The organism is Winogradskyella ouciana, assembly GCF_009709615.1.
Taxonomy (GTDB): Bacteria; Bacteroidota; Bacteroidia; order Flavobacteriales; family Flavobacteriaceae; genus Winogradskyella; species Winogradskyella ouciana.
The window spans coordinates 57,672-114,621 of sequence record NZ_WJYA01000008.1 but is presented as its reverse complement, the minus strand read 5'-3'; the positions used below and the strand labels follow the sequence as shown (position 1 = coordinate 114,621).

The window sequence follows — 56,950 nt, the reverse complement described above, 5'->3', positions numbered from 1 at the left end:
AAAGGTAAATTAGGTGAATTAACTCAAGAGTATTCAGAAGTTGAAATTAAAATAGAAGACGGTACAATTACATTAGAACGTCCGTCTGAGAAAAAAGATCACAGAGCAAAACACGGTCTTTACAGAGCGTTAATTGCTAACATGATAGAAGGTGTTTCTAAAGGCTGGACCAAAGAATTGGAATTAGTTGGTGTAGGTTACAGAGCATCAAATCAAGGACAGAAATTAGATTTAGCTATTGGTTTCTCTCACAACATCGTAATGGACATTGCTCCAGAAGTAAAAGTTGAGACCGTTTCAGAAAAAGGAAAAAACCCAATCGTTAAATTAACATCTCATGACAAACAATTGGTAGGTCAGGTAGCCGCTAAGATTCGTGGTTTCCGTAAGCCAGAACCTTACAAAGGAAAGGGTATCAAGTTTGTTGGTGAAGAAATTAGAAGAAAAGCAGGTAAATCAGCTTAATAATTAAGTTATGGCATTGACAAAGAACGAAAGAAGAACAAGAATAAAAAACAGAATCCGCAAGGTAGTATCTGGTACTTCAGAAAGACCAAGATTAGCTGTTTTTAGAAGCAATAAAGAAATTTATGCTCAAATCGTGAATGATGTAACTGGTGAAACTATAGCTGCTGCATCTTCAAGAGATAAGGATATCGCAAAGTCTAAAGGAAACAAAACTGAGGTTGCGGCTTTAGTTGGTAAGGCTGTTGCAGAAAAAGCTATGAAAGCTGGTGTTGAAACTATTTCTTTTGATAGAGGTGGTTACTTATATCATGGAAGAGTAAAATCATTAGCAGAAGGTGCTAGAGAAGCAGGACTTAAATTTTAAGACATTATGTATCAAAAATATAAAAACGCAGAATTAGTAAAACCAGGCGGATTAGATTTAAAAGATCGCTTAGTTGGTGTACAGCGTGTAACTAAAGTAACAAAAGGTGGTAGAGCATTTGGTTTTTCTGCTATTGTTGTTGTAGGTGACGAAGCAGGAGTTGTAGGACAAGGTTTAGGGAAATCTAAAGACGTTGCTACTGCAATTGCTAAAGCTGTTGAAGATGCTAAGAAAAACTTAGTGAGAATTCCTATTATAAAAGGAACATTACCACACGAGCAAAAAGGTAAGTATGGTGGAGCTAGAGTAAACATTATCCCAGCTGCACCTGGTACAGGAGTTATTGCTGGTGGAGCTGTAAGAACAGTACTTGAAGCAGTTGGTGTACATGATGTATTATCAAAGTCTCAAGGGTCTTCTAACCCTCATAATGTAGTAAAAGCAACTTTTGACGCTTTATTACAATTAAGAGATGCTAAATCTATAGCTAAAGAACGTGGAATTTCACTTGAAAAAGTATTTAAAGGATAAACACAAGATGGCAAAGATTAAAGTAACTAAAGTAAAGAGTGCAATCAATCGTACTAAAAGACAAAAGCTAACATTAGAGGCTTTGGGTCTAAAAAAGATTGGTCAAGTAGTAGAGCACGATGCCACACCAAATATCCTTGGTATGGTAAAAAAAGTTGAACATTTAGTTTCTGTAGAGGAAGCTTAAAAATATAACTTAAAAATGGATTTAAGTAATTTAAAACCTGCAGAAGGTTCAGTAAAAAATCAAGGAAAGCGTGTTGGACGTGGTCAAGGATCTGGTAAAGGTGGTACTGCGACAAGAGGACACAAAGGTGCAAAGTCACGTTCTGGTTATTCTAAGAAATTAGGATTTGAAGGTGGTCAAATGCCTTTGCAAAGACGTGTTCCTAAATTCGGATTTACTAATATCAACAGAGTAGAGTACCAAGGTGTAAACTTAGATACTTTACAACAGTTAGTAGACGAAAAGAAAATTAAGGATACTGTAGATTTTGAAACACTTGTATCATTGGGTAAAGCTGGAAAAAACGATCTAGTTAAAATCTTAGGTAGAGGTGAATTAAAATCTAAATTAAAAGTAACTGCTCATAAATTTACTGCTACGGCAAAAGCTGCTATTGAAGCTGCTGGTGGTGAAGCTGTAACTTTATAAGAATATAAGGATGAAAATAATAGATACATTAAAAAACGTTTGGAAAATCACGGAACTTAAGGATAGAATCATTCTTACCTTAGGTTTGTTATTAGTTTACCGTTTTGGTGCTCAGGTTGTATTACCTGGTATTGATATTGATAAATTAGGTGGTTTACAAGCAGGAGTTGATGGTGGTATTTTAGGATTGTTAAATGCTTTTACAGGTGGTGCATTTGCTAATGCATCCGTATTTGCTTTAGGAATTATGCCTTATATTTCTGCATCCATCGTTGTTCAGTTAATGGGTATTGCGATTCCTTATTTACAGAAACTTCAGAAAGAAGGAGCTAGTGGACAAAAGAAAATCACACAGATTACACGTTGGTTAACTATAGGTATTTGTTTAGTACAAGCACCTGGTTATCTAGCGAGTGTCCCAGCATTATCTGGAGCACAATCTATGAGTAATTTATTAGTTCCTGGTTTTTCTGAAAACATCTTTTACTTTTCTTCAGTAATTATCTTGGTAACTGGTTGTGTATTCGCAATGTGGTTAGGTGAGAAGATTACAGATAAAGGTATTGGTAATGGTATATCATTATTAATTATGGTTGGTATCATTGCAACTATGCCACAGTCATTTATACAAAATGCGGCTTCTAGATTAGAAGGTGGTAATGGTGGTTTTATGATGATACTAATTGAGATGGTGATTTGGTTCTTAATCATTTTAGCATCAGTGTTCTTAGTGATGGCAGTCCGAAAAATTGCCGTACAGTATGCAAGAAGAACTGCATCTGGTGGTTATGAGAAAAATGTATTCGGATCTCGTCAATTCTTACCATTGAAGTTAAACGCATCAGGTGTAATGCCAATTATCTTTGCACAAGCAATTATGTTTGTACCAGGATTAATAGGGCAGGCATCATTTTTGGAAGGTACTGATACAGGACAATGGCTACAGGCAGAATTTGGTAACAACCTATTCGGATTTTGGTACAATCTTGTATTCGCATTATTGATTATTGTATTTACATATTTCTATACAGCGATAACTGTACCTACTAATAAAATGGCTGATGATTTAAAACGTAGTGGAGGATTTATTCCAGGAATAAGACCAGGCACCGAAACAGCTGAGTATTTAGACAAGATAATGTCTCAAATTACATTACCAGGATCTATTTTCTTGGCTCTGGTAGCAGTATTCCCAGCATTTGTATTTCAATTTGCAGGTGTACAGCAAGGTTGGTCATTATTCTTTGGTGGTACATCACTATTAATTATGGTTGGTGTAGCTATTGATACAATGCAGCAGATTAATTCTTATTTATTGAATAAGCATTATGACGGCTTGATGAAAACGGGTAAAAACAGAAAATCTGTTACCGCATAACTATAAAACTTAGAAAGTTCAGTCACCAAAAAAACGGCAAGGTATTTGCTAATTGAGGGTTGAATACTAAAAATTATTTATGGCAAAGCAAGCAGCAATAGAACAAGACGGAACGATAATAGAAGCATTATCTAATGCTATGTTCCGTGTAGAATTAGAAAATGGTCACATTGTGACTGCACACATATCTGGTAAAATGCGTATGCATTACATTAAGTTGTTACCAGGAGATAAAGTAAAATTAGAAATGAGTCCTTACGATTTAACTAAGGCTCGTATAACTTATAGATACTAAATACTGGTATTTTAAAACAGAAACAGATGAAAGTAAGAGCATCAGTTAAAAAGAGAAGTGCTGATTGTAAATTAGTACGTAGAAAAGGTAGACTTTACGTCATTAACAAAAAGAATCCTAGATTCAAACAAAGACAAGGATAAAAAAAAGTCATTAGTAATTAGTAGTTAGATGAATCTGTTCGAAATCGAAAGGTTTAGGATTCTAACAACTAAAAGCTAACAGCTAAAAACTAAATTATATGGCAAGAATTGCAGGTGTAGACATACCAAAACAAAAAAGAGGAGTAGTATCCTTAACTTATATCTATGGAATAGGTAGAAGTAGAGCTAAAGAAATTTTAGAAACTGCTAAAGTTGACGAAAGCACTAAAGTACAAGATTGGACTGACGACGAGATCGGAGCGATCCGTGAAGCTGTTGGTACTTTCAAAATCGAAGGTGAATTACGTTCTGAAACTCAGTTAAACATTAAGCGATTAATGGATATCGGATGTTACAGAGGAATTCGTCACAGAGCTGGTCTTCCATTAAGAGGACAACGTACTAAGAATAACTCTCGTACAAGAAAAGGTAGAAGAAAAACAGTTGCTAACAAGAAAAAAGTAACTAAATAATAACAGACATTAGTCATTAGTTTAGAAGTTAGATGAATCTGCCTGAAATGTAAAAGTTTAGGATTCTAACAACTAAAGCTAACAACTAGAAACTAAAAAATATGGCAAAGTCAAGTACAAAAAAACGCAAAGTAATTGTTGATGCAATAGGAGAAGCTCATATCACAGCATCTTTTAACAACATCATCGTTTCTTTAACAAATAAAAAAGGTGACGTTATTTCTTGGTCATCAGCTGGTAAAATGGGCTTTAGAGGTTCTAAAAAGAATACTCCTTATGCAGCGCAATTAGCTGCAGAAGATGCTGCAGGTGTAGCTAAAGAAGCTGGTTTAAAGAAAGTGAAAGTATATGTAAAAGGTCCTGGTAACGGTAGAGAATCTGCTATCAGATCTATTCATAACTCAGGTATAGAAGTAACTGAGATCATCGATGTTACTCCAATGCCGCACAACGGTTGTCGTCCACCAAAAAGACGTCGTGTATAATTTACACCATTAAGAAGATTAATATCAGTCGTTTATTCGGTTGATATTAATTTTTTTATACGTAAATTTGCAAACTGAAAAAATCGAATTTATTAACAAGTATCAACGAGAGACAAACGTTTTTTGAAGGATAAGATTAAGACCTTAATTCACTAAACACTCTCAAAACAAATTAAAAATGGCAAGATATACTGGTCCTAAAACTAAAATCGCTCGTAAATTCGGGCAAGCTATCTTCGGAGAAGATAAAGCATTCGAAAAAAGAAACTATCCTCCAGGACAGCACGGAAACAACCGTCGTCGTGGAAAAAAATCTGAATATGCTATCCAGTTAATGGAGAAGCAAAAAGCAAAATATACTTACGGTATTTTAGAGCGTCAATTCAGAAACATGTTTAAAAGAGCAACTGCTGCTCAAGGTATTACAGGTGAGGTATTACTACAATTATGTGAATCGCGTTTAGACAACGTTGTTTTCAGAATGGGTATTGCTCCAACAAGAAGTGGTGCTAGACAATTAGTTTCTCACAGACACATTACTGTAAATGGTGAAAAGGTAAACATTCCTTCTTACCAATTAAAAGCTGGAGATGTTGTTGGTGTTAGAGAAAAATCTAAATCACTAGAAGCTATTCAAAATTCATTAGCTAATTCTAGCAATGTTTACGAATGGATTACTTGGAATAAGGACAAAATGGAAGGAACTTATGTTTCTGTTCCTGCTAGAATCCAAATTCCAGAACAAATCAACGAGCAATTCATCGTTGAACTTTACTCTAAATAATAAATTAATCATATTGGGATTTAGCCAAAGGGTTTATTGGTCTTCTTCAAACTTTTAGACCGCGCAACTAAATAACAATTAAAACGAAGAAAAAAATGGCAATATTAAATTTTCAGAAGCCTGATAAAGTAATCATGATTGATTCTACTGATTTCGAAGGTAAATTCGAATTCAGACCACTAGAACCAGGATACGGGTTAACAGTTGGCAATGCTCTAAGAAGAGTTTTGTTATCATCATTAGAAGGTTTCGCAATCACTTCAGTGAGAATAGAAGGTGTAGATCACGAGTTTTCTACAATTTCTGGTGTAGTTGAGGATGTTACTGAAATGATCTTAAACTTAAAGCAAGTTAACTTTAAGCGTCAGATTGATGAAGTTGATAACGAAACAGTTACAATTTCTATTTCAGGTCAAGATCAAATCACAGCTGGTGATTTTCAAAAGTTTATTTCTGGTTTCCAAGTTTTAAATACGGATTTAGTAATCTGTAACTTAGATCCAAAAGTAAACATCAATATGGAATTAACTATCGAGAAAGGTAGAGGATATGTTCCTGCTGAAGAAAACAAAAAAGCTTCAGCACCAATCGGAACTATCTTTACGGATTCTATTTACACTCCAATAAAGAATGTAAAATATAGTATAGAAAACTTCCGTGTTGAGCAAAAAACGGATTATGAAAAGTTAATTTTCGAAATTCAAACAGATGGATCTATTCATCCAAAGGATGCTTTAACTGAAGCAGCTAAGATATTAATTCACCACTTCATGTTATTCTCTGATGAGCGTATTACACTTGAAGCTGATGAAATAGCACAAACTGAAACTTATGATGAAGAATCACTTCACATGAGACAGCTATTGAAAACCAAATTGGTGGATATGGATCTTTCTGTACGTGCATTAAACTGTTTAAAAGCAGCTGAAGTTGATACTCTAGGTGACTTAGTATCGTTCAACAAAAATGATTTAATGAAATTCAGAAACTTTGGTAAGAAGTCTTTAACTGAGCTAGAAGAATTAGTGAATGTAAAGGGGCTTAATTTCGGAATGGATTTAAGCAAATATAAATTAGACAAAGACTAAGGATTGATGATTGCTGATTTACGAATGACGATTTTTTAAAACTCAGTCGTAAATCTAACATCGTAAATCAAAAATTAATAATTAATCATATTTTGCTCCTCGAATAAAGAGTTTGGTAGCAAGATGATAAAACAAATGTCATGAGACACGGAAAAAAATTCAACCACTTAGGTAGAAAGACTGCACACAGAAGAGCAATGTTAGCCAATATGGCTTGTTCTTTAATTGAGCACAAGCGTATTAACACAACAACTGCTAAAGCCAAAGCTTTAAAACAGTTTGTGGAGCCTTTAATTACTAAATCTAAAGAAGACACTACTCACAATAGAAGAATTGTGATGTCTAGATTAAAACAAAAAGAGGCTGTTGCTGAATTGTTTAGAGATGTTGCTGCAAAAGTAGCTGATCGTCCAGGAGGCTATACACGTATCATCAAATTAGGAAATCGATTAGGTGATAACGCTGATATGGCAATGATAGAGTTGGTAGATTACAACGATATCTATACTGCTGGTAAGCCTGAGAAGAAAACACGTAGAAGTAGAAGAAGAGGTGGTAAAAAGAGCACTGCTGCTGTTCCACCAGTAGAAACTAAAGCTACTAACGAAGAAGAATAATCGAGTGTTGATAACGATTAATAAATATAGAGGATAAACTTTTTAAGTTTATCCTTTTTTTTTGGAATTTTGCGTTGCACTGAGCGTAGTCTAAGTGCAAATAATAGAAGAGACTAAAACAAGGCATAGCTTAAAAAACAATAATACAACACATGAAATATACACAAAGAAAAAAAGCCCTTATTCTATTAGCTGACGGCACTATTTTCTACGGAAAATCCATAGGAAAAGAAGGTACGGCATTTGGTGAAGTATGTTTTAATACTGGTACTACAGGTTATCAGGAAATTTTCACTGACCCTTCTTATTATGGGCAGTTAATGGTCACCACAAATGCCCATATTGGTAATTATGGTACTAAAGAAGATGAGAATGAATCGGATACAGTAAAAATTGCTGGATTGATTTGTAAAAATTTCAGTTTTGAATATTCGAGACCTGCAGGTGATGCCGCATTAGAAGATTATTTCGAGAAGCATAATACTTTAGCTATTGCAGATGTCGATACAAGAGCTTTGGTAAGTTATATTAGAGATCATGGCGCAATGAATGCTGTTATTTCTACAGAGGTGGATAATATTGAAGGACTAAAGAAACAATTGGCTGAGCAGCCAGAGATGAAAGGTCTAGAATTAGCTTCTAAGGTATCAACTAAAGAGCCTTATTATTTTGGAGATGAAAATGCAACCTACAAAATTGCCGCTTTAGATATTGGTATAAAAAAGAATATCCTTAGAAATTTAGCAAAGCGAGACGCTTATATTAAAGTGTTCCCTTACAATTCAAAGTTTGAAGATTTAGAAGGGTTTAATCCAGATGGTTATTTATTATCAAATGGACCTGGTGATCCAGAGCCGTTGGTCGAGGCTCAAGCTGTGGCAAAGGAAATTATATCTAAAAACAAACCTTTGTTTGGTATCTGTTTAGGACATCAGGTTATTGCTTTGGCAAATGGTATTTCAACCTATAAAATGCATAATGGCCATAGAGGTATTAATCATCCGGTTAAAAACCTAATAACCGGTAAAGGTGAAATTACGTCTCAGAACCATGGTTTTGCTATCAACAGAGAAGAAACAGAAGCTAATAGTGATGTAGAAATTACGCATGTACATCTAAATGATGATACAGTAGCAGGTATTAAGATAAAAGACAAAAACTGTTTCTCAGTACAATACCACCCAGAAGCAAGTCCTGGTCCAAATGATTCAGGGTATTTATTTGACCAGTTTATTGAAAATATAAAAAATAACTAATATCAAATTGGCAATGAAACCTAAAGTTCATTGCCAATTTTGTTTTACGAAAACATTATAGTTAAGATTTAATGCAATTCTAATATCAAGAGATATTAATTAGGTCAACTATTTTGTAAATTTGATTTTCAAAATTAAAATAACTTAAACTAAACATAATGAGCATTATAATTAATGTACACGCAAGACAAATTTTAGATTCAAGAGGAAACCCAACCGTAGAGGTAGATGTTGTAACTGAAAATGGAATTATGGGACGTGCAGCAGTACCCTCTGGTGCTTCTACAGGTGAACATGAAGCTGTTGAATTAAGAGATGGAGGCGATGCTTATATGGGCAAAGGCGTGTCTAAAGCAGTGGAAAATGTTAATACGATTTTAGCTCAAGAACTTATGGGAGTTTCTGTGTTTGAGCAAAATGCCATAGATAATCTAATGATAAAATTAGATGGTACACCAAACAAATCCATTTTAGGTGCCAACGCTATTTTGGGAGTATCATTAGCGGTTGCCAAAGCAGCAGCAAATGAATTAAATATGCCATTATATAGATATGTTGGCGGTGTTTCGGCAAATACCTTACCGTTACCAATGATGAACATTATCAATGGTGGTTCGCACAGTGATGCACCAATTGCTTTTCAAGAATTTATGGTGATGCCTGTTAAAGCAAAAAACTTTACACATGCAATGCAGATGGGAACAGAGATTTTCCATAACCTTAAAAAAGTATTGCACGATAGAGGTCTTAGTACGGCAGTAGGTGATGAAGGTGGTTTTGCACCAAACTTAGAAGGAGGAACAGAAGATGCATTGGATTCCATTAAAGTTGCTGTTGAAAAAGCAGGTTACACCTTTGGTGACGATATTAAGATAGCATTAGATTGTGCGGCAGCTGAATTCTTTGTGGATGGAAAATACGACTATACTAAATTTGAAGGAGATTCAGGTAAAGTAAGAACATCAGCAGAACAAGCTGAGTACTTAGCTGAACTTGCTTCAAAATATCCAATTATATCAATTGAAGATGGTATGGATGAAAATGATTGGGATGGTTGGAAGTTATTGACCGATAAAATTGGATACAAAGTACAATTGGTTGGTGATGATTTGTTCGTGACTAATGTAGAGCGTTTATCGCGAGGTATTGAAAATGGCATAGCTAATTCCATATTAATTAAAGTAAATCAAATAGGTACATTGACTGAAACCATTTCGGCAGTGAATATGGCACATAACGCAGGCTATACATCTGTAATGTCGCATAGATCTGGTGAAACAGAAGACAATACCATTGCAGATTTGGCAGTAGCATTGAATACAGGACAGATTAAAACAGGTTCTGCATCGCGTAGTGACCGTATGGCGAAATACAATCAGTTATTACGTATTGAGGAAGAATTAGGTGATGTAGCTTATTTTCCGCAAGAAAATGCGTTTAAGGTGAAATAAATTTAAAAACCACTATTTAAATTATAAAAAGCGATTATCGAAGGATAATCGCTTTTGTTTTCTATAGAAAAACCAAATACTTCAATTGTTAAAACGATTATAATTCTACTTCCAAAATCACTTGATATTTCGTAATTTTACAATCCTTTAAAAATTACAAAATACACAAATACATATGTCAGATAAAGCGACCTTAGAAATTAATGGTGACAAGTACGAATTTCCAATTAAAGTTGGTACAGAAAACGAAGTTGCCATTGATATTAAAACCTTGAGAAATGCAACCGGAGGTGTTATTACTATAGATCCTGGTTATAAAAATACAGGAAGTTGCGAAAGCGCCATTACGTTTTTAGATGGTGAAAAAGGTATTTTAAGGTATAGAGGGTATTCTATTGAAGAACTCGCTGAAAAAGCTGATTTCTTAGAAGTGGCTTATCTTTTGATTTTTGGTGAATTACCTACCCATGAACAATTAAACAAATTCGAAGCTGACATAAAGGAAAGATCTGTTGTAGATGATGATATTAAAAAGATTTTGGATGCGTTTCCAAAGTCGGCTCACCCAATGGGAGTATTATCGTCATTAACAAGTGCATTGACTGCATTTTACCCGTCTTCGGTTGATGTAAAATCAGAGGAAGCGATGTATAATGCCATTGTAAGGATATTGGCAAAATTCCCAATACTTGTGGCATGGACCATGCGTAAAAAGCAAGGCTTACCATTAGACTATGGTGACAAAAATTTGGGTTATGTGGAGAATGTTCTTAAAATGATGTTTAAGAGTCCAAATAGCGAATATGAACAAAATCCTATTTTGGTGAATGCGTTGGATAAATTGTTAATACTTCACGCAGACCATGAGCAAAATTGTTCTACATCTACTGTAAGAATAGCTGGTTCATCACATGCAGGTTTATTTGTATCTCTTGCTTCAGGTATATCGGCACTTTGGGGACCATTACATGGCGGAGCAAACCAAGCGGTTTTAGAAATGCTTGAAGCCATTAAAGAAGATGGTGGTGATACTAAGAAATATATGGCTAAGGCTAAGGACAAAAACGATCCTTTCCGTTTAATGGGCTTTGGTCACCGTGTGTATAAAAACTTCGATCCAAGAGCCAAAATTATTAAAGTGGCTGCAGATGAAGTTTTGGGTGATTTAGGTGTTGAGGACCCTATTTTGGATATTGCCAAAGGTCTTGAGCAAGAAGCGTTAAAGGACCCATACTTTGTAGACAGAAAACTTTATCCTAACGTAGATTTCTATTCTGGTATTATATACAGAGCAATGGGAATCCCAGTAGAAATGTTTACCGTTATGTTTGCACTTGGCCGACTTCCAGGTTGGATAGCTCAGTGGCGAGAAATGCGTATGCGTAACGAACCGATTGGTCGCCCAAGACAATTGTATATTGGTGAAACCTCTAGAGAGTTTAAGTCTATCGATAAAAGATAAATTCCTGGATTAAGAATAATAAGAAGCTTCATATATTTATGGAGCTTTTTGTATTTTCGTTACCTATGAAATTGAATATACAAAACGAGACTTCAAGACTTAGAGCTGTTGTTTTAGGGACAGCCAAAAGCGTTGGTCCAGTTCCATCAATAGAAGAAGCTTACGACCCAAAATCAGTTGAACATATAAAAGCAGGGACTTATCCCAAAGAAGCTGATATGGTCAAAGAAATGGAAGCCGTAGCTAAAGTTTTTGAAAAATATAACGTTAAGGTTTACAGACCGAAAGTTATTGAAGATTATAACCAAATATTTTCAAGGGATATTGCTTTTGTTATAGAAGACAAATTTATTAAGGCTAATATTTTACCGGATCGAGAAGGAGAGTATCAAGCCATTCAACATGTCATTGAACAAATAGATAAGGATAAGGTAATCGTGCTTCCAGAGGAGTGTCATGTAGAAGGAGGAGATGTTATGCCTTGGAACGACTATATTTTTATTGGCACTTATACAGGTGCCGATTATCCGGATTATATCACAGCTCGTACTAATATTGAAGCAGTTAAGGCTATTCAAGAATTGTTTCCTCAGAAAACCGTAAAAGCTTTTGAGTTAAGAAAATCCAATACTAATGCAAAAGAAAATGCATTACATTTAGATTGTTGTTTCCAACCCATCGGAAAGGATAAAGCGATACTTCATAAAAACGGATTTTTAGTAGAGAGCGAGTATGAGTGGTTGGTTAATTTTTTCGGAAAAGACAAGGTATTCGAAATCACAAAAGAAGAAATGTACAACATGAACAGTAATGTATTCTCCATTTCTGAAGATGTGATAATTTCTGAAAGAAATTTTACACGACTTAATACTTGGCTAAGAGATAATGGCTTCACGGTTGAGGAGGTCCCTTATGCAGAAATCGCTAAGCAAGAGGGTTTATTACGTTGTTCAACGTTACCTTTAATAAGGGATTAGATTTACTTTCTATATAAGAAGTAATTATTAACAAGATCTATATACTCTTGTTTGGCCTCATCTTCAGTAATATCTTGCACTTGAAATAATGCATTGGTCTTAAAGGCATTTATTATGGGTTTACGACTACTAGGTCTTCCATAATCATTAGTAGCTTTTTTATAATAGGCATACAGACGAAGTAAAAAATCTGCAGGAAAAGGTTCTGTATGAGCATTGATACGCTCTACAGCTGCTTCAAATTCTATATTTAATTCTTCTGATGTCATTTCATTTCTGCAATGATACTTTCTCCTCCTCGTACTTTTTGGTTGAGTTTTACCTTTATCTCAGCATCTAAAGGTAAAAATAAATCTACTCTAGACCCAAACTTTATAAACCCTGAATCCGCCCCTTGAATAGCAGTAGAATCTTTTATGGCATAATTTACAATGCGCTTTGCCATTGCTCCAGCAATTTGCCTGTAAAGCACTTTACCAAATCCATCGTTCTCTACAACCACAGTTGTACGTTCATTTTCTTCACTTGCCTTAGGGTGCCAAGCAACTAAATACTTTCCTGGATGATACTTGCTATAAGTGATATTTCCGCTGATTGGATATCTAGTAACATGAACATTAATAGGCGACATAAAAACAGACACCTGAATGCGTTTGTCCTTAAAAACTTCATTCTCCATTACCTCTTCAATAACCACAACTTTTCCATCTACTGGTGATAAAGCGTGTTTTTCATCAGCATGTGTATGTCGTTTAGGGTTTCTAAAAAATTGAAGAATTAAAATAAAGAATATCAGGATGGCAATCATTAAACCCGTTCTCAACCATTCGTTTGTAATGAATTCATCAATCAAAAAAAATGAACCAACGACGATTACAAGTGTGAAAAATATTATTTTATGACCTTCTTTATGAAACATAACTTACAATTCTTAAAAATAAATAGATAAATGGCGATGCAAAGATAAGACTATCTAAGCGATCCATGAGTCCGCCATGTCCTGGCATAATCACTCCACTGTCCTTAACGCCAGCCTGACGCTTAAACTTAGATTCAATTAAATCACCAAACGTACCAAAAACACTAACTATTATCGCTAGGACCAACCAATGTGTGGAATTTAGAGCCTCAGTATATAGTGCTATAAAATAACTCGCTATGCAAGCAAAAAATAGTCCTCCTAAAAATCCTTCAACGGTCTTTTTTGGGGAGATTCTTGGAAACAATTTCTGCTTTCCAAAATTTTTACCAATTAAATAAGCGGCACTATCATTTACCCAAACTAAAATGAATGCACCCAATAACAGCAATGGCGTAAATACATTTTGAAAGTTGGCAATCAGCAACATAAAAATAAAACCACTACTTAAGTAAAACGTGGTAGTAATGTAGCGCTTGGTCTCAAAAAGTGGTATTTTCTTAAAGGTGAATAAGTCTTTTAAAAGAATGAGGTTAACAAATATAGTTACTACAAGTAAAATATTGATGGCTTCACCGCTCCCTATAAAATCAGTTTGATACACGCAGATGTGCCAAAATAAAAAATACAGGAATATGAATATGATATATTGAACATTGGCGTTTAGTTTAATCAATTTGCTAAACTCTACTAAACTTAATATACCGAAAACTGCGAGTAGAATGATGAGTCCTGTCTGAAAATATAGTGACCCAATAAGTAATAAAACATATATAGCACCAGAAATAGCTCTAATGGATAGTTCTTTCATTATAAATCTTCTAATAATATCAGGTATAGATCCTTAGCACTACTACCATAAGTAAGAAAGTCTTTATCATCGGCAGTTTTAAAATGCTTTATCGTTGTGATATTTGTAGGAATAGAAGTTTTGCTTTTTTCCTTTATACCTTTTAAACCCTCACCAATATTTTCTACAAACTGACTTGTGGTCGCATAAATAATAAAGTGCTCAGGTAATTCTTTAAGCTTTTTCTCAGCAATTTGATTTGAGGAAATTAATAACGAACCATCATCTGAAATAAGATACTCACAGGTAGATAAGAAATAAGAACTTTCAGAAACCTTTTTAGTAGTATTAAGATTAAAGTCCTTAAACAAAGATGACAAACGCTCATCAATTAGAAAAACCTTGTCATTGTGCCATTGGTTTTCATCCAAAATAGAATTGAAGCTATCCTTTACTTCTTTCATGTTTTCGCAATACAAGAATTTTCCGCCGTTTGCTTTAAAGTTTATGGTAAAACGTTCATCAGCAGGCAACTTAACTTCAGGCATATATTTGCCACGCTCTTGATTTGGTATTTGTTCTTCGGACTGATCAGATTTTTTTCCGAAGAGTTTACGAAATAAGCTCATTCAATTGTTGCTATTAATCTTGTAATTAGTGCATTTATCAAATATAAAAAAACTTAAACTAACATTAAGTCAATTTAAGTTTTTTATAAGTCTGTAGAGCTATTACTCTTCTTCTTCTATAATCGTTTCTTCCTTATCAAAAGCACGTTTTCCGAAGATTTTTTCGAGGTTATCCTTGAATATCACCTCTTTATCTAGAAGAACTTCAGCAAGTTCGGTAAGCTTATCTTTATTTGCTTCTAAGAGTTTTATAGCACGTTCATACTGCTCTTCTATGATATCTGAAATCTCTTTATCAATAAGCTCAGCTGTTTGTTCACTGTAAGGTTTTGTGAATCCATATTCAGATTGACCAGATGAGTCATAATAGGTTAGGTTTCCTACCTTGTCACTAAGACCATATATAGTAACCATAGCTCTAGCTTGTTTGGTTACTTTTTCTAAATCGCTTAATGCACCAGTAGAGATTTTGTCAAAAATAACTTTCTCAGCAGCTCTACCACCTAAAGCAGCACACATTTCGTCCAACATTTGCTCAGGACGAACAATTAAGCGTTCTTCAGGTAAATACCAAGCAGCTCCAAGGGAACGCCCTCTAGGAACAATGGTTACTTTTACCAAAGGAGCAGCATGCTCTAACATCCAACTTACTGTAGCATGACCAGCTTCATGGAATGCAACTGCACGTTTTTCATCTGGAGTTATAATTTTGTTCTTCTTCTCTAAACCACCGATAATTCTATCAACAGCATCCAAGAAATCTTGTTTATTTACTGCTTTTTTGCCCTTTCTAGCTGCAATCAAAGCGGCTTCATTACAAACATTGGCGATATCCGCACCAGAAAAACCTGGAGTTTGTTTTGCCAAGAAGTCAATATCTAAAGTTTCTTCTTTTTTAAGTGGACGTAAGTGAACCTCAAAAATTTCTTTACGCTCTCTTACATCTGGTAGATCTACATAAATCTGTCTATCAAAACGACCAGCACGCATTAAGGCACTATCTAATACATCAGCTCTATTGGTTGCGGCAAGTACAATAACATTGGTGTTCGTACCAAAACCATCCATTTCGGTTAATAGCTGATTCAAGGTGTTTTCACGTTCATCGTTAGAACCAGAAAAGTTGTTTTTACCTCTAGCTCTACCAATAGCATCAATTTCGTCTATGAATATGATAGAAGGTGATTTTTCCTTCGCTTGTTTAAATAAATCTCTTACACGAGAAGCTCCTACACCTACAAACATCTCTACAAAGTCAGAACCTGATAAAGAGAAGAATGGTACTTTGGCTTCACCTGCTACAGCCTTTGCTAATAAGGTTTTACCAGTTCCTGGAGGTCCTACAAGCAATGCTCCTTTTGGTATTTTACCACCTAAAGCTGTATATTTTTCTGGGAATTTTAAGAAATCAACAATTTCTTGAACTTCCTCTTTTGCCCCTTCTAAACCAGCAACATCCTTAAATGATGTTTTAGTATCTGATTTTTCATCGAATAGCTTGGCTTTAGATTTTCCAATATTGAAAATCTGTCCACCAGCACCACCTCCGCCACCAGAGGACATACGACGCATAATGAAGATCCAAACACCAATTATTAAAATAAATGGTAGTAAGGTCAATAAGAAATCTCCCCAAACATTTTGTTCGGTTTCATACTTAACCTCAGTATCTAAATTATTCTGTTCCTTAATCTCACGTATATCTTTCTCAAAATTTTGAAGATCACCAAACTCAAATTTGTAGTTTGGGACAGGAGTCATTGAAGGCAAAATGGATTTTGGCTTCGATTTTTTATGTACTTCTTGCTCTTGTGCTTCTTTGGTTAAGTAAACTCTTGCTTCTCGTTTATTAACTATTTCAACTTTTTCAACATCACCATTCTCTAGGTATTGTAAGAATTGAGAAGGAGTGGTTTGTATTCCTGTAGAACCGCCAAAACCGCCAGAAAATAATTGTATGGATAAGAACACAGCAATGATAACGCCATATATCCAATACGGATTTACTTTAGGTTTTTTATTTGGATTTTTATTGTCTTTTGCCATCTTGTTTCCGCAAATGCGGTCATCTGTTTAATTTAGTAACTTGTTTCTATTTGCGTCATTTTAGCGTCTCCCCAAAGACTTTCAATGTCATAGTACTCTCTAATATGCTTTTGAAACACATGTACAACCACATTAACATAGTCCATTAAAACCCACTCGGCATTATCTGTACCTTCAATATGCCAAGGTTTATCCTTAAGGGTTTTACTAACTTGTTTTTGTATGGAGTTGACGATAGCGTTTACTTGTGTATTAGAAGTACCTTCACAAACTATAAAATAATCGCAAACCGTATTTTCAATATCTCTTAAATCTAAAATTGTAATTTCTTTTCCTTTAACCTCTTCTATTCCTCCAATGATTGTTGTAATGAGTTGGTCTGCACTGGTTTTTTCTTTCGTCATTAAATTGAATTAAATTTATGCAAAGTTATTATTTTTTTAGTTCTTGTAAGCCCTATTTGTCATAAGAAAACTATAAAATAAAACGCTGTTTAAATGTATATTATCAAACTTGATGCCATTGACTCAACAAACTCGCATCTAAAGGCTATGGCATCGGTTGCTTTGCCTAAGGATTACACAGTTGTAGTCGCGGAGCACCAGACTGAAGGACGAGGGCAAATGGGTACAATATGGCAAACGGAAAGCGGTAAAAACCTTACAGCTAGTGTGTTTAAGAAAATGATAGGGTTTAAGGTTAGCAATCAGTTTTACATTAGTATGGTGGTTTCATTGGCGATTTGTAAGGTGCTTAAAACCTTTCAAATCCCTAAAATTAGTATTAAATGGCCTAACGACATTTTGTCAGCAGATAAAAAAATATGTGGGATTCTGATAGAAAACGTCATTAAACATAACAAGTTTCAAGGGTCTGTCATTGGTTTTGGACTGAACGTCAACCAGAAGTTTTTTGACAACTTAACACAAGCTTCATCAATGAGCTTATTAACAGGAGTTCTCTACAATAAAGACGAAGTTTTATCAAAAATTTTAAAGGAGCTTCAATTTTATTTTAAACTTTTGGAATCTCAACAATTCGAGCAATTAAAGTCTGAATATGAAGCATTGCTATTCAGAAAAGATAAGCCGTCAACCTTTAGCACTTCAAAGGACGAAACCTTCTCTGGCATTATAAAAGGAGTTAGCAAATCTGGAAAACTAAAAGTTTGGACAGAAGATGAAATTATAAAAACCTTTGATCTAAAGGAACTGACACTGCTTTACTAAATAGCAGTTTTCATATTGGTGACAAGAGTTTCAATAAACTTGCTGATTGGTCCCTTTATCATCATGGCCATCATGGCATTAAATTCACCATTAAATGATAATTGAACATCGCTTTTATCTTGTTCAGCTCTTGTAATGTCTACTGTTAATGAAAAATCCAATTTTCCGCCGGCAGCACCTAGAACAATTTTATTATAAGGAACAGCTTCCTTTTTTTTAAGGATAATCTCTGGCATTCCTTTTAGGGCGAAGAGAAATTTGTCGTCTTCCAAAACTTCAAATTTGCTAATGTTTTCTGGCATTAAGCTTTCGAAATTTTTTACGTCAGACAAAAAGTTGAACGTTTCTTCAGGAGACTTATCTAGGGTTACTTTTGGCGATTCTAAATTCATGTTTAAGAATGTTAAGTTGTTTATTTGTTTGTGCGTTAAATTGATGCCGTTTTACCTTTTTTTTAATAAAATTGAACGAATCAACAACTACACGACTTAGCGATAATATATCAATTAGCGTTCCACTCGCTAGGATTGGCATTCCATTGCGCTAAAATGTCTTGTTGTTTTTGGGTGATGTAACGCGTGTCTAGGGCTTGTTCTAACAGATTTTCATAATTGCCCAGCGTATGTAATTCTACATTGGCGTCTTCAAAATTTTTCTTTGCCACATCAAAACCATAAGAAAAAATTGCCACCATTCCTTTTACATTCACTTCTGCTTCGTTAAGTGCTGCGACTGCATTGAGGCTACTTTTTCCTGTACTGATTAAATCCTCAACCACTACAACGGTTTGTCCTTTTTCAAGGTAGCCTTCAACTTGGTTTTGGCGACCATGCTTTTTAGCTTCTGGTCTTACGTAAACAAACGGAAGGTTGAGATAGTCTGCCACTAACGCACCAATACCAATTGCTCCTGTTGCTACACCTGCAATAACATCTGGCTTACCATACAGATCCTCAATTTCTCGAGCCATAGTTTCTCTTATGTAGTTTCTAATAAGAGGATAGGATAAAACGATTCTGTTATCGCAGTAAATGGGTGACTTCCATCCAGATGCCCAGGTAAAAGGATCATTGGGCTGTAGTTTTATAGCATTAATCTGCAATAAAACTTCTGCGGTTTTTTTAGCGGTTTCTTTATTAAAAATCATGGCGCAAAATTAATGATTTTTGCAAGTATTATATTTTTTAATTGTAAATTAATTTTTGAGACTAAGCGATTACGCTAAAAAATAATATTTTTACAAGTAGAAAGTAATAACGGACCAAATCCATGCACACTATTTATGTAGGTGATAAGCCTATAATATTAACTACAGAAATTAAGCAAGAAACCGACTTTAAGAATTTTTTGTTGAAATCGGTAAATATTGGCAAGGTGATTAAAACCCTTAACAATACCGACTTAAACGCTGTACACCTTATCCATAAAAACCCTGATAAGCTTTTAAAAAAGTTTTTGAAGCTATTGCCAAACGTTGTTGCAGGTGGAGGAAAGGTTTACAATGATAAAAACGAAGTTCTTTTTATTTACCGAAACGATAAATGGGATTTACCAAAAGGAAAAGCAGAGCGAAAGGAATCCATTGAAGAGACTGCAATACGGGAAGTGGAAGAAGAGACAGGCGTTAAAGAGTTGAAAATCACTAAACCACTCTCAACCACTTATCACATTTTTAAGCGCAACGGCAAGCACAAAATAAAAATCACCTATTGGTTTGAAATGACGACCAGTTTTGAAGGCAAACTATCACCAGAAAAAAGCGAAGGCATTACCAAGGTAAAGTGGTTAGATGAAAAAGCATCCGAAGAAGCTTTGGAGAATAGTTATGCTAATATTCGGGTTTTGGTGTAAAGCTAGAATTTCTGCGAAGGTTATAATCTTTCAATATTTCCATATAGAATGTAAAAAAAGGCAAATTATCGATTAAAATAATTTGCCTCTTACTATTAATTAATTTGACATTTTATCTAGGCAACCACACCTAATTTTTTCTTCTTCTTTTGGTTTTCTGGCTTTAACTTAAATTGATTGGATGTGTTCTTCTCACCTCCAGCTTTCAAGGCCTTGTCACCAGCAAAAAATGTTTTGTGGTCGTCACCAAGGTCAGAGCCTGCCATTCTTTGGTGCTTAACACAAGATACGCCTTTTCGGATTTCCTGTCTTTGAACACCTCTAACATAAGCCAACATACCTTCATCGCCAAAATAGTCTTTGGTTAAATCATCCATATGAAGTGCTGTAGTATGATACGTTGGAAGTGTAATTAGATGGTGGAAAATCCCAGCTTCTCTTGCTCCGTCCTTTTGAAATGTTTTAATCTTTCGGTCTGCGCGATAGCATAACTCAGTACCATCATATTCTGCTGCCATTAAATTGTTTCTGTCATAAGCGGTCATGTTCTCTCCTTCTGCCACCATTTCTTCATAGGCTTGCTTACGGAAGTTCAGTGTCCAATTAAAAGAAGGTGAATTGTTATATACCAATTTTGCATTAGGAACAACGGCTCTAACTCGGTTTACCATATTGGCAATTTGCTTCACATTTGGTGTTGGAGTTTCAATCCAAAGTAAGTCAGCACCATTTTTAAGACTGGTAATACAATCCAAAACTACACGATCTATATTTGAACCTTCCTTAAATTTATACAAGCCATTTGGCAAACGTGTTGGACGAACCAATTTGTTGCCTCTTTTTATAAGCACGTCATTTTCATCAGCGTCTTCAATAGCAATTTCTTTAGCTTCAACAAAATCCAAATATTGGGATGCCAAATCGCCAGGTGTTTTGCTCACAGGCAGTTTTTGTGTTAAGCCTGCTCCTTCTGAATCTGTTCGTGCTACGATAATCCCGTCATCCACACCCAATTCTAAAAAGGCATATCTAATGGCATTCAATTTTGCCACAAAATCCTCGTGAGGTACGGTAACCTTACCGTCTTGGTGGCCACACTGCTTTGCATCGGATACCTGATTTTCAATTTGAATGGCACAAGCACCAGCTTGAATCATTTTTTTAGCCAATAAATACGTGGCTTCCTCATTGCCAAAACCTGCATCAATATCTGCTATGATTGGAACGATGTGAGTTTCAAAATTATCGATTTCATCCTGTACGTCCTCACCATTTTCTTGTCTTCTGAATAAATCGTTTAGCTCTATCGCATCAGCTTGTCTCAGAAAATCATAGATTTCTGCAATGAGACCAGAAACAGCAGTTTTTTCGTGCATGGATTGGTCTGGTAACGGTCCAAATTCTGAGCGTAGTGCAGCCACCATCCAACCCGAAAGGTAAAGGTATTTTTTGCTTGTTGTTTTATGATGTTTTTTAACAGCAATCATTTTTTGTTGCGCTACAAACCCATGCCAGCAACCTAATGATTGTGTGTAGTTGGAAGAATCTGCATCGTAAGCTGCCATGTCTTCTCGCATAATTGCAGCTGTATATCTCGCAATGTCCAAACCGGTTTTAAAACGGTTTTGTGCAACCATTCTGGCAGCATTTTCAGATTTGATAGCGTTCCAAGTTTCGCCATATTTTGCTTTAAGATTTTGGATTGTTTCCAGAGCAGAGCTGTAATTGGATTGTGATAAATTTTTCATAATTTTGAAATGATTATTTAATTAATAATTAGATCCTGTTGATTGTGTCCGCAATCGCAGGATCGCTTTTATATATGTTTGTACGCAGGAAGCGTTAAAAATTCTACAAATTCTTCTGAAACTACCAGTTTATTAAAAATCTCAAATGCCAGTTTAAATTTTGTTTTGAGGCAATTGTCCTCGCCAACTTCCGTGATGATTTTTTCAATTTCATCATCAAACAATGTTTTGTAAAGCCCCATATTAAATGTTCTGCCATCTTCAAGCTTGGCTTCGTTTTTAAGCCATTGCCACACTTGCGTTCTGGAAATTTCTGCAGTTGCAGCATCTTCCATTAAATTGTAGAGTGCCACAGCTCCGTGGCCACGTAACCAAGCTTCTGTATAAAGAATTCCAACGTTTATGTTTTTTCTTATGCCAGCTTCGGTAATGGTCCCTTTTGGCAGTTCCACCAAATCTTTCTCGGTAACGGAAATATCATCACGAGTAACGTGCAGTTGGTTTGCAGTTGGCATGTGTTTGTTAAATTCATTCATAGCAACCTCTACCAAAGCAGGATGCGCCACCCAAGTGCCATCATGTCCGTTTTTTACCTCACGTTCTTTATCCTTTCTTACTTTTTCCAAAGCTTCAGCGTTTGCTGTTGGATTGTTTTTTATCGGGATTTGTGCTGCCATGCCACCAATTGCTAGAATTCCTCGTTTGTGGCAACGTTGAATCACAAGTTTAGAATAGGCATCCATAAAAGGTGTGGTCATCGTTACTTGGTCGCGATTTGGCACTAAAAAGCCATCGTGGTTTCTGAATTTTTTAATGTATGAAAAAATATAGTCCCAACGTCCGCAATTAAGACCAACGATATGGTCTTTCAATTCATAAATGATTTCGTCCAACTGAAAACTCGCTGTTATGGTTTCAACCAAAACGGTTGTTTTAAATGTACCGATTGGAACATTCAAATACTCTTGGGCAAAATTGAAAACGTCGTTCCACCAGCGCGCCTCTAAATAATGCTCTAATTTTGGGAGGTAGAAATACGGAGCTGTTCCGTTTTTCATTAGGGTTTTGGTATTATGAAACACATAAAGTCCAAAATCCACTAAACTACCAGAAGTAACTTCGTCATTTATTAAGATATGTTTTTCATCAAGGTGCAAACCTCTTGGCCTAACCAATAACACAGCCGGATTTTCGTTGAGCTCATAATGCTTGCTACGTTTAGAATCCGTTAATGAGATGGTTCTGTTATTGGCATCTTTTAGATTTTGCTGACCTTCAATAGTGTTTTTCCATGTTGGAGCGTTGCTGTCTTCCAAATCTGCCATAAAAGTTTTGGCGCCTGAATTTAAGGCGTTAATCACCATTTTTCTATCCACAGGTCCTGTGATTTCCACACGTCTATCTTGTAAATCTGCAGGAATTTTACCTGCTGTCCAGTCGTTTTCTCTTATGTTTTTTGTTTCGGCTGGAAATTTCGGAAATTCACCATTGTCAAAAACCTTCTGTTGCTCAATTCGGGATTTTAGAAGTCCCGATCTTTTTGAATTGAATTTCTCATGTAGTGCAATAAGAAAGTCTAAAGCTTCGTCGGTTAATATTTCAGGAAAATAATTGTTTACCTCATTTGAAAAAATGATTTTGGTTTGTTTGAGCAGCGTTTGTTCCATATCTAAATTATTTTGATACAATATTAGAATAAAGTTTTTTAAAAAACAAGCGAACGTTCGCTAAAATGATGAAATTCACAAAAATTAGTTTATTCGCAAATTATATTATCTTTGAAAACATATATGGAAGAAGATTATATAAAGCTCATTTTTGGGTTAAAATTAAAACAGATAAGAACTGAAAAGAATTTATCGTTGTTCGGCTTGTCTAAGATTTCTGGATTATCAAAATCATATCTCAACGAGATTGAAAATGGTAAAAAATACCCTAAACCAGATAAAATTGTTACGCTCTCAGAAAAACTTAATGTGCCTTACGATCAGATGGTGTCATTAAAATTGGACAAAAATTTGGCTCCTATTGGAGAATTATTGCGATCTAAAATTTTTAAGGAAATTCCTTTAGAGCTTTTTGGTATTAAAGAAAGCAATTTAATAGATATTGTTGCTAATGCTCCAGCAAAAGTAAATGCATTTATTAGTACGATTATAAAAATTGCACAGCATTATAATTTTACTCGCGAGAATTTCTTTTTGGCTTCTGTAAGATCTTTTCAAGAAGCGAATAACAATTATTTTGATGATTTAGAATCACAAGTTTCAAAATTTATTGAAGCTTATCAAATAGATGTAAATCATCGTATTTCTTCTAAGGATTTAGAAGATATTTTGGTAGAAGAATATGATTATAAAATCATACACGATGAATTGAGTAAGTACAAAGCTTTGGTTAATTTGCGTTCTGTATATGTGCCTAAAACAAAAACCTTATTACTCACTAACGAGATTGACGAGGGACAACGAGCTTTTATCTATGCAAAAGAATTAGCGTATAACTTTTTAGGAATTAAGGAGCGATTATTTACATTTCCATGGATAAAATTTGACACTTTTGATCAAGTGCTCAATAATTTCTACGCCTCCTATTTTGCAGGTGCTCTAACTATTCCTAAAGTAATGATTGTTGATCATTTAAAGAACATATTTGAAAAAGATGTATTTGATAGGGTGTCGTTCTTAATGGCTATAAAGGCGTTTAATGCTTCGCCTGAATCATTTTATCAAAGACTGACCAATATTTTACCAGAAGCCTTTAATATTCAGGATTTGTTTTTTTTACGATTCACACATAAAGTGAATAGTGGTAGATTTCATCTTAAGAAAGAATTGCATTTGTCACACCAACATTCTCCGCGAGCTAACGAGCGTAACGAGCATTACTGTAGGCGATGGGTGTCTTTGCAGGTATTGAACCAAATAAGCACAAATGATAATGATCATCAATTCGATATTCAGATTTCAAATTATACTAATGAAGGTAGAAAGTATTTGGTATTATCTTCAGCCACTAAAGATCCATTTAGTGAAGATTATTATCGTAGTATTAGTGTCGGCTTGCTAATTAACAAACAACTTCAGCGGAAAATCAACTTCCTCTCAGACTCAAATATTGTTAAGCAAGAAGTGGGTGTTACTTGTGAACGATGTACTATTGAGAATTGTGAAGTTAGGCAGGCACCTCCGTTGGTTCTAGAAGAGGACGAAAAGAATTTAGAAATAGAAATGATTGTTGAAGAGTTGAAGACAAAGTTCAATACTTAAAATAAAAGACCAATACGAAATAGGAAAATAGCTGTCCTGATATTAGGGTTTTGATTTAGTTTATCCTATAAACAGGATACTGCAAATGCGCCTTTTCATAATTACCACTCTGCTTATGAATCCAATCTAATTGTGCAAACCAGTTGTTGGCAAAGTCCTCATTGTAGCTCACTTTAATATTGTATTCAATTTGAAGTTTTGGGTTGGCTCTTAAAAGTTGCTTGGCCTTGTCTTCCCAAACATAAGGAGAAAAACCTTCCTTTTGTTGTAAAATGGTATCGAAGAAATTCCAGTTAAAAAATGAATCTGGCGCAGTTGGCTCTAAAGTTTCTAATAGGTAACGCATCGCCTTTTGGTCAGTGGTTACCATATAATCACCTTTTCTAAAGGTTATTTTTTCTTCAGAGGATTTTACTTTGGTGTTGTAATGTGGATAATGGCCTTCGTAGGCATTGCGTCGGGTATTGTACACGTCTATTTTGTAGGATTCTACAGTTAATGTGGTGTCGGCTTCAATCTGTGTAAATGCTACATTATTCAACTCTAATAAATCCATTACATTATGCCAACCTTGCGGAATGATATAAGCTTTTGGAATGCTAACTTCTGTGGTTGGGACAAAATAGTTTTGATAAGGCACCTCTTTGGTAAAGGGTTTAGATCGGTCATATTTTAGACGTTGGGCACCTGTTAAATCACTAGGTATCATTTCACCTTCATAACCTTTAAAATTTAAGGTTGATGCTCGTGTGGTATCGACAGTCCAAGCCAAAGGGTAGGTGTCTCCAGCAGACCACGTGTTAAATTGCTCAGCACGTAGTTGAGAGATTCTGTCACCTTGCTCTTCAGTGATTTCCAACATGCTTTTCATTAATTCATAAGTGCCTTCCACACGTTGCTTGTATGGTTTTAGCATGTGGGTTTCTACCATCATGCCCAAGGTGTTAAACAATGTGGTGTAACCTGTTGAGTAGCGAGGCGAATCCATAAACTGTGAGAAACCAGATTCTGGTGTGCGGTTAAATACATTAACGTAAGGTGTGATGTCCCAAGATTTTGCTTCCAGTTTTTGTTCTAGCTGTGGCATCATTTCGGTATGAAGATAGTCTCCTAATTTTCCGCCTAGTTTGTTGTGCTGCGTAAATAAATGGGTTAAAATATATTGGTAATCTGCACCATTGCTTACGTGATTGTCTATAAAAACATCGGGTTGTACCAAGTGGAATATCTGTGCAAAAGTCCTTGCGTTTTTAGTGTCAGACTTTATAAAATCCCGATTGAGGTCATAATTACGTGCATTACCTCTAAAACCATATTCTTTTGGTCCGTTTTGGTTGGTGCGTGTACCTGAATTACGGTTGAGACTTCCGCCGACATTATAGATTGGAATGGTCACTAAAATCGTACGTTTTGGTGCTTCAATATTGCCTTGCACAATGTCTCTGTAGAGCATCATGGTAGCATCGATACCATCAGATTCGCCAGGATGAATACCATTATTAATAAGCAGAATTCGGTTGTCTTTTCTCAGCGTTTCAAAATCATCACCAGAATTGTTCATGTTTAAAGTAACGATGTGCAAGGGTTTCCCGGAATCGGTCTCACCAATTTCCTGGATTGAAATTTCAGAATAACTATCCGCCAAATCTGAATAATATTGAATCGTTTCGTCATAGGTTGCCGTTTCTAAACCTTTGCTTTTTTCAAACACAGTGGTAAAGTCAATATCCGTATGGTTATCCACTTTATTTTCCTTATTTTCTGAACAAGAAGTGATTAATAATAGTAGAATTAAAAGTTTTTTCATGATGAATAGGATTGTACTTCAAACTTACAGATTTTAAGTATAAAAATTGCCAACATCATAAAATTCAGATTAGAAAAATCACTAATTTTGCAAAACTTTCAAAATTTAATACATGCAACAAACCACAGATACCATATTAATGATTCGTCCTGTTAATTTCAGAATGAATGAGCAAACTGCTGTCAACAACTATTTTCAGGAAGATTTAGATATTAAAAATGCTGAAATCAATACGAAAGCACAGGAAGAATTTGATGCTTTTGTTGAAAAATTGAGAGCTGTTGGTATTAATGTGATTGTTGAGGAAGATGACAAGTTAAGGGATACTCCAGACTCTATATTTCCGAATAACTGGGTGAGTTTCCATGGTAATGGTGATGTAGCTGTATATCCAATGTTTGCTGAGAATAGGAGACGTGAGCGCAGAGAGGAAGTCTTTATGAGACTCGAAAAAGAAGGGTTTAAAATTGAAAATATTATTGATTACACGTCTGCAGAAGATGAAGGTGTTTTTTTAGAAGGCACGGGAAGTATCTTAATGGATCGTGTGAACAGAAAAGCCTATTGTGCTTTGTCACCACGAGCAGATGAGGATTTGTTTATAGAATTCTGTGAAGATTTCGAATATACTCCAGTCATTTTTACCGCCAACCAAACTGTAGATGGTGATCGTTTGCCAATTTACCATACCAATGTAATGATGTGTTTGGCTGAGAATTTCGCTGTGATTTGTTTGGACAGTATTGATGATAAAAAGGAACGTAAAAATGTAGTGAAGCATTTAAAGCAAGATGGTAAAGAGATAATCTCAATTACAGAAGCACAGATGCATCAATTTGCTGGCAATATGTTACAACTACGTGGAAATGAAAGCCGCTATTTGGTAATGAGTGAAGCTGCTCACAAGAGTTTAACAAAAGACCAAATCAATAGAATAGAAAAACATTGTCCGATTTTGTCGAGTTCATTAGAGACTATTGAAACTTGTGGAGGTGGTAGTGCGCGTTGTATGATGGCTGAGGTGTTTCTTCCTAAGGAGGTCTAAACGTTTATGCGTAGGGATTTGCTTCTGATTATTTAGAACTGTAGATAAATAAACTAAGCTATTGGAGCCGCCTTTGGAAGTTCTATAAAGAACTTACTACCGACATTTTCAGTACTTTCTACCCAGATTCTTCCGTTGTTTAACTCTACTAAATCTTTAGCAATTGTAAGTCCGAGCCCAGTACCTTTTTCGTTTTTAGTACCAACGGTCGTAAAATTTTTATTGGCATTAAAAAGCTTATCAATATTTTCTCTAGAAATACCTACACCTGTATCTTCAACACAAATAAGTGCTTTGCCATTAACATCTTGATTTGAAATTGTAATAACATCACCAGTTCTACTAAACTTAACGGCATTAGTGATTAAATTCTGAATCACGATTTCTACCATGCTTCTATCTGCATAAATAAAGTCACGCTGAGATTCATCAATAAGCACAATGCGTTTGTCTTCAACCTTTTGTTCTACCAATGCCATTTTGGTGTGGAAGACTTCCTGAATATTAAACAATTCTGGTTTTGGCTCTAAACTTTGCATTTGTGATTTAGACCAGTTTAATAAATTGAACAAGAGTGAAGACGCATTATTGGCATTTTCACTCAACTCAGGTATAAGTTCTCTAAACTCTTCTTTAGATATACTGTCTTCTTTTAGTAAATCGAGAAAAGCCTTTATAGATGATATGGAATCCTTTAAGTCATGGGAAACTATTGAGAAGAGTTTGTCCTTCACTTGGTTGACTTCCTCAAGATGATGGGTCTGTTCTAAGATTGCTTCATTTCTAACTTTCTCCTGTTCTAATTTTTCTTTTTGTTCTGCTATGGTTGCTTTTTGTTTTCTGTTTTTAATAAAAATGAATAACAATAATACAAGTAATAGTGCCGTGGCAGCAAGAGCTCCATATAAAATCAAAGGGTTGTCTAGCCAAGTCTTTTTGCCATCAGTACTGTTTTCTTCAAAATTGTTGATGTCATCTTCAATTGGGTTAGAGTCATGTAAATCTAAAGGTTCAACATCTGTCGGGAAAACAGGTTGGTCGGTTTCTGCTAACTCTTCTTTTAGGTCATAATACTTATTTTGCCAGAAGAAGGCATTCTGAAAATAACCACGAGTAGAGTCTAAAGCAATATGTAGCTTATAGTTTTCTAATAGCTCAGTTTTGTTATCAATTTTTTGAGCGATAGTGTAGGCTTCGTTAAGTTGAATTTCAGCAAGTCTTACTTTTTTCTTTTGAAGATTTAAATTACCAATGGCATTAAGTGCACGAAGAATGCCCTCTTGGTTGCCTTCCCTTCTGTTATACTTTAAACCTTCAACCAAATAGTCTGAAGCCTTATCGTATTCTTTAAATTGTAAGTACTCGCTACCAAGCTTCGGAAGTATTTCGCCACGAACGTCTTTATCATTTGTTGGGTTAAGCATATCCAAAACCTTTTCGTAATACTCAATGGCTTTGCGATGCTCTTTTCGCATAGAATAAAGGTCTGCAATATTTTTAGTGGATGCTATAATGCCTTTTCGGTCATTGATTTGCTCCCTTACCTCAAGCGCCTTAATATTGAATTCAATTGCCTTATCAATTTGATTGGTCTTAAAATAAGCTTCAGCCAAATTGTTGTAGGCAGAGCTGAGTTCATCTTTTAGGTCTTGCTTTTCAAAAATGTCAATTGCAGAAAGCGAGTTTTTAAGTCCAACAGCATAGTTGCCGCGCCTTATTTCAATAAGTCCAATGCTGTTACTCACTTTAGCGATGCCTAGAGTATCACTGATTTGTAGATAATATTTTCTGGATTTATCGTAATTATCAATGGCATTGTAGTAATCGTTACGCTGCGTATAGATTAAGGCTCTGTAGTATGTGCTTTCTGCTAAGCCTTTAGTGTAATTTAAGCTTTCAGACAGTTTAGCAGTTTGATTAATGTAGAGTAACGCTTTTTTGTAGTCTTCAACGGCGTAGAGTTCATCAATGAGCATTAGCGATAGGTCAACCTTTGTAGAATCAGCTTTTTGATAAGCTAATTGTACGGTAAGGTCGTCTATTCTATCATTTTGTGAAAAAATGAAGAATGAAACAAGACACGAAGCTAATGTCAATAACTGCTTCATACTTGCCTGATTGAAAGACGAAGTGCAATGTTTTGGTGTATATAACTTTTATAGAGGGATGCTAAAAGTAAGTCAACACTAAACAATAACGACGTGGTTAATGTTCGATAATTAAGCCTCATTAATGTTTGGGACATTTGTTAATAGCCTACCAAAAATGCCATAATGTGCTCAAATACACTAATAATTGGGATTTAATACCAATAAATTAGATAAACTGACCGATGAAAATATTGAAAAAAATGTTGTATCGATTAACGGCAGAAATCATGGAAAAACGACCATTTTATCGATGAAATGCACGATATTTGTAATATGCTGCTAATTAATTAGTTAAGATTAAATAAGTCGAAAGCTGGAAGCGCTTTATGCTCAAAATCAAAAAGGCATTGATTCTCCAAAAACAGGTGATTTTATCACTCAAGCTCTTGCCCAAATTTAATTAAATTCCCATCTTCATCTAAAATGGCAAATTCGCGCATGCCATAAGGTTTATCTTCTAATGGTCCATTAGGATGAATTACACCAAAAGGTTTTAATTCCTCATAAAGCGTGTCAATGTCCTTAACATCCACGTAGCAACTTGTGTTTTCGGGATGGATTTTGTCATTGCATTTCCAGAAGTGAACTACAAATTTATCTCTGGCTATAATGGCATAATTATCATCTAAATAACCTACACGATTAAAACCAAGTTTGGTTTTATAGAAATCAACAGTTTTTTTAATATTTAAGGATGCTAAAACAGGAATACCCTTCAGTAAATGTTCTTTTCTTTCCATTTTTTGATTGATGTATTTTTTCTTCCTTAAAAATAGGGAATTAAGATGATTCAAAATCTTAATAAAACAATAAAACTCCTATCTTTGCAAGCGTTTTAAACACCAAAAGGCAAAGTAGAAAATGAACCTTCAAGACACTTTAGAAGTATACGTAAAAGCCGCTGTAAAAGCACTTTTTCAATCGGAATTGGAATCTGTGGAATTTCAGGCGACTCGCAAGGAGTTTGCAGGTGATATTACGGTTGTAGTATTCCCAATGTTGCGTGTGGTGAAAGGTAATCCTGCAGTCATTGGAGAGCAAGTTGGGCAATATTTGCAAGACCATGTGGACTTGGTTAAAGGTTTTAATGTTGTAAAAGGCTTTTTGAATATAGAAATTGACGATGCTTATTATTTCAATTTCTTCAACGAGATTAAGGATAAGACCAACTTTGGTTTTGTTGAGCTAAAGGATGATAAGGCTATAATGGTAGAGTATTCTTCGCCAAACACCAACAAGCCATTACACTTAGGCCATATTAGAAATGTACTTTTAGGATATTCGGTTGCCGAAATTTTAAAAGCGTCTGGTAAAAAAGTTTACAAAACCCAAATCATTAATGATAGAGGCATTCATATTTGTAAAAGTATGCTGGCTTGGCAACGTTTCGGGAATGGTGAAACACCACAATCTACGGGATTGAAAGGTGATAAGTTGGTTGGGAATTATTATGTAGAATTTGATAAGGCTTATAAAAAAGAAATTTCAGAATTAGTATCCCAAGGACACTCTGAAGAAGATGCCAAAAAGAATGCACCAATTTTATTGGAAGCCCAAGATATGCTGCGCAAATGGGAAGCTGGTGATAAAGACGTCGTTGCCCTTTGGGAAAAAATGAACAATTGGGTTTATGATGGTTTTGAAGAGACCTACAAAGCTATTGGTGTTGATTTTGATAAATATTATTACGAAAGCCAAACCTATTTATTAGGTAAAGAATTTATTGCCGAAGGACTGAAAACGGGAGTGTTTTACAAAAAAAACGATGGTTCTGTTTGGTGCGATTTAACCGATGAAGGGCTAGATGAAAAAATCGTGTTACGTAGTGACGGCACTGCGGTTTATATGACCCAAGATATTGGTACGGCAATTCAACGTATTAAGGATTATCCTGATGTTGGTGGAATGGTATATACCGTAGGTAACGAACAAGATTATCATTTTAAGGTTTTGTTTTTAATACTGAAAAAACTTGGTTTCGATTGGGCGAAAAATCTATACCATTTAAGTTACGGTATGGTAGATTTGCCAAGTGGCAAAATGAAGAGTAGAGAAGGAACTGTAGTAGATGCCGATGATTTAATAGAGGAGATGGCAAATACGGCTGAAGAAATTTCCAAGGAACTCGGTAAACTCGATGAATACTCAGAAGAGGAAAAGAAAACACTTTATAAAACCATTGGCTTAGGAGCACTTAAATACTACATCCTAAAAGTAGATCCTAAAAAAAGAATATTGTTCGACCCGAAAGAGTCTATCGATTTTCAAGGGAATACGGGACCGTTTATTCAATACACCTATGCGAGGATTCAGTCGATATTAAGAAAATCTGACTCTGATGTCACTTCGACTTCGCTCAGAGACCAGATTGTTTTACACGAAAAGGAAAAGCAGTTGTTAAAACAGCTAGAGCAATTCCCAGAGGTGATTCAAAATGCGGCTGAACAACACAGTCCTGCTCTAATCGCTAACTACACTTACGATTTAGTGAAGGATTTTAATTCGTTTTATCAAAATGTGTCCATTCTTGGAGCAGACACTGATGAGGAAAAAGGGTTTAGAGTAGCCTTGTCTAGATCGGTTGGGCAAACTATTAAAAATGCATTTCGTGTTTTAGGTATTGAAGTACCTGAGCGTATGTAGGGTTTCTTTAAGCAAAAAATAAATATTACATTGTATCCAATAAAATAATTGCTCTTGGATATCATTCGATATATACTATTCGCTCAAGTTTTTATAGCCTTTTTTGTAGCTGGTGGTGTTTTTTTTAAGGAACGCAATCTCCGTAATACAACATTGTCTTTGCTTATAGCGCTGGTTGGTTTTCATATTTTATTGTTTTTATACGGTTCGAGTGAGATAGGCATAATCTATCCGAAATTTAGAAGTTGGTTTTATTATGAAGTCGCCATGCTTTTTGGTCCTCTGCTCTTCGTCCATTTGCAGTGTGTTCTTCAAGACAAAAAGAAACTTCGTTTAGTAGATACATTGCATTTAATACCCATTGTTGTTTTTTGGATAGGCTATGGTGATGTGTTGTTAATGGAAAGCCAATTGCGCAATGAATATATCTTAGAGAACTTTGTAAATAGAACCATGCGTTGGAATTACTTTTTAGCCATACAAATGGGTGTTTACGCTATTGGATGTTCCGTATTTCTGTTTTCTAAAAGATTGGTACTGTCAACAGAGCGGATTCAATATGCTTTATTTTTGGTTGTAGCTTATGTGTGTTCTACAATTCTTATTTCCTACCTTACCCATTATGCAGATGGTTGGAGGGATTTTGCGTCGTACTACCTTATACTTACATTAATGATTTTTGGGATTGGCTATCTGTTATTCAAAAATCCAGATTTTCTAAAAAAGATTCGCAAAAAATACTTTAGCTCTAATCTTTCGCAAAAGGATATGATCCGCATAAAATCTAAGATAGAAGACGCATTCAATAACGATCAGCTATTTTTAGATAATAATTTAAGCATTTTAACCCTGGGAAAAGCCTTAAACGAGAAGTCGCACCATGTATCACAAACATTTTCTGTATTGATAGATGAGAACTTTAACGACTATGTTAATAAACACAGAATTGAAACTGCGAAACAACACCTACACGACCCAAAATACGATCACTACAAAATTGAGGCGATTGCTTTAGAGAGTGGTTTTAATAATAAAGTGACTTTCTATAAGGCGTTTACAAAGTTTACCGACGAAACACCTTCAGCTTTTAGAAAGCAAAAAAGAAGTTAAGAATTATCATTATTTACTTTTTAACATTTTGGTTTATAGGCAACTCCATGCATTTTTCGTATCTTAGTAAGGGTTAATTGCTAAATAATTACGCTATGAAAACAATATATTTTTACAAAACTTGTATCAGTACATGCATTGCCATGTTACTAATGACTTTTACTTTAAATGCGCAGTCAGATTTTACTGAGTATAACGGAGTGGTTGTTGATGGAAAATCCAATAGAACTTTAGAGGCTGTTAGTCTTAATGTGAATGAGACCAATATTAGTACAATAACAAATTCTGAAGGTGAGTTTACACTAAAAGTTCCTACTAAGTATTTGGATTCTAAAGTGATTGTTAGCCTTTTAGGTTATAACACACGTGTACTCCCACTTTCGGAGTTATCTAAAGACGGAAACAAAATTAAACTCTATGAAGCTGTAACAGAGTTAACGGCTGTTAGTATTTCTGCTTTTAAGGATGCTGAGAAACTGGTACGTAGAGTTTTTAAGGAAAAGAACAACAACGTTATGAACGAGTCGGTATACATGACTGCTTTTTACAGGGAAACCATAAAACGCCGTAATAGAAATGTATCCTTAACAGAAGCTGTTGTTAATATTTTAAAGCAACCTCATACATCTTCTCAGCGTGATGCTATAAAACTTGGTAAGGCAAGAAAAAGCACAGACTATAAGCGTTTGGATACAGTTTCCGTAAAATTGCAAGGTGGTCCATTCTCCACAATATATTTGGATATTATGAAATACCCTGAATATATTTTTACCGATGAGACCATTAGTAGTTATAGATTTTCTTTTGATTCGCCTTCAACAGTGAATAATAGAAATGTTTATGTGGTTAATTTTAGACCGAGAAATAACGGCTTAAATCTTAACTACAACGGTAAACTTTATATAGATACACAGTCACTGGCATTGGTTAGTGCTAACTACTCTTTGGATGTGAGTAATAAAAGCAAGACCAAAAACCTTCTGGTTAAAAAGAAGCCTAGAGATGTTGTAGTGTACCCATTAGAGGCTAACTATAGAGTAGATTATAAAGCTAAAAATGGAAAATGGTATTACAGCTACTCTAACTTGAGTTTAAAATTTAAGGTGAATAAAAAACGAGAGATTTTCAATAAAGTCTATACGTTATCTAGCGAAATGGCAGTTACCGATTGGGAAATAAATACCTCAGATATTAAGATTAGAAATAAAGACAGGTTAAGACCAACGGTAATAATTACTGATGCTATTTCGGGTTTTTCAGATCCAAATTTTTGGGGACAGTACAATTTAATTGAGCCAGATAAATCTATAGAATCTGCCATAGAAAAAATTAGAAAGAGCATTGAAAAGGAAAAAGAGAGAGAAAGAGAGCAATCTGCTAATGGAACACCTTAAATTTTCATGGTTTGATTATAATTAATAGCAAAAAAGCCCAGAAATTATTCCTGGGCTTTTTGCTAAAAAACGTTTTAATTAAATTCACCTTTATAGCGAAGTGCTTGCTCTATATGTGCAAAATGATGATTACTATGCCAGGCATAAACACCGATGGTTTCTTCTATAGAGTAACGCTTCCCATATTCTGGGTGAACAAACTCTCTTTTTAAATCATCTTTAGAAAAGCTTCTAAGCAATATACCAAGTTTGTTGTGTACTCCCTTAAGTATAGATATGGCATCATCTAGCGGTTCGTTATAGTCAATGAGTTTGGCAAATCGATCTTCAAAATAGGGTTTTATGGTTGGCGAATCTTCCGTTAACGCTAATTTAAATCTTATAATACTATTTATATGGCTATCTGCGCAGTGATGTACAACTTGCCTAATTGTCCAACCGTCAGGTCTGTATTTATAACTAAGTTCTTTGTCACTGAGATTACTGGTCACTGATATAATTCGCTGAGGTAAGGTCTCAATGGCATCAATCCATTCTTGTAAATGTTGTTCTGTAATATGAGAGGGCTTTTCAAACTCACCTATAGGAAATCTCAATTTGTACAATTCTTGTTCAGTCATATAAAAGAGTTTTGAGCTTAAAATTAAACATAAAAAATAAAGGTTAGAAGTTAACTCTAAAACTTAGATTCGGAGTAAATTTTAATGAACGATTATCTATTTCAATGATAGCATCATCTGCGTCAAAAGTGTAATAACGGTTAATGATGTTGGTTTGGTTAAACATATTCCAAACAGAGGCACCAATCTCAGTTTTCACACCTTTCATTAGTTCAAATTTATATATGGCTGAAATATCAGCTCTAAAGTAATCCGGTAATCTCGAACCATTAGGATTACTATATTCAATAACGGAATTAGCATTATTTTGAACATCAGAAGGTTTAGAATATGCACGACCAGAATGCCAATTAAAACCAATACCAATTTTAAAATTATCTAAATTATAGGTTAATGAAGCATTGGCAACGTGAGTTAAATCTACCGTGTTAGGAAAAGCATTGCCGTCATTTATATTGTCAAACTTATAATCATTATTACTTAAAGTGTAGCTCAACCATGTACTAAAATTATTAAAACGTTTATTGACAAGAAAATCGAGACCAGTGATAGTGTAAGAACCAATATCATTGGCAAATTGAAACTGATTTTGAAACCCTTGACTTTGTGCCGTAATATCATCAACATTCTTATAATAGCCTTCTAAAGAAACCAAAAGATTGTTCTGGTTATAACTGACACCAAGTGATATTTGTTGGCTACGTATCAAAGGCACGTCGTCTAAGTTAGAAAGCTGCCAACGACGTTTTTCTATACCGAAAAAATCTTGCTGTAGATCAATAACTTGAGTTATCGACTGACTTTTCAGTTCACCTAATATTTCAACCCTAATATCATCAGAAATTTTTTGATTGAACGCAAAGCGAGGTTCAATAACCAGCTCTTTTAGCTTTTCAAAATAACTAATTCTGGCTCCTAATCTTATATAGGTGTTTCGAGATTTTGAGTAGCGTTCCGTTTCACCAAAAAAAGCATGTGTTCTTATAATTTCTTTTACTAAGCTTGTGAAATCAGGATTGGAAACATCTTCAAAATTTGTGACCGCGACCTCATTAAACTGATAACCTCCTCTAATTTCCGTGTTGTTGTCTACGTTTTGTGATATGTCTATACGCAAGCCGTAATCTTCAACCTTATTTTCTTGTGTCAAAAGCTGGTCATTGGTAATATCATTATTTTGAGCATCTAGATCGTAGTTAGAATAATATAACTGAGCCGAAGCGGAAATATCGTCATTAAATTCTTTTGAATAACTTGTACTAAAGCCATAACTCAACTGGTTTAAGGTGCTTCTTACTTCTTGAAACTCATTATTGGAATTTGTGAATATTTGATTGTAATCGAGATTATTGTAAATATTAAGCAGGTTAATACGAAGTTTAGAGGTTTCATCAATATCATATAAAAACTTAGTATTGAGGTCATAAAATAAAAAACGCTCATCTAGTGCAAGTACGGTGTTTATGTTGTTGGAGGCATTAAGTTCAGAATCCCTGAAAATTCTATCGAAATAGGCATCGTAGGTGGTAGAGGCTAGAACATCTGTAAAAGAACGTCTCGCAGACACTTGTAATTCCATTTTTTTATTCAGCGGAATTTTTGCAAATCCATCAACGCTCAAAAGATTTGCGCCCAATCCACCATTAAATTTATTATCAACTATATTGCTGTTTTTAATGGAAATATTACTTGAGACACCGTTGCCAAATAGTGCACTTGTACCATTTTTCGCAACCCGTATTTCATCAGATAAATAGGGATTAAACGCAGAAATCAATCCAAAAAAATGACCAGATTGGTACATTCTGATGCCTTCGTAGAGAATAAGGTTTTGGTCATTTGTTCCACCTCTTACATTAATGTTAGAAATACGCTCATCGACACTAATAATTCCCGGAAGATTTTGAACAATTTGAAGAACATCAGGCTCAATAAGACCTGGAAGTATATCAAAGGCTTTGGCATCTACGGCAATCGCACCATTATTGGTTTTAGAAATACCCTTGGTTAAATAATTAGTCACAACAACTTCCTCTAGATACTGTATGGTTTTATGCTTTGCACTAATGGCAATAAATCGACTGCTAAGTACTTTAAAATTGAGCTGTGTAATGGATTTTAGTTTGTCCAATGCTTCATCCAATGATAATTCTGCAGACAATGGAGAAACCACAACACCTTCAATAGTTTTGGTTTCATAAGAGAATTTAACGTCGTATCGTTTTTCTAATTGTTCAAGAATGTAGGCAAGAGGTTGTTCTTCTTTATTTTGGCTTTGAGCCAGGTGACAAGAAGTGATGAAAAATAGATATAAAACTACACGCCGTAATAGTTTATTCACATTGAACTCATTTAAACACAATAGAATTTCCAGACTTACTGTAGCTTAAATTTAATGGTATTGTTACGGATTGCAAGGCTAAATCTAAATTATTGTGCGCAAAACTTCCGGTAAATGAGCGAGAAGTATCTACCTTTTCAACAGTTACCTTTATATTGTACTGGTTTTCAAGTTCTGAAATAACGTGTTGTAAAGATGCATTTTTAAAACTGCTTTCACCACGCAACCAAGTTGGTTGCGTAGCGATTTCTTTTTCATTAACAAGTAGCTTCCCATCTATTATTCTTAAACTAAATCCAGGCTTTAATTTCACAAATTCTTCGTTGTTTTTCACGGCTACCAATCCTTCATAACATGTCACTTCAAAGTAGTTTTTACGTTGTTTAACATTAAACTGAGTACCCAAAACACTCACAGTACCATCATTAGTTATAACATCAAACTGTTGTCCTTTGGCCACTTTAAAAAAGGCTTCTCCATCTAATGTTACTTCACGGTTTTTACTCCAATGACTTTCATTAAAACTTAAGTAAGAATTTGCATTAAGCGCAACTGTTGAAGCATCTGGTAAAACAATTTGGGTTTTCTCTGCAATATCAGTATTGACCTTTGTATCTAAAGTCGTTGTGTAATAATAAACACTAAAACAGATGGCCAGTACTGCAGCAATTTTAAGAAGAGGTTTATACCAATCTATAGACTTATTACTGTCTATTTTTGTTTTTAAACCCTTGTAATTATTCTCCATAGAGAACTCTGGAGCCTTAAAATTATTTAAAGCACTATTCATACGGATTAAATCTTTATAATCCTCTAGTTGCTCAAAAGTCTTTTGCTCTTCAGTAGTAAGGTTGTTGTCCAACCATTTTTTTATGAGTTCTTCTCTTTTCATAATGGTAATTCATCTATATAACAGCCAAGCACTAAAAATTCCTACCTTCTAATATTTCCAAATTCCAAAAAATTGAATACTGCGACTAAGACTGGTAACTAAGCTAAAGTCCATCAATATCCTTGCGCAGCTTTTTCAACGCTCCATAAATTCGTTTTTCAACAGCCTTAGTGGAAATATCTAATAGTTCTGCTATCTCTTTAAATCGCTTACCTTCAACTCTGTTCATTAAAAAAGCCACGCGTTGTGCTTCAGTTAAATTAGCGAGTGCATTCTGTAATTTTTGATGATACTCTTTTTCTTGCATTACAAACTCGGGTGATTCGTTTGTAGAGTGCTTTTGAGGTAGCTTTTGATATTTTAAAACCACTTTTTTGTGCGCAACTGCATTAAGCATTAGGTTATTGGCTGTTGTAAACAAAAAGCTCTTTGCTTTGTCTGGTGAAACTTTACTGCAATTCTGCCACAATTTTATAAATGCTTCTTGTACTTTATCTTGTGGATTTAGATTTTCACCAAACTTGTAATACAAGAAGTCATGAAGGTTTTTTGAATGTTTTTTGTACAAACGTTCAAACAGTTGTTCTTCGCAAATATGATTTTGTATGGGTTGGCTCATAACTTTCGCTTCACAAATTATAAATAAATTTTCTAAAGCAAGGGTAGGAAAATCAAAACTAAGATTGTTTTATAATAAATTGATAAAGCTCCCAAAAATGAAAACAACGATCAATCACGCAATCCTACTAGCCTTTTTTGCCCTTTTAACTTTTTCTTCTTGCCAAGATGAGGCAACAGAAGTAAATAGTCCTGATGAACAAGAAGTAATCACACCAAGTTCTCCATTGGCATCATTCATGAGTAATGTTACAGCCAATTACGGAGCGTATGACGATATATTAGATGATGCCAGCTGTTTTTCAATTGAGTTGCCAGTAACCATTATAGTTAGTGATATCACTATAACTATTGAAACTGAAGCTGATTTAGAACAACTCGAAGATTTATTTGAAGAGTTAGTAGATGATGAGGATTTTCTTGATTTCGTATTCCCGATTACCATAATTTTTAATGACTATACTGAAATTGTAATTGAAAATGAAGACCAACTAGAAAACTTTATTAATGAATGTGATGACGATGATGATGTTATAGAATGTATTGATTTTGTATATCCAATTTCATTTTCTGTGTTCAATTCAGATTTCAACATTGTTGATACCGTTACAATAGAAAATGATGAAGCCTTGTATAACTTTCTTGAAGCGTTAGAGGAAGATGACAATGCTCTAATTGTAAGCTTAAACTATCCAGTGACGTTAGAATATGCCAATGGCGAAACCATAGAAGTTAATTCTAACCAAGAACTTTCTGATGCCATAGAAGCAGCAGAGGACGATTGTGATGATGATGACTATGATTGTAATGAGGAAGATATTACGGAACTGTTGATAGAGTGCCCTTGGGATATCAACGATGCCAATAATGATTTTGAAATCCATCAAATGATATTCTATGAAGACGGCACTTTGCAAATAACTGAAGGAGATGCCACAGTTTTCATTGGAGGAAATTGGGAGGTTTATTCAACCGATAATGGTTTAATCTTAAATATAACAGAGCTAACGGCTTATCAAGATGATTTAGGTGGTGAATGGCTAATAGTAGAATGTGATGATGATGAACTAGATATAGTACGTGGAGATTATTCTATTGAATTAGAGCAAGACTGTGAAGGAGATTTAGGATGCTCCATAGCCGAAATAAATGCAAACCTTGGAGAATGTGCCTGGTTGCTAGAAACAAACCTCATCAATACCATAGCAGCGGTTTATGTGTACTTTACACCAAACGGACAGATTTTATTAGATGATGGAGATGGAACAGAATCTCAAATAGGCACTTGGGAACTGTTAGTAGTGGCTAGTAATGTATATATGGACCTTACATTTGAGGATGATTTTGAACTATTAAATGGAGAATGGCAAATCGTTGAATGTGAGGATGACTATTTCTACCTAGTAAATGGTGATAATTATATAGAACTGCAACAAGAATGTGATATCAATCAAGGTAATGAAGTTTTTGACTGTTTCTCTGATTTTGAATTAGTAGAATGCTTGGGTCCAAATAATGAGGCAGAGTTTAACCTCAGTGCTGATACCATTGGATTAATACTTTGTGAATTTAGCTTTATACCTTCATTCCATGAAAGCATAGCTGATACTGAGAATAATGTTAACGCCATTGTAGAAACAGAGTCCTATTGGTCAGAAACCGGACAGGTTTATCTCAGAATAGAAGCTGAAAATGGCAATTTTGAAGTATTTACAGTGTATTTAATTACTGAAGAATGTAACCTGTTTGAATGTTATCAAAGTTTTGATGCTGTATTAGAACAATGTGATAATGGAACAGATGGACCATACACGTTTGATCTTACAACCGCCTTTCACAATTGTAACCCAAGTGCAGATATAGTCACTTATCATGAAAGCCAAGCTGATGCTGAAGCAAACGTAAACGCTATTTCCAATCCAGAGAATTACGCAATGATTGGTGTAGAAGCCGTGGTTTACACAAGAGTTGTAATTGACGACCAGTTTGAAGTATTCCCTGTAATATTAGTAATAGAGGATTGTAATGAAGGTAACTGCACAGAGCAGGAGGTAGATGCCTTTTTAATAAGCTGTATGTGGAATGCAGTGAACTACAATGGCAGTGATAATTTAATGGAATGGAATTTTGATTTTGAAGCTTCAAACAATATCGTTGTCATATATACAGATAACCAAACCATTGATGCATTTTGGTCAACATCACAATCAAATGACGGTGTTATTGTAACATTCTCTAATGTCGCAGGACCAAATATTCAGGCTATAACTGGTGATTGGTTAGTTGTGGAATGTGAAGAAAACCGATTAGAAATGCATAGAGGAGACGATGTCTTGGTATTAGAAAGAACTTGTGAATAAGAAGAAGAACCGCTAAATAAGTTAGTAATTTTAGTAAGTTTAAGTTGATTGAAGAGAGTTGCCAACCGCTGGGTAGCTCTTTTCTTTTGTAAAATTCTCAAATATAGCATAGTAGAATTATAGATATCCCATTCGTTTATCTCTTGTAAATTCTTAAATTTGCAACTTCAAAAAGAGATAAAGATTATGTTTAATAATTTAAGTGATAAGTTAGATAAAGCATTACACGTTTTAAAGGGTCATGGTAGTATTACAGAAGTAAATGTTGCAGAAACTTTAAAAGAAGTAAGACGTGCGCTTTTAGATGCCGATGTTAACTTTAAAATTGCTAAAGATTTTACTAATAGAGTAAAGGAAAAAGCACTTGGTCAAAATGTATTGACTACACTTCAGCCAGGTCAGTTAATGGTTAAAATCGTTAAGGACGAATTAACTGAACTTATGGGAGGCGATGCAGAAGGAATCGATCTTTCAGGTAACCCAAGTGTTATTTTAATGTCTGGTCTGCAAGGATCTGGTAAAACGACATTCTCTGGTAAACTTGCCAATTATCTTAAGAACAAAAAGACAAAGAAACCATTATTAGTAGCTTGTGATGTGTATCGTCCTGCGGCAATTGATCAGTTGCACGTGGTTGGTGATCAAATCAATGTTGAGGTTTATAGCGATAAGGGAAATAGCGATCCGGTTGCTATCGCCCAAGCTGGTATTGCACATGCAAAAGCAAACGGTTATAATGTGGTGATTATAGATACTGCTGGTCGTTTGGCTGTAGATGAAGCTATGATGACCGAAATTTCGAACATTCATAAAGCCATTCAACCACAAGAAACTTTGTTTGTAGTGGATTCCATGACAGGTCAGGATGCTGTAAACACAGCAAAAGCCTTCAATGATATTTTAAATTTTGATGGTGTTATCCTTACCAAGTTAGATGGTGATACCAGAGGTGGTGCCGCGATTTCGATTAAATCGGTAGTTAACAAACCAATTAAGTTTATTGGTACTGGTGAGAAAATGGAGGCGATTGATGTCTTCTATCCGTCACGTATGGCAGATCGTATCTTGGGAATGGGAGATGTGGTTTCTCTTGTTGAGCGTGCTCAAGAACAGTTTGATGAAGAGGAAGCACGAAAACTTCAAAAGAAGATTGCCAAAAACCAATTTGGATTTGATGATTTCTTAAAGCAGATTCAGCAAATCAAGAAAATGGGTAACATGAAGGATCTTATCGGAATGATTCCTGGTGCTGGTAAAATGATGAAAGATATAGATATCGATGATGATGCCTTTAAAGGTATTGAAGCCATTATTCATTCTATGACGCCTGAAGAACGTGCAAATCCTTCAGTAATCAACTCGAGTCGTAAAAAGCGTATTGGTAAAGGTTCTGGTACATCTGTACAAGAAGTAAATCAATTACTGAAACAGTTTACGCAGATGAGCAAAATGATGAAAATGATGCAAGGCGGAGGCGGAAAGCGTATGATGCAGATGATGAAGAATATGCCACGTTAATAGTTGGCAGTTTGGCAGTCCTCAGTTGGCAGTCAAATAAATATAAAACATAACTACTGCAGACTGAATACTGCAGACTGAATACTGAGAAATGACCATACTAGACGGAAGAAAAACAAGCAAGGACATTAAGGAGGAAATCAAAGCCGAAGTTGACAAAATGAAGGCCAATGGCGAAAAGGTGCCACACCTTGCAGCTGTCATAGTCGGTAATGACGGAGCTAGTTTAACTTACGTCGGTAGCAAGGTAAGAGCTTGCGAGCGTGTAGGTTTTGAATCTACAATGGTGCGTATGCCAAATACAACCAGTGAGATAGAGTTATTGGATAAAATTGAAGATCTCAATAATAATGATGACATCGACGGATTTATTATTCAATTACCGTTACCACCTCAAATCAATACGCAGAAAGTTTTAATGGCTGTGCATCCCGATAAGGATGTAGATGGTTTTCACCCAATGAACTTTGGAAAAATGGCATTGGATATGTCTACATTTATTCCTGCGACACCATTCGGAATTTTAGAACTTCTAGACCGTTATGGAGTTGAGACCAAAGGTAAGCATACGGTTGTTATTGGTCGCTCGCACATTGTAGGCCGTCCTATGAGTATTTTAATGGGACGTAAAGGTTTTCCGGGCAATTCGACAGTAACATTAACACACAGTCACACCAAGAACATTACTCAAATTACCTCACAAGCTGATATCATAATTTCGGCATTGGGAATTCCAAAATTCTTAAAAGCTGAAATGGTAAAAGATGATGTTGTTATTATCGATGTTGGTATTACACGAGTACCAGACGATTCTGAAAAAGGGTACTATATTACAGGCGATGTAGATTTTGAAAACTGCAGTAAAAAAGCAAGTTATATTACACCAGTTCCTGGTGGAGTAGGGCCAATGACAATTGCTATGCTTCTAAAGAATACACTATTAGCTAGAGAGCAGCATAGAAAGCATAAACTATAAGCTATCTTATGTTTATAAAGTTACTTTCTATCGCTTTGACTTCTGTAACGATAGGAAGTTTGCAACATATACTGCCCATATTGGTGGCTATTAGTTTTACAATTTCACTTATTAAATATTCTAATAGAAACCTTAATAATAACCAGAAATTCAGGGTAATTCATTTTGTTGCTTGCTTTGTATCCTTGTTTATTATCAGTTTTCATTTATACCGCATCGGTTTTGATAATTACAATTTTAAAACCGATTTACCACTCTACTTATGTAGTTTAATGGCAATGATTATTCCTGTATTTACCTACTATCGTAAATATTGGATTTTCGAAATATTGGTCTTTTGGATAATTGGAGGTACGGTTCAAGGTGTCATAACGCCAGATATAGTAATTGGCTTTCCAAGTTTCGATTATTTTAGATATTGGGTAGTACACTTAGGTTTGCTGTCCATAATTTTCTATTTCATTTTCGTTTTTAAGATGAAACCGACTTTGAAAAGTGTATTTAAATCATTTTTGGCACTTCAGATCTATGTAGTTTTAATGATTATTTTAAACTATCTCTTAGACGCCAATTATTTTTACTTAAATGAAAAACCAAAGTCAGCTTCACTATTGGACTATTTTGGCGAGTGGCCTTATTATATTGTGGTTGGGCAGTTAATAATCATTCCGCTGTTTTTGTTGATTTATTTGCCGTTTTCTGTTTTAGAAAGAAGAAAAATCACTTAGCAAAGAGCTGGCTCATATCTTTAAAAGCCTTAAACTCCAAAGCATTTCCGGATGGGTCTTTAAAGAACATAGTGGCTTGTTCGCCAACTTCACCTTCAAAACGTATATAAGGTTCAATGATGAATTCTATATTTTTTAACCTGAGATTATCTGCAAAAGAATGAAAGTCACTCCAGTTTAAAACTACACCAAAATGCGGAATAGGAACGTTTTTACCATCAACGGCATTGGTGTGCAAATCTTTACTGGAATTTGGTTTGTAGTGGATAACCAATTGATGGCCGAAAAAGTTATAATCTACCCAATGGTCGCTACTCCTGCCTTCTTCAAGATTTAAAGTATGGGTGTAGAAATCTCTACATTCTTCTAAATTATGAACGGGAATCGCGAGATGAAAAGGAGATAGTTTAGTCATGTTTTTTATATAATGAAAATATTAATCACTCCGTTACGTTGTTCCAAATGTCTAAAAATATTTTCCAATTACCATCAATTTTTTTCCAAACGATGAGGTACTTTCCTTTCCAGGCGACTTCTTTTTTATCTTTAGTCAACGTTTTACCTTCATAATAGCCATAATCGTATGCTGTATCGTTTTCAATAGTAATTTCAGTTGGTATCACTTTATGATGAAGAATCTTTACGCCCTCAGGGATTTCCCAATAGGATTTTAAATCCGTTTTCCCAGACATAATCTTTCTGTTGTTTGGGAATATCTTGCCATCTTCAGTGTACATATTTACCAAAGCATCAATATCACCATCCATATAAGCTCTAGAAAAAGCAATCGTGTTTTTCTTTATCATATCAACATCTGAAACGGTATTGCGTTCTCTTTTGCAATCAATTTTCCAAGTAGGAAACGTCACTTTTTCAGTTTTGTCTGTCCATTCGCCAACCCATTTATAACCAGTGTCATTAATATCGTAAAAAGTTAATCGAAACCAACCTTCTGCTCCATTAGGTGCTTTTTGGTCGCGATAGAGCACAATGTTTCCATTATCTTTTTTGCCTCCTTCCCAAGTTGGTAGAGTGGTAGAAGGTGCGCCAGAAGAATAGTAATGTACATACCATTTACTGCTATCTGCTATAAACTGACGAATGCTTCCAGAATGTTTACCATCGGCTTTTATAGTTTCATCTTGTACGGCCATACCATTCATTATATATTTCCATTCCCAGGTCATATCCACAGGGTCTGCCCAGGTTTGATCTTGATTTCTCGACACGGACTTACAGTTGCATTTGCCAATTAAGCCTTCAAAATCCTTGATTTGTTCTGGTGCTTCTGGGTTGGGTAAACCATAGGGATTGGTATCTGAAACAGTATATTGGTTTTGTGAAAAACTTAGAAATGAGAATAGTAGTAGAAGAGATAGTATTGGTTTCATGGTTGCTAGTTTCCTTAAATTTAAGAAGGAAGCAACCATCGTGTTTGTTAATTAAGATTTAATTAACGTCTGTTTTTTCTTCTGGAGTGTTGTTTTGGGTCAGAGGTTTTTTTGGAATCGCTTATAAGTTCACTTAATGTTTTAAACTCATCTTTGGTCAATTCGCGATACTTCCCAACAGGCATATCGAGCTTAATGTTCATTATTCTTACTCGCTTCAGTGTCTGAACTTCATAATTCAGATACTCACACATGCGTCGGATTTGTCGGTTTAAGCCTTGGGTCAATATGATACTGAACGTGTGCTTATCAATCTTTTTAACTTCACATTTTTTGGTGCGTTTACCCAACTCTTCAATATAGATGCCACCAGCCATTCGCTGAATGAAGGTTTGGGAAATGGGTTTGTCCACTGTAACCACATATTCTTTTTCGTGATTGTTGCTGGCACGCAGAATTTTATTAACGATATCTCCATCATCCGTTAAGAGAATTAAACCTTCACTAGGTTTGTCCAAACGACCAATTGGAAAAATACGTTTTGGGTAATTGATATAGTCGATGATGTTATCTTTTTCAACACGTGTGTCTGTAGTACAAACGATACCAACGGGTTTGTTGAATGCCAAATAGACAAAATCTTGCTTACGTTCGCCAATAATTTCGCCATCCACCTTTACAACATCTCCTGAGGCGACTTTGGTTCCCATTTCTGGTACAACATCGTTTATGGTTACACGACCAGCATCAATCAAGCGGTCGGCTTCACGACGCGAGCAGTAACCAGCTTCGCTGAGGTATTTGTTGAGTCTTGTAAGGTTGTCTGACATAAAGCAAAAATACGACAAAGTTATTAAGTCCTCTAGTTAAGATTTTGGCAAAAACAGGGTCATCTTGCTGAAAGACACTTTGTCTAAATGTCCCATTTTATCTAGACTTTTAGTAATCAAGTGCATATGTAAAAATGAATCATGATGAGTAAATATACCCTGATGCTCTGTTGAAAAGAAACCAACAATCTCCACCTCTTCATTTTCTAAACTGTAGTTGACCTGCCCTTGATGTGCCTCTTTTGGAGATGATACTTTTACACCTTTTGGTAAATTTTGAATATGAATGATTCCATTTTCTATTTTGCCAACTAACTTAAAAGCAAAAGGTCGTTTCTTGTCTTTGGTTTTAGAATCTAAATACTGCTCTAGACTTTTTATGCTCTTAACACTATCTGGTAGTTGAATTTGTTCCCATTCGTTAACATTGGCATAAACAAAAAATGGCGCTTCAACCGAGTTTATTTGTTCTACAGCCATTGTCGAATCAGTTTTTACCTTAGATAAGTACGTTTTTCCATCATTTATAAGAATTTCTCCATCTAAAAATGCTTTTGGGCCAAGACCATAAAGGCCTTTTCTGTTTTTAATTGTGTCTATATTAATTTTCCCATATAATTCACCTTGCCACATAACATCTTTCATTGCGGCTATACTTCGGACGTCAGAATATATTTTAGATGTATTTGGTTCAGTAACTGCAAAATTGCAACTCTGTAGCAGTATTAACATTAGCAATAAGACAGTTTTATTATCAGTCATGTTTTAAATTAATCATTTATAAACCCAATAATCTTAGAAGTCAACGACGCATCCTTTAAACTATGCCCAAATCCTGTAGTTTCAATAAGTTCTGCATTTTTATAACAGTTGGCAAACAAAAGAGCGTCTTCAAACGGAATGATTCTATCCATTTTATCATGAATGATAAGACCTTTTGCTTCAATGGATTCTGTAAAATTGGCAGCAGAAAAATAATCCACCGGTTTACCAAATCGCTCTAATACTACATTGTCCAAACCTTTTGAAATACGCCTATTATAACCCATCATGGATTTATATCTAGCGAACACTCCAGTAAAATGCGCAGGAGCACCAAGTAGAACCAATTTTTTAACTGAAGTCTCGGGATGGTTATGCATAAAAAACACACTTGCCATACCACCTACGGAATGCCCTATAATGACTTCGGGTTTAAACTTTTTGGCAACTGTATTAATACATTCAGAATATAGTACAGCGTTGAATTGCTTTCCTCCAGACCGTCCATGTGCTGGTGCATCTAATGCAATGATGTTATAATCTTGACGCTTTAAATCTTCGAGAAGATAATCCCAACGAGAAGCATTGCTTTCCCAACCATGGACTAGTAAAACTGTCTTTCCTTTACCGTGCCAACGATAGGTAGCAATATCTAGACCATCATAAGAAAGCTCTTCAAATAAAGCTGAACTTACAACTTTTCTTTGATCTTCACTATAACGTCCTTTTCTTGGTGAAGCAAATAAATTCAAGGCTTTTTTTGTAGCGTACTTGGATGAAATTAAGCTTGTTGCATTTAAGGCGTTCCCTATGGATTTTATAACAAAACTACTCATGTTATTGGTCTTCTCTATTTACGGAGTCTATTGAAAATGCTGGTAAGCAGATAGCTAAATATTCACATGGTTCTGTAAATGGGTTAGAGTATTGCAGTCTTGTGTTTTTATTGACCTTAATGGATTGCCCAGCTTCCAGGACTATGGTTTCGTCTTCTATGATAAATTGTTTTTTTCCTTTTATGATAAAGGTGTATTCATCAAATTCAGGAGTTTGAAACGGTTCAGACCAACCAGGAGGCGCAACCATATGCGCAATGCTTATTTGTGAATTTCCATCAGTTGCCAAACCAAAATGTTCTTTTATGGTTTTACCATCATCTGTTGGTACTACGAAAGGCGAATCTTGAATTGTATATTTTTTCATTACTGCTATTTTAGAGGCTTCTTTTTAATCATACCGCCTCTTAAATCTTTAACTAAGCCCATAATAATGAATGCTTTCTTATCTATTTTGTCTATTTCAGTGTGGAGCTTTGCAAGCTCTAATCGTGTCACTACGGTATAGATAATGTCCTTATCGTAACTATCACCACTAGACCCATAACCACCTTTACCAGCATAAATTGTGCAGGCTCTCCTTAGTTTTTCAACAATCATTACTCGCAACTCTTCATGTTTTTCGGAGATAATGGTAACACCAACATATTCTTCTACACCGTCCACTACAAAGTCTACTGTTTTTGCTGCTGCCAAATAAGTTAGAATAGCGTAAAGTGCAATTTCCACAGAAAGTATATAAGCGCCAAAAGAAAAAATAACAATGTTTATAAGCAACAATACGTCACCAATAGTGATGGACAATTTTCTACTTAAAAAAACTGCTAAAACTTCGGTACCATCTATAACGCTACCGCCTCTCATCGCCATACCTATTCCTAAGCCCAAAAAGAAACCTCCAAAAACTGCAATTAACAATTTGTCGTCCGTTATCGTTGGATAGTCTACAAAATGAACTACAAAAGCTAATAATGTTATTGCTACGATACTTTTTATGGCGAATTTGACACCTATTGTACGAGCACCTAATATTAAAAACGGAATATTAACAAGAACCAAGAGGATACCTAAAGAAATATCTGAAACATTGTTTAACAACAATGAAATACCAGTTGCGCCACCATCAATAAATTTATTCGGTAATAAAAATCCTTTTAAGCCAAATCCTGCTGAAAAAACGCCCGCAATAGTAAAAATTGCTTCTTTTATAGCGTGACTCAATTCCACTTGTAAGCTTCTTACAATTGGTACGATTTGTCTTTTAGTTATTGGCTTTTTTGAATGCTTACGTTTAAGGCGTTTGCGAGCAATATCAACCAGTATTTTTGAAAGAAAGGGATTCATAAATTTATTGTATCATGATTACTACCAATGAATAAAAAAATATTTGATCTTTGCTTTTTCTGGTACTTGTATCGGATCAATATTAGCATCCATATCAAACCTTAAACTACTTGGTAATTCTTTTTTATCAATGGTAAACGATGCATTGATTTCATTTACGGATACCACGATAGAATTAATTAGATTATCAATTTTTGAAATTTTATATTTTTCTTTTATGTCTTTAAATGTGCTAAGTGCAGAGATGTTCTTTTCAGTTTTATAGCGCTCATCTATAATACGAACACTTGAAATTACAGAGGTAGAATCTAGTGCCTCTTCTGGAGAAAGGTCTAAAAGTTTATTGCCATTTTTTTCAAAAATCTCAATAGTGTTAACAGCTCCTGCAAACTCATCTCCGGCAATATATCTTACTACCGAATCATTTTTGAATATAGAATCCAACTCCTTTACCTGAGTTGAGTCCGTTAGCAAACCAATGTTGTGCTTTTGGATTAAAAATGGATCTGGTGGTGTGTCTTTGGCACAACTAGCTACTAAGATTGTACATATGAGCACAACGATTAAGGTTTTTTTCATGGTTTGATTTAGGTTTATGTTTATTTCAGCATTTTGGTTAAAATTCCTAAAACACTTCTAATTACTGTTGGGCTCGATAATACTTTTACAATAGGATTTTGTCGTGTTCTACGACTACTTCGAGATGAGGTTCTTCGTTTAGATTCCGCTCTTTTAAGCTTCTCTTTTTCCTCTTCAGCTTTACGTTTGGCTTCTTCGGCTTCGGCAACTTCTATCTTTTTGTTCAACATTTCGTAAGCACTTTCCCTGTCAATTTCCTCGTTGTACTTTTTAGCGAGTTTAGACTGTGATAAGAGGCTTGCTAATTCAGATTCTGTTAAAATATCCATGCGACTCATTGGTGCACGCATCATGGTAGCTGCAAGTGGAGTCGGTTTCCCTTTCTCATCCAAAGCAGACACCAATGCTTCACCAATTCCCAAAGAAGTCAATACTTCTGCGGTATCGTAATAATCTGTATCAGGATAATTCTGTGCTGTCAATTTAATGGCTTTTCTATCTTTTGCCGTAAACGCTCGCAAGGCATGTTGAACTTTTAAACCGAGTTGTCCCAAAACTGCTTCAGGAACATCCGTTGGGTTTTGGGTTACAAAATATAGTCCAACACCTTTACTACGAATGAGTTTTACAATGCTTTCTATTTGATTTAATAAAGCATCAGAAGCTTCATTAAAAATTAAATGCGCTTCATCTATAAACATAATGAGTTCTGGTCGTCCGCTATCTCCTTGCTCTGGAAAAGTCGAATAAATCTCTGCCAGTAAACTCAACATAAATGTTGAAAATAATTTTGGTCTATCTTGAATATCCGTAAGACGAATGATATTAATGTAGCCTCTTCCGTTTTCGTCAACTCTTAATAAATCGTCTGTCTCAAAAGAAGTTTCTCCAAAGAATAAATCACCACCTTGCTGTTCTATTTCTATAATTTTTCTGAGGATTGCTCCCGTGGAAGCGGTTGAGATTCTACCGTAAGCATCCTGAAATTCTTTTTTGCCTTCATTAGTGGCATATTGTAGAATTTTTTTGAAATCCTTTAAATCCAACAACGGTAATTTGTTGTCATCACAATATTTAAAAATAACCGAAATGATTCCGGCTTGTGTTTCCGTTACATCTAAAATTCGCGAAATTAAAACAGGTCCGAACTCGCTAACTGTAGCTCTAAGTCTAACTCCATCTTGTTCAGAAAGCGTTAAAACCTCTACAGGAAAGGCTTTAGGTTCAAACGGTAACCCTATTTTCTCATGACGTTCATCAATTTTTGGATGACCAGGACTTGGTTTTGCCAATCCACTTAAATCCCCTTTTATATCCATTAATAAAACAGGAACACCCTTTTCTGAAAGATTTTCAGCCAGAACTTGCAATGTTTTTGTTTTTCCTGTTCCTGTGGCACCAGCGATTAAGCCATGACGATTCATAGTTTTTAGTGGTACGTTAACGTAGGAGTTGGTCATCGTTTCACCTTCTAGCATCGCTGCTCCGAGCGTAATGTAGTCGCCTTTAAATGTGTTGCCATCGGCAATATCTTTTATGAATTTGTCGGAATTCGTCATCAGTCAAAATAATTTGCATAAAAATAATGTAATTTTAATCAAGATTAAAACGCATTCCCATGAAGTGTACACTTTCAATTTTTTGCCTTTCAGTTTTGTTGAGTTTTCAGTCTTGTGAGAATTCAAAATCAGAAATTATATTTCATAAATCGCATGAACCAAGCAGAGCCAACGTGCCCTTTAGTGATGCCGTAGAAACCGAGGATTTATTATTTCTAACAGGCCAAATTGGCAAGGACCATAAAAAAGGAGAACTCGTTTCTGGAGGCATTAAAGCCGAAACCAAACAAGTCATTGAAAATATTGAAGCCGTTTTAAAGCATCATGACTTATCATTGGACAACGTGGTAAAGTGTACTGTGATTTTGAAAGACATTGATGATTTTTCAGATTTTAACTCCGTTTATACCACTTACTTTACCAAAAAACCAGCAAGAACGACTTTTGCCGCCTCAGGTTTGGCAGGTGGAGCTGGTATTGAGATTGATGTTATTGCGGCTAAATAGTATTTCTTGCAAAGGCGCAAAGACGCGAAGTTTTGATTTTATGAATAATTTTCAAACTTCGCTTTGCGACTCTGCGCCTTTGCGAGAACATATACGTTCCGTAAACTTCTAGCTTCACGCTTCAAACTTCCAGCTAAAAAACTATCTTTGCAAACTATGACAAGAAGAGAAAAACAAGCATTAATAGACCAAGGTCACTTACTACCATTGATGGAGGAGTTTTACACCATTCAAGGTGAAGGCTACCACAAAGGTACTGCAGCTTATTTTGTAAGAATTGGTGGTTGTGATGTAGGTTGCCATTGGTGCGATGTTAAAGAGAGTTGGTTACCAGAATTACACCCAGCAACCGAAACCACTAAAATAGTAGATAATGCTGTAAAATACAGTGATATCATTGTGGTCACTGGAGGTGAACCTCTGACTTGGGATATGGGACCTTTAACAGAACAGTTGAAAGCAAAAGGAGTACAAACTCACATTGAAACTTCTGGTGCTTATAAATTAACTGGTGAATGGGACTGGATTTGCTTATCTCCAAAAAAGATAAAATTACCTACCGAAGAGATTTACGACAAAGCTAATGAGCTTAAGTGTATTATTTACAATAAAGACGATTTTAAATTTGCCGAAGAGCAAGCTGCTAAAGTTAACGATGACTGTATTCTATATCTTCAACCCGAATGGAGCAAGCGTGATAAGATGATGCCGCAAATAGTGGATTACGTCATGGCTAACCCTAAATGGAAAGTGTCCTTGCAAACGCATAAGTATTTGAACATACCGTAATCAGTCTTAAGTAGACAGTTTAATGTAATTCAACAAAAAAGTTCCAATAGAGTTTACTCGATCGGAACTTTTTAATTTTCTATTTTTTTTTTACTTAATCCTTAGTAAAAGGTACAGCAACTCTAGTGTTTCCCCAGCCCATATGCATGTGTACACCATCATCAGATGCTTCGAAAGCTATTGAGAATGCTTCCAATGATTCGTCTCCTTGTGTTACCGGAACCGTAATTCTTGCCACATCGTTTTCTTCATTATAAAAATAACTTCCCCAAACATTTAGGTCATTACTTATAATAATAGTCCATTCTTTTTCTCCAGGAATAGCATATATGGTATACGTACCTTCATCAACATCAGTTCCGTTAAGTTGCATATCTGTATAAACATGTAACTCTGCAGCCTCATTAGCACCCAGTCTCCAAACCTTTCCAGGCTTAGCTAATTCATTTATATCTCTACCTTTTAATTGCGGTCTACTGTAAACGACCTTGATAAGTTTATTGGCATCTTTGTAGTCGCTTGGAAAAGATGCTGCGTCCATAGGACTTTTGTCAAGTCCAGAAAATTTTTGTGCTTCTGCATTAAATGATAATAACATTGTAAATGCGAAGGCAATGGTGGTAATTAGTCGTGTTGTTTTCATAATTTTTTAAAATTTGTTTGGATAAAGTTAAAGGTTATAATATCGTGTTTGTCGTAATGAAATATTAAAATTTACAGATTGATAGGAGAATGCATGATTTTATATTTTACAAGTATCAAATTTAACTAAATTAACTAATATAAATAATAATATGTAGTCATATTATTATTTAATGTTTAATAAATGAAAGTTTAGTATCATATTTGCTTCATAATTAATAATAAAGTAAAAAAGTTATGTGCGGAATAGTATGTGCGTTCGATATAAAACAGAAAAGTGAAACCTTAAGACCTCAGGTTTTGGAGATGGCAAAAACCATTCGTCATCGTGGACCAGACTGGAGTGGAATTTATAGTGATGATAAGGCAATTTTAGCTCATGAACGTTTGGCGATTGTTGATCCAGCGTCTGGTAAACAACCATTGTTCAGTGAAGATAAAAAGTTAATCCTAGCAGCAAATGGTGAAATCTATAACCATAGAGAACTGAGACAACAATTTCCTGATTACAAGTTTCAAACTGAAAGTGATTGTGAGGTTATTTTAGCATTATATAAGGAAAAGGGAGTTGGTTTTGTTGATGAGATGAATGGCATATTCGGATTCGCGATTTATGATGTTAAGAAAGATGAATATTTTATCGCCAGAGACCATATGGGAATTATTCCATTATACATGGGTTGGGATAAAAACGGTACCTTTTATGTAGCCTCAGAATTAAAAGCGCTTGAAGGAGTTTGCACCAAAATTGAATTATTTCCTCCTGGACATTATATGAGCAGTAAGGATGGTGAATTGGTACGATGGTACAAACGCGATTGGACAGATTATGATGCTGTGAAGGAAAATGAAACGAGTATTGAAGAAGTTAAACAAGCTTTAGAGGATGCTGTACATAGACAATTAATGAGTGATGTACCTTATGGAGTGTTGTTGTCTGGTGGATTGGATTCTTCGGTAACCTCTGCCATTGCAAAAAAATATTCCGAAAGACGTATTGAAGCCGATGACAAAGAAAAAGCGTGGTGGCCACAATTACACAGTTTTTCTGTTGGATTGGAAGGTTCTCCAGATTTGGCGGCTGCACAAAAAGTAGCAGATCATATTGGTACGGTTCATCACGAAATAAAATTCACCATTCAAGAAGGTTTGGATGCTATTAAGGACGTGATTTATAATATTGAAACCTATGATATCACTACCATTCGTTCCTCAACACCAATGTATTTAATGGCACGAGTGATCAAATCCATGGGTATAAAAATGGTGTTGTCTGGTGAGGGAGCTGATGAGATCTTTGGAGGTTATCTCTATTTTCATAAGGCACCTAACGCAAGAGAGTTCCATGAAGAAACAGTACGTAAATTGGATAAACTCCATATGTACGATTGTTTGAGAGCCAACAAAAGTTTAGCAGCTTGGGGAATTGAAGGGCGAGTACCATTTTTGGATAAGGAGTTTATGGATGTGGCCATGCGCATCAACCCAAAAGACAAAATGATAAACGGAGAACGTATGGAAAAATGGGTCATTCGTAAAGCGTTTGAAGATTATATTCCAGAAAGCGTAGCTTGGAGACAGAAAGAACAGTTTAGTGATGGAGTAGGTTATAGTTGGATTGATACGTTAAAAGAACTTGTAGAACAAGAAGTGACTGACGAGCAATTAGCTAATGCGAAGTTTAGATTCCCAATTAACACACCATTAAACAAAGAAGAGTATTATTATAGAACTATTTTTGAAGGGCATTTTCCAAGTGATGCGGCTGCACAGAGTGTACCTCAAGAAGCAAGTGTAGCATGTAGCACAGCAACGGCTTTAGAATGGGATGAGGCATTTAAGAATATGAATGATCCTTCTGGTAGAGCTGTGGCTAAAGTGCATGACAAGGCTTACTAATTTATAGTTAAAATAAGTGTATAAAACCATTCGTTAAGAATGGTTTTTTTATTTTCATGACATGAAGTCTTTAATTACTCTTCTTACACTTTTCTTTTGCCTAACATGTTATTCTCTAAATAATAACGATTGGGATGAGCTTATTGAATCTGCTCATGATATAGGATACTGTTTGTATAACGTCAATAAAAAATTCTGCAATCAACATATTGAGGAGTATAATCGTTTAGTCAAAGAAACAGAAGATGTTGAACCAGAAGTCCATCATTTTGTTATGAGAGAGGAATGGGCAAAAAATAGAGTAACTACTTGGGCTGAAAGAGTGACTGGATGGGAAGACAGAACTAAGTTGGATGTCAAAAACCTAGTCCTGTTTTTTAGCATCCCTCAAGATCTTGTTGGTGATATTCCAATAGCAACTGTTGAAACGGTATCTTCGTTTTTCGTGGTCAACTTAGAAGATGATCTTAAATTTTCAGTAGAAAAAAGCTATAAAAAGATTGCGATGAATTGTTCCATTTCACATAAAGGAAAGCCCAACATGCTTTACAATATCTTTTGGCGCGAATTTATGTCTGGTAGGCTAGGACTTGTAAAGAATGAAGTTGAATTTACTGTATCCTCAGGTTCTAAAGTAAAAAAGAAATTCAGGGTTTTTAGAAGACGGTTTAAGCGTTTAATGAGAGTGGTGTAAAAACTAAAT

Annotated in this window: 60 protein-coding genes (2 of these 60 only partly in view); 32 read left to right on the top strand and 28 right to left on the bottom strand. The window is 35.2% G+C overall.

The window, feature by feature from the left end; genetic code table 11:
• From rplF to F1003_RS13365, 17 genes are all read left to right on the top strand, one after another.
• A protein-coding gene (gene rplF, locus F1003_RS13445; protein WP_155089957.1) for a 50S ribosomal protein L6 crosses the window boundary here: on the top strand, nucleotides 1-465 show its 3' portion. It extends 78 nt beyond the left edge of the window; 465 of the gene's 543 nt are visible here — the last part of the coding sequence; its start codon lies off the left edge, out of view; the stop codon is at nucleotides 463-465.
• 10 nt (nucleotides 466-475) lie between these two features.
• A complete protein-coding gene (gene rplR / locus F1003_RS13440) occupies nucleotides 476-832 on the top strand; it encodes a 50S ribosomal protein L18 (protein WP_155089956.1) in 357 nt (118 codons plus the stop codon).
• A gap of 6 nt (nucleotides 833-838) precedes the next feature.
• Nucleotides 839-1,363: a 30S ribosomal protein S5 gene (gene rpsE / locus F1003_RS13435; RefSeq protein WP_155089955.1), complete on the top strand. Its 525-nt coding sequence runs from the start codon at nucleotides 839-841 to the stop codon at nucleotides 1,361-1,363.
• Between the two features lie 7 nt (nucleotides 1,364-1,370).
• Complete coding sequence (rpmD, locus tag F1003_RS13430; protein ID WP_114300031.1) at nucleotides 1,371-1,550, top strand: 50S ribosomal protein L30; 180 nt, start codon at nucleotides 1,371-1,373, stop codon at nucleotides 1,548-1,550.
• 15 nt (nucleotides 1,551-1,565) lie between these two features.
• Nucleotides 1,566-2,018 carry a 50S ribosomal protein L15 gene (gene rplO / locus F1003_RS13425; protein WP_155089954.1) on the top strand — a complete coding sequence of 151 codons (453 nt, stop codon included), beginning with the start codon at nucleotides 1,566-1,568 and terminating at the stop codon, nucleotides 2,016-2,018.
• A 10-nt stretch (nucleotides 2,019-2,028) separates the two neighbouring features.
• Nucleotides 2,029-3,396 carry a preprotein translocase subunit SecY gene (gene secY, locus F1003_RS13420; RefSeq protein WP_155089953.1) on the top strand — a complete coding sequence of 456 codons (1,368 nt, stop codon included), beginning with the start codon at nucleotides 2,029-2,031 and terminating at the stop codon, nucleotides 3,394-3,396.
• A gap of 79 nt (nucleotides 3,397-3,475) precedes the next feature.
• A complete protein-coding gene (infA, locus tag F1003_RS13415; protein ID WP_007094967.1) occupies nucleotides 3,476-3,691 on the top strand; it encodes a translation initiation factor IF-1 in 216 nt (71 codons plus the stop codon).
• Between the two features lie 26 nt (nucleotides 3,692-3,717).
• Entirely contained in the window at nucleotides 3,718-3,834 is a 117-nt protein-coding gene (gene ykgO, locus F1003_RS13410) for a type B 50S ribosomal protein L36 (RefSeq protein WP_008269159.1), read from the top strand.
• Nucleotides 3,835-3,932: 98 nt separating this feature from the next.
• Nucleotides 3,933-4,307 (top strand): 30S ribosomal protein S13, encoded by a 375-nt coding sequence (gene rpsM, locus F1003_RS13405; RefSeq protein ID WP_155089952.1) that lies wholly within the window; start codon nucleotides 3,933-3,935, stop codon nucleotides 4,305-4,307.
• A 101-nt stretch (nucleotides 4,308-4,408) separates the two neighbouring features.
• The gene (rpsK, locus tag F1003_RS13400; RefSeq protein WP_155089951.1) at nucleotides 4,409-4,792 is read left to right on the top strand and encodes a 30S ribosomal protein S11; all 384 of its coding nucleotides are present in this window, start codon (nucleotides 4,409-4,411) and stop codon (nucleotides 4,790-4,792) included.
• Between the two features lie 178 nt (nucleotides 4,793-4,970).
• Nucleotides 4,971-5,576 (top strand): 30S ribosomal protein S4, encoded by a 606-nt coding sequence (rpsD, locus tag F1003_RS13395; protein WP_155089950.1) that lies wholly within the window; start codon nucleotides 4,971-4,973, stop codon nucleotides 5,574-5,576.
• A gap of 95 nt (nucleotides 5,577-5,671) precedes the next feature.
• Nucleotides 5,672-6,664: a DNA-directed RNA polymerase subunit alpha gene (locus F1003_RS13390; protein WP_155089949.1), complete on the top strand. Its 993-nt coding sequence runs from the start codon at nucleotides 5,672-5,674 to the stop codon at nucleotides 6,662-6,664.
• Between the two features lie 140 nt (nucleotides 6,665-6,804).
• Nucleotides 6,805-7,281 carry a 50S ribosomal protein L17 gene (rplQ, locus tag F1003_RS13385; RefSeq protein ID WP_155089948.1) on the top strand — a complete coding sequence of 159 codons (477 nt, stop codon included), beginning with the start codon at nucleotides 6,805-6,807 and terminating at the stop codon, nucleotides 7,279-7,281.
• A gap of 152 nt (nucleotides 7,282-7,433) precedes the next feature.
• Nucleotides 7,434-8,537 (top strand): glutamine-hydrolyzing carbamoyl-phosphate synthase small subunit, encoded by a 1,104-nt coding sequence (gene carA, locus F1003_RS13380; RefSeq protein ID WP_155089947.1) that lies wholly within the window; start codon nucleotides 7,434-7,436, stop codon nucleotides 8,535-8,537.
• Nucleotides 8,538-8,695: 158 nt separating this feature from the next.
• Complete coding sequence (gene eno / locus F1003_RS13375; RefSeq protein WP_155089946.1) at nucleotides 8,696-9,988, top strand: phosphopyruvate hydratase; 1,293 nt, start codon at nucleotides 8,696-8,698, stop codon at nucleotides 9,986-9,988.
• 175 nt (nucleotides 9,989-10,163) lie between these two features.
• Nucleotides 10,164-11,450, top strand: coding sequence for a citrate synthase (locus tag F1003_RS13370; protein ID WP_155089945.1), 1,287 nt, complete (start codon nucleotides 10,164-10,166; stop codon nucleotides 11,448-11,450).
• A gap of 65 nt (nucleotides 11,451-11,515) precedes the next feature.
• A complete protein-coding gene (locus F1003_RS13365) occupies nucleotides 11,516-12,427 on the top strand; it encodes a dimethylarginine dimethylaminohydrolase family protein (RefSeq protein ID WP_155089944.1) in 912 nt (303 codons plus the stop codon).
• 2 nt (nucleotides 12,428-12,429) lie between these two features.
• Here the strand turns inward: F1003_RS13365 and F1003_RS13360 are convergent, their stop codons facing one another.
• The 6 genes from F1003_RS13360 to rsfS all read right to left on the bottom strand — a co-directional run bounded on the left by F1003_RS13360 (nucleotide 12,430) and on the right by rsfS (nucleotide 17,215).
• Nucleotides 12,430-12,696 carry an acyl-CoA-binding protein gene (locus F1003_RS13360; RefSeq protein WP_155089943.1) on the bottom strand — a complete coding sequence of 89 codons (267 nt, stop codon included), beginning with the start codon at nucleotides 12,694-12,696 and terminating at the stop codon, nucleotides 12,430-12,432.
• Nucleotides 12,693-13,346 carry a phosphatidylserine decarboxylase family protein gene (locus tag F1003_RS13355; protein ID WP_155089942.1) on the bottom strand — a complete coding sequence of 218 codons (654 nt, stop codon included), beginning with the start codon at nucleotides 13,344-13,346 and terminating at the stop codon, nucleotides 12,693-12,695. The genes F1003_RS13360 and F1003_RS13355 overlap by 4 nt, the downstream gene beginning before the upstream one ends.
• The gene (locus tag F1003_RS13350) at nucleotides 13,336-14,157 is read right to left on the bottom strand and encodes a phosphatidate cytidylyltransferase (protein ID WP_155089941.1); all 822 of its coding nucleotides are present in this window, start codon (nucleotides 14,155-14,157) and stop codon (nucleotides 13,336-13,338) included. Before F1003_RS13350 ends, F1003_RS13355 begins: the two co-directional genes overlap by 11 nt.
• The gene (locus F1003_RS13345; protein ID WP_155089940.1) at nucleotides 14,157-14,765 is read right to left on the bottom strand and encodes an LUD domain-containing protein; all 609 of its coding nucleotides are present in this window, start codon (nucleotides 14,763-14,765) and stop codon (nucleotides 14,157-14,159) included. Before F1003_RS13345 ends, F1003_RS13350 begins: the two co-directional genes overlap by 1 nt.
• A 102-nt stretch (nucleotides 14,766-14,867) precedes the next feature.
• Nucleotides 14,868-16,811, bottom strand: a complete 1,944-nt coding sequence (ftsH, locus tag F1003_RS13340) for an ATP-dependent zinc metalloprotease FtsH (protein ID WP_155089939.1) — start codon at nucleotides 16,809-16,811, stop codon at nucleotides 14,868-14,870.
• Between the two features lie 32 nt (nucleotides 16,812-16,843).
• Nucleotides 16,844-17,215, bottom strand: a complete 372-nt coding sequence (gene rsfS / locus F1003_RS13335) for a ribosome silencing factor (RefSeq protein WP_155089938.1) — start codon at nucleotides 17,213-17,215, stop codon at nucleotides 16,844-16,846.
• A 93-nt stretch (nucleotides 17,216-17,308) separates the two neighbouring features.
• Here rsfS and F1003_RS13330 point away from each other — a divergent pair, with 93 nt between their 5' ends.
• Nucleotides 17,309-18,040 (top strand): biotin--[acetyl-CoA-carboxylase] ligase, encoded by a 732-nt coding sequence (locus tag F1003_RS13330; protein WP_155089937.1) that lies wholly within the window; start codon nucleotides 17,309-17,311, stop codon nucleotides 18,038-18,040.
• Here the strand turns inward: F1003_RS13330 and F1003_RS13325 are convergent.
• Nucleotides 18,037-18,432: an SRPBCC family protein gene (locus F1003_RS13325; protein WP_155089936.1), complete on the bottom strand. Its 396-nt coding sequence runs from the start codon at nucleotides 18,430-18,432 to the stop codon at nucleotides 18,037-18,039. The genes F1003_RS13330 and F1003_RS13325 overlap by 4 nt on opposite strands.
• A 110-nt stretch (nucleotides 18,433-18,542) precedes the next feature.
• The gene (gene pyrE, locus F1003_RS13320) at nucleotides 18,543-19,187 is read right to left on the bottom strand and encodes an orotate phosphoribosyltransferase (RefSeq protein WP_155089935.1); all 645 of its coding nucleotides are present in this window, start codon (nucleotides 19,185-19,187) and stop codon (nucleotides 18,543-18,545) included.
• A 122-nt stretch (nucleotides 19,188-19,309) separates the two neighbouring features.
• Between pyrE and F1003_RS13315 the strand changes: the two genes are divergently transcribed.
• Nucleotides 19,310-19,891, top strand: coding sequence for an NUDIX hydrolase (locus tag F1003_RS13315; RefSeq protein WP_155089934.1), 582 nt, complete (start codon nucleotides 19,310-19,312; stop codon nucleotides 19,889-19,891).
• A 116-nt stretch (nucleotides 19,892-20,007) separates the two neighbouring features.
• On the opposite strand, the gene F1003_RS13310 is transcribed toward F1003_RS13315, so the two are convergent.
• Together F1003_RS13310 and aceB are read right to left on the bottom strand one after the other, a co-directional pair.
• Complete coding sequence (locus tag F1003_RS13310; protein WP_155089933.1) at nucleotides 20,008-21,639, bottom strand: isocitrate lyase; 1,632 nt, start codon at nucleotides 21,637-21,639, stop codon at nucleotides 20,008-20,010.
• A 68-nt stretch (nucleotides 21,640-21,707) separates the two neighbouring features.
• Nucleotides 21,708-23,306, bottom strand: a complete 1,599-nt coding sequence (gene aceB / locus F1003_RS13305; RefSeq protein ID WP_155089932.1) for a malate synthase A — start codon at nucleotides 23,304-23,306, stop codon at nucleotides 21,708-21,710.
• A gap of 123 nt (nucleotides 23,307-23,429) precedes the next feature.
• Here aceB and F1003_RS13300 point away from each other — a divergent pair, with 123 nt between their 5' ends.
• The gene (locus F1003_RS13300) at nucleotides 23,430-24,908 is read left to right on the top strand and encodes a helix-turn-helix domain-containing protein (protein ID WP_155090043.1); all 1,479 of its coding nucleotides are present in this window, start codon (nucleotides 23,430-23,432) and stop codon (nucleotides 24,906-24,908) included.
• 55 nt (nucleotides 24,909-24,963) lie between these two features.
• Here F1003_RS13300 and F1003_RS13295 read toward each other — a convergent pair whose 3' ends face one another.
• Nucleotides 24,964-26,715, bottom strand: a complete 1,752-nt coding sequence (locus tag F1003_RS13295) for a M14 family metallopeptidase (RefSeq protein ID WP_155089931.1) — start codon at nucleotides 26,713-26,715, stop codon at nucleotides 24,964-24,966.
• A 112-nt stretch (nucleotides 26,716-26,827) separates the two neighbouring features.
• On the opposite strand from F1003_RS13295, the gene ctlX reads away from it, so the two are divergent.
• Nucleotides 26,828-27,760 carry a citrulline utilization hydrolase CtlX gene (gene ctlX / locus F1003_RS13290; RefSeq protein WP_155089930.1) on the top strand — a complete coding sequence of 311 codons (933 nt, stop codon included), beginning with the start codon at nucleotides 26,828-26,830 and terminating at the stop codon, nucleotides 27,758-27,760.
• Between the two features lie 53 nt (nucleotides 27,761-27,813).
• On the opposite strand, the gene F1003_RS13285 is transcribed toward ctlX, so the two are convergent.
• Both F1003_RS13285 and F1003_RS13280 read right to left on the bottom strand, forming a co-directional pair.
• A complete protein-coding gene (locus F1003_RS13285) occupies nucleotides 27,814-29,868 on the bottom strand; it encodes a tetratricopeptide repeat-containing sensor histidine kinase (RefSeq protein WP_155089929.1) in 2,055 nt (684 codons plus the stop codon).
• Nucleotides 29,869-30,284: 416 nt separating this feature from the next.
• Entirely contained in the window at nucleotides 30,285-30,650 is a 366-nt protein-coding gene (locus F1003_RS13280) for a bleomycin resistance protein (protein ID WP_155089928.1), read from the bottom strand.
• A 121-nt stretch (nucleotides 30,651-30,771) separates the two neighbouring features.
• On the opposite strand from F1003_RS13280, the gene argS reads away from it, so the two are divergent.
• The 3 genes from argS (at nucleotide 30,772) to F1003_RS13265 (ending at nucleotide 35,057) form a co-directional block, all read left to right on the top strand.
• Nucleotides 30,772-32,553, top strand: a complete 1,782-nt coding sequence (gene argS, locus F1003_RS13275; protein ID WP_155089927.1) for an arginine--tRNA ligase — start codon at nucleotides 30,772-30,774, stop codon at nucleotides 32,551-32,553.
• A gap of 54 nt (nucleotides 32,554-32,607) precedes the next feature.
• Nucleotides 32,608-33,663: a helix-turn-helix domain-containing protein gene (locus F1003_RS13270; protein WP_155089926.1), complete on the top strand. Its 1,056-nt coding sequence runs from the start codon at nucleotides 32,608-32,610 to the stop codon at nucleotides 33,661-33,663.
• 95 nt (nucleotides 33,664-33,758) lie between these two features.
• Complete coding sequence (locus tag F1003_RS13265; RefSeq protein WP_155089925.1) at nucleotides 33,759-35,057, top strand: carboxypeptidase-like regulatory domain-containing protein; 1,299 nt, start codon at nucleotides 33,759-33,761, stop codon at nucleotides 35,055-35,057.
• A 74-nt stretch (nucleotides 35,058-35,131) separates the two neighbouring features.
• On the opposite strand, the gene F1003_RS13260 is transcribed toward F1003_RS13265, so the two are convergent.
• From F1003_RS13260 to F1003_RS13245, 4 genes are all read right to left on the bottom strand, one after another.
• The gene (locus F1003_RS13260; RefSeq protein WP_155089924.1) at nucleotides 35,132-35,677 is read right to left on the bottom strand and encodes a YfiT family bacillithiol transferase; all 546 of its coding nucleotides are present in this window, start codon (nucleotides 35,675-35,677) and stop codon (nucleotides 35,132-35,134) included.
• 43 nt (nucleotides 35,678-35,720) lie between these two features.
• Nucleotides 35,721-38,018 (bottom strand): TonB-dependent receptor domain-containing protein, encoded by a 2,298-nt coding sequence (locus tag F1003_RS13255; protein ID WP_162306982.1) that lies wholly within the window; start codon nucleotides 38,016-38,018, stop codon nucleotides 35,721-35,723.
• A 7-nt stretch (nucleotides 38,019-38,025) separates the two neighbouring features.
• Nucleotides 38,026-38,910 carry a FecR family protein gene (locus F1003_RS13250; RefSeq protein WP_155089922.1) on the bottom strand — a complete coding sequence of 295 codons (885 nt, stop codon included), beginning with the start codon at nucleotides 38,908-38,910 and terminating at the stop codon, nucleotides 38,026-38,028.
• Between the two features lie 103 nt (nucleotides 38,911-39,013).
• Nucleotides 39,014-39,529 carry an RNA polymerase sigma factor gene (locus tag F1003_RS13245; RefSeq protein ID WP_155089921.1) on the bottom strand — a complete coding sequence of 172 codons (516 nt, stop codon included), beginning with the start codon at nucleotides 39,527-39,529 and terminating at the stop codon, nucleotides 39,014-39,016.
• A 97-nt stretch (nucleotides 39,530-39,626) separates the two neighbouring features.
• On the opposite strand from F1003_RS13245, the gene F1003_RS13240 reads away from it, so the two are divergent.
• The 4 genes from F1003_RS13240 to F1003_RS13225 all read left to right on the top strand — a co-directional run bounded on the left by F1003_RS13240 (nucleotide 39,627) and on the right by F1003_RS13225 (nucleotide 45,110).
• Nucleotides 39,627-41,888: an FIDD domain-containing protein gene (locus F1003_RS13240; RefSeq protein ID WP_155089920.1), complete on the top strand. Its 2,262-nt coding sequence runs from the start codon at nucleotides 39,627-39,629 to the stop codon at nucleotides 41,886-41,888.
• A 186-nt stretch (nucleotides 41,889-42,074) separates the two neighbouring features.
• Nucleotides 42,075-43,406: a signal recognition particle protein gene (gene ffh / locus F1003_RS13235; RefSeq protein WP_155089919.1), complete on the top strand. Its 1,332-nt coding sequence runs from the start codon at nucleotides 42,075-42,077 to the stop codon at nucleotides 43,404-43,406.
• A gap of 91 nt (nucleotides 43,407-43,497) precedes the next feature.
• The gene (locus F1003_RS13230; RefSeq protein ID WP_155089918.1) at nucleotides 43,498-44,382 is read left to right on the top strand and encodes a bifunctional 5,10-methylenetetrahydrofolate dehydrogenase/5,10-methenyltetrahydrofolate cyclohydrolase; all 885 of its coding nucleotides are present in this window, start codon (nucleotides 43,498-43,500) and stop codon (nucleotides 44,380-44,382) included.
• 8 nt (nucleotides 44,383-44,390) lie between these two features.
• Nucleotides 44,391-45,110 (top strand): YwaF family protein, encoded by a 720-nt coding sequence (locus tag F1003_RS13225; protein WP_155089917.1) that lies wholly within the window; start codon nucleotides 44,391-44,393, stop codon nucleotides 45,108-45,110.
• On the opposite strand, the gene F1003_RS13220 is transcribed toward F1003_RS13225, so the two are convergent.
• From F1003_RS13220 to F1003_RS13180, 9 genes are all read right to left on the bottom strand, one after another.
• Entirely contained in the window at nucleotides 45,103-45,525 is a 423-nt protein-coding gene (locus tag F1003_RS13220; RefSeq protein ID WP_155089916.1) for a VOC family protein, read from the bottom strand. The two genes, F1003_RS13225 and F1003_RS13220, sit on opposite strands and share 8 nt — an antisense overlap.
• A 25-nt stretch (nucleotides 45,526-45,550) precedes the next feature.
• Nucleotides 45,551-46,501, bottom strand: a complete 951-nt coding sequence (locus F1003_RS13215) for a YybH family protein (protein WP_155089915.1) — start codon at nucleotides 46,499-46,501, stop codon at nucleotides 45,551-45,553.
• Nucleotides 46,502-46,563: 62 nt separating this feature from the next.
• Nucleotides 46,564-47,331: a 23S rRNA pseudouridine(2604) synthase RluF gene (rluF, locus tag F1003_RS13210; protein ID WP_155089914.1), complete on the bottom strand. Its 768-nt coding sequence runs from the start codon at nucleotides 47,329-47,331 to the stop codon at nucleotides 46,564-46,566.
• Nucleotides 47,332-47,367: 36 nt separating this feature from the next.
• The gene (locus tag F1003_RS13205; RefSeq protein WP_155089913.1) at nucleotides 47,368-48,093 is read right to left on the bottom strand and encodes an acetolactate decarboxylase; all 726 of its coding nucleotides are present in this window, start codon (nucleotides 48,091-48,093) and stop codon (nucleotides 47,368-47,370) included.
• A gap of 8 nt (nucleotides 48,094-48,101) precedes the next feature.
• Nucleotides 48,102-48,929 carry an alpha/beta fold hydrolase gene (locus F1003_RS13200; protein WP_155089912.1) on the bottom strand — a complete coding sequence of 276 codons (828 nt, stop codon included), beginning with the start codon at nucleotides 48,927-48,929 and terminating at the stop codon, nucleotides 48,102-48,104.
• A gap of 1 nt (nucleotide 48,930) precedes the next feature.
• A complete protein-coding gene (locus F1003_RS13195; RefSeq protein WP_155089911.1) occupies nucleotides 48,931-49,296 on the bottom strand; it encodes a cupin domain-containing protein in 366 nt (121 codons plus the stop codon).
• A 5-nt stretch (nucleotides 49,297-49,301) separates the two neighbouring features.
• Entirely contained in the window at nucleotides 49,302-50,273 is a 972-nt protein-coding gene (locus F1003_RS13190) for a YitT family protein (RefSeq protein ID WP_155089910.1), read from the bottom strand.
• Between the two features lie 21 nt (nucleotides 50,274-50,294).
• Nucleotides 50,295-50,852, bottom strand: a complete 558-nt coding sequence (locus F1003_RS13185; RefSeq protein ID WP_155089909.1) for a hypothetical protein — start codon at nucleotides 50,850-50,852, stop codon at nucleotides 50,295-50,297.
• 20 nt (nucleotides 50,853-50,872) lie between these two features.
• Entirely contained in the window at nucleotides 50,873-52,411 is a 1,539-nt protein-coding gene (locus tag F1003_RS13180; protein ID WP_155089908.1) for a helicase HerA-like domain-containing protein, read from the bottom strand.
• A gap of 59 nt (nucleotides 52,412-52,470) precedes the next feature.
• Here F1003_RS13180 and F1003_RS13175 point away from each other — a divergent pair, with 59 nt between their 5' ends.
• Both F1003_RS13175 and F1003_RS13170 read left to right on the top strand, forming a co-directional pair.
• Nucleotides 52,471-52,917 carry a Rid family detoxifying hydrolase gene (locus tag F1003_RS13175; RefSeq protein ID WP_155089907.1) on the top strand — a complete coding sequence of 149 codons (447 nt, stop codon included), beginning with the start codon at nucleotides 52,471-52,473 and terminating at the stop codon, nucleotides 52,915-52,917.
• A gap of 156 nt (nucleotides 52,918-53,073) precedes the next feature.
• Nucleotides 53,074-53,706 (top strand): 7-carboxy-7-deazaguanine synthase QueE, encoded by a 633-nt coding sequence (locus F1003_RS13170; RefSeq protein WP_155089906.1) that lies wholly within the window; start codon nucleotides 53,074-53,076, stop codon nucleotides 53,704-53,706.
• Between the two features lie 94 nt (nucleotides 53,707-53,800).
• On the opposite strand, the gene F1003_RS13165 is transcribed toward F1003_RS13170, so the two are convergent.
• The gene (locus tag F1003_RS13165) at nucleotides 53,801-54,349 is read right to left on the bottom strand and encodes a DUF2911 domain-containing protein (protein WP_155089905.1); all 549 of its coding nucleotides are present in this window, start codon (nucleotides 54,347-54,349) and stop codon (nucleotides 53,801-53,803) included.
• 236 nt (nucleotides 54,350-54,585) lie between these two features.
• Between F1003_RS13165 and asnB the strand changes: the two genes are divergently transcribed.
• Entirely contained in the window at nucleotides 54,586-56,247 is a 1,662-nt protein-coding gene (asnB, locus tag F1003_RS13160) for an asparagine synthase B (RefSeq protein WP_155089904.1), read from the top strand.
• A 61-nt stretch (nucleotides 56,248-56,308) separates the two neighbouring features.
• The gene (locus F1003_RS13155) at nucleotides 56,309-56,941 is read left to right on the top strand and encodes a hypothetical protein (RefSeq protein WP_155089903.1); all 633 of its coding nucleotides are present in this window, start codon (nucleotides 56,309-56,311) and stop codon (nucleotides 56,939-56,941) included.
• 8 nt (nucleotides 56,942-56,949) lie between these two features.
• Here the strand turns inward: F1003_RS13155 and F1003_RS13150 are convergent, their stop codons facing one another.
• Nucleotide 56,950: a 1-nt sliver of a response regulator gene (locus F1003_RS13150; protein WP_155089902.1), read on the bottom strand. The gene runs 683 nt beyond the window's last position; just 1 of its 684 coding nucleotides falls inside the window; its start codon lies off the right edge, out of view; its stop codon straddles the right edge of the window (only 1 of its three bases is visible, at nucleotide 56,950).

Excerpts from the sequence above, each read along its gene's own strand:
- F1003_RS13330 (WP_155089937.1), top strand. The coding sequence starts at position 17,309 with ATGTATATTATCAAACTTGATGCCATTGACTCAACAAACTCGCATCTA.
- F1003_RS13215 (WP_155089915.1), bottom strand. The coding sequence starts at position 46,501 with ATGAAACCAATACTATCTCTTCTACTACTATTCTCATTTCTAAGTTTT.
- F1003_RS13365 (WP_155089944.1), top strand. The coding sequence starts at position 11,516 with ATGAAATTGAATATACAAAACGAGACTTCAAGACTTAGAGCTGTTGTT.
- F1003_RS13240 (WP_155089920.1), top strand. The coding sequence starts at position 39,627 with ATGAAAACAACGATCAATCACGCAATCCTACTAGCCTTTTTTGCCCTT.
- F1003_RS13390 (WP_155089949.1), top strand. The coding sequence starts at position 5,672 with ATGGCAATATTAAATTTTCAGAAGCCTGATAAAGTAATCATGATTGAT.
- rpsE (WP_155089955.1), top strand. The coding sequence starts at position 839 with ATGTATCAAAAATATAAAAACGCAGAATTAGTAAAACCAGGCGGATTA.
- F1003_RS13175 (WP_155089907.1), top strand. The coding sequence starts at position 52,471 with ATGAAGTGTACACTTTCAATTTTTTGCCTTTCAGTTTTGTTGAGTTTT.
- F1003_RS13190 (WP_155089910.1), bottom strand. The coding sequence starts at position 50,273 with ATGAATCCCTTTCTTTCAAAAATACTGGTTGATATTGCTCGCAAACGC.
- F1003_RS13185 (WP_155089909.1), bottom strand. The coding sequence starts at position 50,852 with ATGAAAAAAACCTTAATCGTTGTGCTCATATGTACAATCTTAGTAGCT.
- F1003_RS13345 (WP_155089940.1), bottom strand. The coding sequence starts at position 14,765 with ATGAGCTTATTTCGTAAACTCTTCGGAAAAAAATCTGATCAGTCCGAA.
- F1003_RS13180 (WP_155089908.1), bottom strand. The coding sequence starts at position 52,411 with ATGACGAATTCCGACAAATTCATAAAAGATATTGCCGATGGCAACACA.
- F1003_RS13300 (WP_155090043.1), top strand. The coding sequence starts at position 23,430 with ATGGAAGAAGATTATATAAAGCTCATTTTTGGGTTAAAATTAAAACAG.
- F1003_RS13265 (WP_155089925.1), top strand. The coding sequence starts at position 33,759 with ATGAAAACAATATATTTTTACAAAACTTGTATCAGTACATGCATTGCC.
- F1003_RS13195 (WP_155089911.1), bottom strand. The coding sequence starts at position 49,296 with ATGAAAAAATATACAATTCAAGATTCGCCTTTCGTAGTACCAACAGAT.
- F1003_RS13355 (WP_155089942.1), bottom strand. The coding sequence starts at position 13,346 with ATGTTTCATAAAGAAGGTCATAAAATAATATTTTTCACACTTGTAATC.
- F1003_RS13205 (WP_155089913.1), bottom strand. The coding sequence starts at position 48,093 with ATGACTGATAATAAAACTGTCTTATTGCTAATGTTAATACTGCTACAG.
- F1003_RS13370 (WP_155089945.1), top strand. The coding sequence starts at position 10,164 with ATGTCAGATAAAGCGACCTTAGAAATTAATGGTGACAAGTACGAATTT.
- rplO (WP_155089954.1), top strand. The coding sequence starts at position 1,566 with ATGGATTTAAGTAATTTAAAACCTGCAGAAGGTTCAGTAAAAAATCAA.
- F1003_RS13230 (WP_155089918.1), top strand. The coding sequence starts at position 43,498 with ATGACCATACTAGACGGAAGAAAAACAAGCAAGGACATTAAGGAGGAA.
- F1003_RS13245 (WP_155089921.1), bottom strand. The coding sequence starts at position 39,529 with ATGAGCCAACCCATACAAAATCATATTTGCGAAGAACAACTGTTTGAA.
- pyrE (WP_155089935.1), bottom strand. The coding sequence starts at position 19,187 with ATGATTTTTAATAAAGAAACCGCTAAAAAAACCGCAGAAGTTTTATTG.
- F1003_RS13170 (WP_155089906.1), top strand. The coding sequence starts at position 53,074 with ATGACAAGAAGAGAAAAACAAGCATTAATAGACCAAGGTCACTTACTA.
- ffh (WP_155089919.1), top strand. The coding sequence starts at position 42,075 with ATGTTTAATAATTTAAGTGATAAGTTAGATAAAGCATTACACGTTTTA.
- F1003_RS13250 (WP_155089922.1), bottom strand. The coding sequence starts at position 38,910 with ATGAAAAGAGAAGAACTCATAAAAAAATGGTTGGACAACAACCTTACT.
- rpmD (WP_114300031.1), top strand. The coding sequence starts at position 1,371 with ATGGCAAAGATTAAAGTAACTAAAGTAAAGAGTGCAATCAATCGTACT.
- F1003_RS13155 (WP_155089903.1), top strand. The coding sequence starts at position 56,309 with ATGAAGTCTTTAATTACTCTTCTTACACTTTTCTTTTGCCTAACATGT.
- rsfS (WP_155089938.1), bottom strand. The coding sequence starts at position 17,215 with ATGACGAAAGAAAAAACCAGTGCAGACCAACTCATTACAACAATCATT.
- F1003_RS13360 (WP_155089943.1), bottom strand. The coding sequence starts at position 12,696 with ATGACATCAGAAGAATTAAATATAGAATTTGAAGCAGCTGTAGAGCGT.
- F1003_RS13280 (WP_155089928.1), bottom strand. The coding sequence starts at position 30,650 with ATGGAAAGAAAAGAACATTTACTGAAGGGTATTCCTGTTTTAGCATCC.
- F1003_RS13200 (WP_155089912.1), bottom strand. The coding sequence starts at position 48,929 with ATGAGTAGTTTTGTTATAAAATCCATAGGGAACGCCTTAAATGCAACA.
- eno (WP_155089946.1), top strand. The coding sequence starts at position 8,696 with ATGAGCATTATAATTAATGTACACGCAAGACAAATTTTAGATTCAAGA.
- argS (WP_155089927.1), top strand. The coding sequence starts at position 30,772 with ATGAACCTTCAAGACACTTTAGAAGTATACGTAAAAGCCGCTGTAAAA.
- rpsK (WP_155089951.1), top strand. The coding sequence starts at position 4,409 with ATGGCAAAGTCAAGTACAAAAAAACGCAAAGTAATTGTTGATGCAATA.
- secY (WP_155089953.1), top strand. The coding sequence starts at position 2,029 with ATGAAAATAATAGATACATTAAAAAACGTTTGGAAAATCACGGAACTT.
- rplR (WP_155089956.1), top strand. The coding sequence starts at position 476 with ATGGCATTGACAAAGAACGAAAGAAGAACAAGAATAAAAAACAGAATC.
- F1003_RS13165 (WP_155089905.1), bottom strand. The coding sequence starts at position 54,349 with ATGAAAACAACACGACTAATTACCACCATTGCCTTCGCATTTACAATG.
- F1003_RS13295 (WP_155089931.1), bottom strand. The coding sequence starts at position 26,715 with ATGAAAAAACTTTTAATTCTACTATTATTAATCACTTCTTGTTCAGAA.
- aceB (WP_155089932.1), bottom strand. The coding sequence starts at position 23,306 with ATGGAACAAACGCTGCTCAAACAAACCAAAATCATTTTTTCAAATGAG.
- F1003_RS13350 (WP_155089941.1), bottom strand. The coding sequence starts at position 14,157 with ATGAAAGAACTATCCATTAGAGCTATTTCTGGTGCTATATATGTTTTA.
- ykgO (WP_008269159.1), top strand. The coding sequence starts at position 3,718 with ATGAAAGTAAGAGCATCAGTTAAAAAGAGAAGTGCTGATTGTAAATTA.
- rpsD (WP_155089950.1), top strand. The coding sequence starts at position 4,971 with ATGGCAAGATATACTGGTCCTAAAACTAAAATCGCTCGTAAATTCGGG.
- ctlX (WP_155089930.1), top strand. The coding sequence starts at position 26,828 with ATGCAACAAACCACAGATACCATATTAATGATTCGTCCTGTTAATTTC.
- ftsH (WP_155089939.1), bottom strand. The coding sequence starts at position 16,811 with ATGGCAAAAGACAATAAAAATCCAAATAAAAAACCTAAAGTAAATCCG.
- rplQ (WP_155089948.1), top strand. The coding sequence starts at position 6,805 with ATGAGACACGGAAAAAAATTCAACCACTTAGGTAGAAAGACTGCACAC.
- rpsM (WP_155089952.1), top strand. The coding sequence starts at position 3,933 with ATGGCAAGAATTGCAGGTGTAGACATACCAAAACAAAAAAGAGGAGTA.
- F1003_RS13310 (WP_155089933.1), bottom strand. The coding sequence starts at position 21,639 with ATGAAAAATTTATCACAATCCAATTACAGCTCTGCTCTGGAAACAATC.
- F1003_RS13220 (WP_155089916.1), bottom strand. The coding sequence starts at position 45,525 with ATGACTAAACTATCTCCTTTTCATCTCGCGATTCCCGTTCATAATTTA.
- F1003_RS13325 (WP_155089936.1), bottom strand. The coding sequence starts at position 18,432 with ATGAATTTAGAATCGCCAAAAGTAACCCTAGATAAGTCTCCTGAAGAA.
- F1003_RS13285 (WP_155089929.1), bottom strand. The coding sequence starts at position 29,868 with ATGAAGCAGTTATTGACATTAGCTTCGTGTCTTGTTTCATTCTTCATT.
- rluF (WP_155089914.1), bottom strand. The coding sequence starts at position 47,331 with ATGTCAGACAACCTTACAAGACTCAACAAATACCTCAGCGAAGCTGGT.
- asnB (WP_155089904.1), top strand. The coding sequence starts at position 54,586 with ATGTGCGGAATAGTATGTGCGTTCGATATAAAACAGAAAAGTGAAACC.
- F1003_RS13315 (WP_155089934.1), top strand. The coding sequence starts at position 19,310 with ATGCACACTATTTATGTAGGTGATAAGCCTATAATATTAACTACAGAA.
- F1003_RS13225 (WP_155089917.1), top strand. The coding sequence starts at position 44,391 with ATGTTTATAAAGTTACTTTCTATCGCTTTGACTTCTGTAACGATAGGA.
- infA (WP_007094967.1), top strand. The coding sequence starts at position 3,476 with ATGGCAAAGCAAGCAGCAATAGAACAAGACGGAACGATAATAGAAGCA.
- F1003_RS13260 (WP_155089924.1), bottom strand. The coding sequence starts at position 35,677 with ATGACTGAACAAGAATTGTACAAATTGAGATTTCCTATAGGTGAGTTT.
- carA (WP_155089947.1), top strand. The coding sequence starts at position 7,434 with ATGAAATATACACAAAGAAAAAAAGCCCTTATTCTATTAGCTGACGGC.